Below are 57402 nucleotides of genomic sequence, written 5' to 3' on the forward strand. Positions count from 1 at the left end.
CTGGGTTGATAGGCCAGATATGGAAGCATCGTAAGGTGTGGAGTTGACTGGTACTAATAGGCCGAGGGCTTGTCCTCAGTTGCTCGCGTCCACTGTGTGGTTCCCGGGTTGCGAACAGTCGCAGCGTCGGTACAAGAACCACTTCTTTAACTGAAGAGTGTGCTTGTTCGCTTGAACCCGAATGGGTTTCGGTGGTTATAGCGTTAGGGAAACGCCCGGTTACATTCCGAACCCGGAAGCTAAGCCTTTCAGCGCCGATGGTACTGCAGGGGGGACCCTGTGGGAGAGTAGGACGCCGCCGAACAATTTGTGAAGGACCCCTGGTCCCAGCGTTCACGCTGGGACCAGGGGTCCTTTTGTTTTGCCGGAGCGCGCCGAACGGGTCGGTGCGTGAGAATGAATGCAGTACCGAAGACAGGAGTCACGTCGATGTCCACCAACCCTTCCGACGATCGTCCGGAGCGCCGGCCGAGGCGCGACGGCGGTGACCATGGTGGCTTCCGGCGCGATGACCGGGGGCCGCGGCGCGACAGCCGGGACAACCGCACCGGCCGCGACAACCGTGGTGGTGAGCGCGGCGGTTTCCGACGCGACGACCGGTCCGAGCGGCGCGATGAGCGGCGGGACGAGCGGCCCGGTGGCCGCGGTGGGTTCCGGCGTGACGACGAGCGTGGCGGCGTCCGGCGGGACGACGACCGCGGTGGGTTCCGTCGGGATGGCGAGCGTGGTGGGTTCCGGAGGGATGACCGGGATCGGGGGCCGCGGCGGGATGACCGTGGTGGGTTCCGGCGTGACGAGCGCGGCGGCGAGCGCGGTGGATTCCGGCGCGACGACCGGTTCGAGCGGCGGGACGACCGGGGCGGGTTCCGGCGGGATGAGCGTCGGGACGATCGCGACCGTCGGGACGATCGCGACCGTGGCGGGTTCCGTAGGGACGACCGGTTCGAGCGGCGCGACGAGCGGCGCGACGAGCGCGGCGGTGGCCGGGGCGGGTTCCGTCGCGACGAGCGGGACGACCGTGGGGGTTTCCGGCGGGACGACCGTCCGCGGGACGACCGTGCGCGGGCGCCGCGGCGGGACGACGACCGCGGTGGCTTCCGGCGTGAGGACAACCGCGGTGGGTTCCGGCGTGACGACGAGCGTGGCGGCGTCCGGCGGGACGACGAGCGCGGTGGGTTCCGTCGGGATGGCGAGCGTGGTGGGTTCCGGAGGGATGACCGGGATCGGGGGCCGCGGCGGGATGACCGTGGTGGGTTCCGGCGTGACGAGCGCGGCGGCGAGCGCGGGGCGCGGCGGCCCTACGGTGGCGGGCGCGGCCGGGACGACCGGCGCGACGACCGTCGGGACGGGGCGCGTCGGGACGACTGGCGGGACCGCGACCGAGAGCCGATCAAGCGGCTGCCGATTCCGGAGGACGTGACCGGCGAGGAGATCGACAAGGCGGTGCGGCAGGAACTGCAGAGCCTGCCGAAGACGCTGGCGGAGGACGTCGCCAAGAACCTGGTGATGGTCGCGCGGCTGCTCGACGAGGACCCGGAGAAGGCGTACGGGTATGCGCGGGTGGCGCTGCGGCTGGCGTCGCGGGTCGCGGCGGTCCGGGAGGCGGGCGGCTTCGCGGCGTACGGGGTCGGGAAGTACGCCGAGGCGCTGAAGGAGTTCCGGGCGGCGCGGCGGATGACCGGCAGCGCGGAGCTGTGGCCGCTCATGGCGGACTGTGAGCGCGGGCTCGGGCGGCCGGAGAAGGCGCTGGCGATGGCCGGTGAGCCGGAGGTGCAGCGGCTGGACAAGGCCGGGCAGGTCGAGATGCGGCTGGTCGCGGCCGGGGCCCGGCGGGACATGGGGCAGGCGGACGCCGCGGTGGTGACGCTGCAGAGCCCCGAGCTGGCGTCGAACGCGGTGCACCCGTGGACGGCCCGGCTGCGCTACGCGTACGCGGACGCGCTGCTGGCGGTCGGGCGCGAGGGCGAGGCGCGGGACTGGTTCGCCAAGGCGCTGGAGGCCGATCAGGCGGGGACGACGGATGCGTCGGACCGGCTGGCCGAGCTGGACGGGGTGCAGTTCACCGACGCGCTGGTCGAGGACGACGAAGAGGCCGAAGAAGAGGCCGGAGCGGAGCAGGCGGCGGGTGAGGCCGCGGCCGGCGGCGACGCGGAGAAGACCGAGTAGGTCGCCGGTTGGTGAGTGACGAGAAGGGCGGGCCCGTGCGGGTCCGCCCTTCTCGTTGTGGGGGGTGTTGTGGGGTGGATCAGGGTGCGTACGGGGCGATGGGGTTGTGGAGGGTGCCGATGAGCTGGAGGGCGCCGGCCGGGTCCTGGAGGTCGACCATCTGCTGGTTGTTGCGCAGCTGGAGGCGGTTGAGGCAGGAGAGGGCGAACTCGGGGGCGAACATGTCGTACTCGGCGAACTTGTCGGCGAGGTGGGGGTGGGCCGCCTGGTAGTCGGTGACGGTGGCGGCGACGGTGCGCCAGAAGGTGTCCTCGTCGAGGACGCCGCGGTCGTCGAGGGTGGCGCCGAGGAAGCGGAAGAAGCAGTCGAAGACGTCGGTGAAGACGGAGAGCAGCTTCTTGTCGTCGGGGACGTCGGCGCGGATGCGTTCGACGGTCGGCGGGAGGACCGCGTCGGCGGACATCACGGCGATCTCCTCGGCGATGTCCTTGAAGATCACGCGGGCCACCGCGCCGTCCTCGATGACGAGGATGGCGTTCTCGCCGTGCGGCATGAAGACCAGGTCGTAGGCGTAGAACGCGTGCAGGACCGGGGTGAGGTAGCCGTCGAGGTAGCGGCGCAGCCAGACCTCGGGGGCCAGGCCGGACTCGGCGATCAGGGCGGCGGCGAAGGAGTCGCCGGCGCGGTCGACGTGGAGGAGGGAGGCCATGGTCGCCAGCCGCTGGCCCGGTTCGAGGGTGGGGACCGGGCTCTCGCGCCAGAGGGCGGCGAGCATCTTGCGGTACGGGGAGCCCTTTTCGGTGGCGGCCTCGTACTGGCGGTGGTGGTAGCCGATGGCGGCGCGCTCGCGGATGATCGAGAAGCGGGCGGCCTTGAAGGTGTCGTCGGCGTCGATCAGGCGGGCCAGCCAGTCGTTGATGGCCGGGGTGGCCTCCATGTACGAGGCGGAAAGGCCGCGCATGAAGCCCATGTTGAGGACCGAGAGGGCCGTTTTGACGTAGTGCTTGCCGGGGTGGCTGGTGTTGAAGAAGGTGCGGATGGACTGCTGGGCGAGGTACTGGTCGTCGCCGGGGCCCAGGCAGACCAGGCGGCGCTGGGCGACCTCGGCGGCGAAGGTGACGGAGAGCTTGTTCCACCACTGCCAGGGGTGGGTGGGGAAGAGGTGGTAGTCGGCGGGGTCGAGGCCGAGGCCGGTGAGGGTGGCGGTGAAGCGGGCCCGGGTCCCGGCGGGGAGTTCGGCCTCGATGAGCGTGTCGTAGTCGAGGCCGGCGCCGGCGGTGAAGGTGCTGTGGTCGCGGTGGGCGGCCAGCCAGATCAGCTGGAGCGGGGCGGCGGCCTCGGGGGCGTAGGCGTGGTACTCGTGGACGCCGAAGCCGAGGCGGCCGTTGTTGGCGACGAAGCAGGGGTGGCCCTCGGTCATGCCGGTCTCGACGGCCTGGAAGCCGGCGCCGGCGAGTTCGGCGGCGGTGGGGGCCTTGCCGGCGAGCTTGTAGGCGGTGCCGGAGAGGGTGGAGCTGATCTCCTCCAGGTAGACGGGGAGGACGTCTGCGGCCAGGCCCAGGGAGGTGTGGAACTCGGTGATGAAGTCCAGGGCGTCCAGGGGGAGTTCGGTGCCGGCGCGGTGGCGGGTGATGCCGTCCGGGTCGATCTGCCAGTGGTCGAGGGCGCGTCTGCGGGCGGTGAAGCGGTAGGTGGTGGTGGCGTCGTCGCTGTGGACGGCGTAGCGGCCGTCCTCGGGCAGCGGCTCGGGCGTCAGGAGGCGTTCGTGGGCGAACTCGGCGAGGGCCTTGCGGACCAGGGCGCGGTTGGCGCGGGCCCACAGGTCGGGGGTGAGGTGGGCGACCGCGTCCTGGGCGGGCTGGTGCGGGGCGGGGGAGGGGGTTTCCCGGGTGGTCATCGGTGGGCTCCTCGGGTGGCCAGGAACTGGTCGCGGGTGCAGGTGCTGAGCAGGGCGTCTTTGGAGGGCAGCGAGACGGTGCGGACGACTTCGAAGCCGACGGCCTCGTTGAGGGCGTGCACCGCGGTGTTGCGGGTGTCGGGTTCGACGACCACGCGCCGGGTGTCGGGGTCGGCGAAGAGGCTCTCCATGACCGTGATGAGGACGGCGTGGGTGAAGCCGTGGACGGGGGTGTCCGTGGGGGCGGTCAGGAAGTGCATGCCGACGTCGCCGGGCCGGGCGGCGTGGATGCCGACCAGTTCGCGGTGGGCGGGGTCGTAGCGCTCCATGAGGAAGGCGGGGGTGCCGTCGTGCAGGCCGAGGAAGGCGTCGTGGTGCGGATCGGCGTCGATCCGGGCGAACTCCTTCTCGACGGCCGGCAGGTCGCAGTCCTGCATCAGCCAGAAGACGGCCTTGGGGTGGGTGACCCAGGAGTGCAGGACGGCGGCGTCGGCGGCGGGGTCGACGGGCCGCAGGGCGAACTCCCCCAGCGCGGGGTCGGTGCGGGTGAAGACGGGGGCGTTCATGCGGGTATCTCCATCGGGTCGTGCGGGCCGGCCGGGGCGGCGAACTCCTGGAAAGCGATGGCCTTCTCGACCGGGTAGTACTCGCGGCCGAGCAGCTCGCGGACGATGCAGGAGTTGCGGTAGGCGGCCATGCCGAGGTCGGGCGTGACGAAGCCGTGGGTGTGCAGCTCGGCGTTCTGCACGAAGATGCCGTGGCCGGTGGTGTCGATGCTGTAGTTGCGGGCGACGTCGTAGCGGCCGGCGGCGTCCCAGGCGATCCGGTCGCGGACCGGGTCCAGGAAGTCGGGTACGCGGTAGCGGTAGCCGGTGGCGAGGATCAGGCCCTGGGTGGCGAGGGTGAAGTCGCGGCCCTGTTCCTCCTGGCGCAGGCCGAGGGTGTAGGTGCCGGTGGCCTCGTCGTAACGGGCGTCCTGGAGTGCGGTGTTGGTGAGCAGGCGGGTGCGGACCGGGCCGGCCAGGCGCTTCTGGTAGAGCAGGTCGAAGATGTCGTTGATCAGCTCCGAGTCGATGCCCTTGTAGAGGTGCTTCTGGGTGGCGTTGAGGCGGTCGCGGGTGGCCGGGGGGAGGGCGTGGAAGTAGTCCACGTACTCCGGGGAGGTCATCTCCAGGGTGAGCTTGGTGTATTCGAGGGGGAAGAAGCGGGGGGAGCGGGTAGCCCAGGTCAGGTGGTAGCCGTGGGCGTCGATGTCCTGGAGGAGGTCGTGGTAGATCTCGGCGGCGCTCTGGCCGCTGCCGATGATGGTGATGCTGTCCTTGGCCTGGAGGGCGGCCTTGGCGTCGAGGTAGCCGGCGTTGTGCAGGGCGTCGCCGCCGAGGTCCCGGCAGGCGTCGGGGAGGTGCGGCGGGGTGCCGGTGCCGAGGACGAGCTTGCGGGCCCGGAAGGTGTGCCGTTCGCCCTGGTGGTCGGCGTGGACGAGGTAGACCTCGGCACTCTCGTCGTACTCGACGGTGGTGACCTTGTGGGAGAAGCGGACGGTGTCGAGTTTCCCGACGGCCCAACGGCAGTAGTCGTTGAACTCGGCGCGCAGCGGATAGAAGTTCTCGCGGATGTAGAAGGAGTACATCCGGCCCGATTCCTTCAGGTAGTTGAGGAAGGAGAAGGGCGAGGTGGGGTCGGCGAGGGTGACCAGGTCGGCCATGAACGGGACCTGGAGGTGGCTGCTCTCCAGCATCATGCCGGGGTGCCAGTCGAAGGCCGGCCGGTCGTCGAGGAAGAGGCCGTTCAGCTCGTCGATGGGGGCGGTCAGGCAGGCCAGGCCGAGGTTGAACGGGCCGAGTCCGATGGCGAGGAAGTCGTAGGGGGTGTCGTGGGGGACGGTCACGGGGGGTCTCTCTCCGGAGATGGTCGAACGGTTGCGTCGGGTCAGGGGGCGCTGAGGGCCGGGGCCGGGCGGCCGGCTCCGGGCTGCTCGGCGAGGTGGCGGCCGGCGTGCTCGGCGATCAGGTCGAGGACGGTGGCGATGTCGTCGAGCGTGGTCTCCGGGTTGAGCAGGGTGAACTTCAGGTAGTGCCGGCCGTCGACCTTGGTGCCCGCGACGATCGCGTCACCGGAGGCGAAGAGGGCTTCCCGGGCGTGCAGATTGACCCGGTCGGTGAGTTCGGGGTCCTGGGGGCCGCCGGGGAGGTAGCGGAAGACCAGGGTGCTGAGCTGGGGCTCCACCACGACCTCGAAGCGCGGGTCGTCGTGCAGCAGTTTCCAGGCGTCGGCGGCCCGGTCGACGACCTCGTCGAAGAGTTCGCCGACGGCCTGTGCGCCCATGATGCGCAGGGTCAGCCAGAGTTTGAGGGCGTCGAAGCGGCGGGTGGTCTGCAGCGACTTGTCGACCTGGTTGGGGATCCGCTTCTCGACCATCCGGCGCGGGTTGAGGTAGTCCGCGTGGTAGGTGACGTGCCGGAGCGTGGCACGGTCGCGGACCAGGACGGCGCTGGAACTGACCGGCTGGAAGAAGGACTTGTGGTAGTCGACGGTCACCGAGTCGGCGCGTTCGATGCCGGTGAGCAGTTCGCGGCGGCGGGAGACCAGCAGGCCGCAGCCGTAGGCGGCGTCCACGTGCATCCAGGCGCCGTACCGGGCGGCCAGGTCGGCGATCTCCGGGAGCGGGTCGATGGAGCCGAAGTCGGTGGTGCCGGCGGTGGCGACGATCGCCATGGGTATCAGGCCGTCGCGGCGGCAGCGCTCCAGTTCGGCGGCGAGCGCGTCGGTGCGCATCCGCTTGGTGTCGTCGGCGGGGACGGCGATGACGGCCTCCGCGCCCAGGCCGAGCAGGGTGGCGGACTTGCGGATGCTGAAGTGGCTGCAGGCGGAGGTGAGGATGCGCAGCCGGGGGAGCAGGTCGGTGAGCCGGGTGCCTTCCGGGGTGGACTCGTGGGCGAGTTCGCGGCGGCAGGTCTCGTCCCGGGCGAGCAGCATGGCCTGGAGGTTGGACTGGCTGCCGCCGCTGGTGAAGATGCCGTCGGCGGCCGCGCCGAGGCCGATCCGCTCGGCGGTCCAGTCGATCAGGCGGCGCTCGATGAGGGTGCCGCCGGCGCTCTGGTCCCAGGTGTCCAGGGAGGAGTTGACGGCGGAGAGCACCGCCTCGCCGACGAGGGCCGGGATCACCACGGGGCAGTTGAGGTGCGCGAGGTAGCGCGGGTGGTGGAAGTAGATGGCGTCGCGGAGGTAGACGCGTTCCAGCTCGTCGAGCGCGGCGGCCGGGTCGTGCAGCGGGGTGTCGAGGTCGACGGCGGCGACGGTGGGTGCCAGCTCGTCGACGGAGACGCCGGTGAAGGGGCGCTCGGTGGTGGCGAACCGGTCGCTGAGCCGGGTGACGCTGTCGGTGACGGCGGTGCGGTAGCGGTCGGCGGTGCGGTTGTTGAGGAGATAGGTGCGGCTGTCGGCCGGGTCCTCGGCGGGGTGCGCGAGGCGACTCATGAAGGGCCCTCCCTGGTGCGGGTCGACCGCGTCCTGTGCAGGTGCGGAGGTGTGCACAGGGGCAGGGGGACCCGCCCGGTGACGCAGTGAGGTAAGCCTAACCTAACCGGATCACCGGGTGGCTGCGGGGTGCCGGGACGGGCCGGTCCCGCGGCGCCTCAGCAGCTCCCTTCGTCGAGCGTGCGCAGCACCAGACCGGTCGCCGGCTTGGGGCCGAACGAGGTGGACTTACGGGGCATCGTCACGCCCTGCTGGGCGAGTTGACGGACGGTCTCCTCCGAGGTGGCGCGCATCAGCACGGCCGTCCCGCCGTGCCGGGCGGCCTGCGCCACCGCGGCCTCGGCGTGGTGCAGATAGCAGATGTCCGACGGGCGGTCCGGGATTCGCCAGACCTCGTCCAGCAGCACCGAGTGCAGCACCGTCGCGTCCAACCGCCGCCAGGCCACGGGCCGGTCGGTGCGGATCGCGCCCTCCAGCAGCCGCGGATCGGGGCGGTCCAGGAGGTGGAAGGAGTCCGGGCCGCCGGACAGCACGAAGGCGTTGCCGGGCGTCTCGGTCAGCGCCTCCAGGGCGGCGGGCAGCCCGCCCGGCAGCCGGGAGACCCGGAACGCGCCGGCCACGTCCGCCAGCGCCTTCTCCGGGGGCAGGTGCGGCAGCACCCGGTGGATCGCCCGGACCTGGAGCGGATAGCGGGCGGTGTCGACCAGGAGCACCAGCCCGGACGCCCAGGGGGAGTCGGGGCCGGCGGCCGCCCGCTGCTCGTGGAGCCGCTGGTAGGTCGCCCAGCGGTGGTGGCCGTCGGCGATCAGCGCCTCCCGGAGGGCCAGGTCCGCGTCGACGGCGGCCAGCTCGGCCGGGTCGGTGAGCGCCCACAGGCGGTGGGCGAAGCCGTCCTCGGTGGTGGTGGCGAGCAGCGGGGTGCGCAGGACCGTGCGCTCGATGACCGCGGTGGCGCCGTTCGCGGTGCCCTGGCCGCGGTACGACAGCAGCAGCGGCTCGAAGTTGGCGGCCGCGGCCCCCATCAGGGCGGCCCGGTCCTCGACCACCTCGGGGATGACGTCCTCGTGCGGCAGCACCGGGCCGTCCAGCCGGAGCGCGCCGATCAGGCCGCGCTGGAGGACGTCCCCGGCGCGCTGCTCGTAGACGTACAGCGCCGGCTCCGGATCCGGTGTGAGGATTCCCTCCTCGCGCCAGCGGCGCAGGGTGTCCGCGGCCTGGCGGTGCCGGGCGGCCGGATCCACCGCGTGCGGCAGGATCAGCCGGACGATGTTGTACGGGTCGGAGGTCTCCAACTCCAGGACCTCGTCCGGGCGGACCACGACGTCGTAGGGCGGGGAGGTGACCGCGGTGAGGCTGCTGACCCGGTCCGGTGCGTAGCGCAGGCCGCGGAACGGGAGGAGGCGGAGGCCGTCGGAGGTGGTCATTGAAGAATGCTAAGCCGGGAAGGGGGTGCGGGATGATCGGGGGAGAGGCCGCGATCGGCCAGAAATATCGACCGGGCGAGCCTGGTAGGGCACCGAGGAGCGAGGAGCAGGACGGCATGGGCGAGCAGGGTGGCGAACGGTCGGGCGACGGTGTGCGGGGCCGGCCCGACGGGTGCCGGGACGCGCTGAGCGCGGCGTACGACACGGCGCTGCTGGATCTGGACGGCGTGGTCTACGCGGGCGGAGCGGCCGTCGAGCATGCCGTGGCGTCGCTGACCGCGGCGCACGAGGGCGGCATGCACCTGGCATACGTGACCAACAACGCGTCCCGGACGCCGCAGGCGGTCGCCGGCCAGCTGGCCGGATTCGGTCTGCCGGCGACCGCGGAGGACGTGATCACCTCCGCGCAGGCGGTGGCCCGGCTGATCTCCGAGCAGGTGCCGGACGGCGCCCGGGTGCTGGCGGTCGGCGGTGAGGGGCTGCGGGTGGCGCTGCGCGAGCGGGGACTGGTGCCGGTGGCGTCGGTGGACGACGACCCGGCGGCGGTGGTCCAGGGCTTCGACCCGTCGCTGGACTGGGAGCAGCTGGCCGAGGCCGCGTACGCGGTGCAGCGCGGGGTGCCGTGGTTCGCCTCCAACACCGATCTGACCATCCCCAAGGAGCGCGGGATCGCGCCCGGCAACGGCGCGCTGGTGGAGGTGGTGCGGATCGCCGCCGGCGGGGCGCCGCAGGTCGCGGGCAAGCCGCAGCCGCCGATGCACCGGGAGACGGTGCTGCGGACCGGTGCGCGGCGGCCGCTGGTGATCGGCGACCGGCTCGACACCGACATCGAGGGCGCCTGGAACGGCGGTGTGGACTCCCTGCTGGTGCTCACCGGCGTCACCACCCCGGCCGACCTGCTGGCCGCGCCGCCCGCGCACCGGCCGACGTATGTGGACGCGGATCTGCGCGGGCTGCTGCGGCCGCAGCCGGAGGTGGCGACCGACGGCGCCGGCTTCCGCTGCGGCGGCTGGCGGGCCGAGGCGGCCGGCGACGAACTGCTCCTGGACGGCGCGGGCGCACCGCTGGACGGGCTGCGGGCGCTGTGCGCGGCCGCCTGGACCGCGGCGGGTGAGGGGAGTTGCCCGGCGGACGCGGCCAAGGCGCTGAGCCTGCTGGGTATGTAACGGCACGTCAGTTATCGGAGTGGGGGAAGCCGTCGGGCCCCGCCGGGAGCGGCGGGGCCTCAGGGGGCGGTGGGGTGCGGCTCACTCCTCGCCGGTGGCGGCGGCCGCCGTGGCCGCCGCGGTCAGCTCCGCGATCAGGTCCTCCTCGGTGGCGCCGCGCCGCCAGTAGCCGGTGAACTTCACCGCGCGGCGGTCGAATCCGCGCTCCCCGACGAGGTGCCGGCGCACCGCCTTGACGGTGCCGGCCTCGCCGGCGATCCAGGCGTACGGGGTGCCCTCGGGGAGGTCGGCGGCGCGCAGCGCGTCCAGGACGGGCTCGCCGCGGCCGGGCCCGGCGTGTTCCCGGACGAGCCAGCTGACCTCGGTGTCGGCGAAGGTCGGCAGCGGCCGGCGGTCGTCCTCGTGGCCGATCTCGATCCAGACCTTGGCGACGGTGCCCGGGGAGAGCCAGGCCAGGATGCCGGCGATGGCCGGGAGGGCGGTCTCGTCACCGGTCAGCAGGATCCAGTCGGTGCCGGGCGGCGGCCGGAAGTCCACCCCGCCGTTGTCCTCGACGGCCGGGGCGAGGACGGTCAGCCGGTCGCCGGGCCGGGCCGCGAGCGCCCAGCGGCTGGCCGGGCCCCCGGCCGGCGAGGCCGGGTCGTCGGCGCCGTGCAGTGCGAAGTCCACGTCGAACTCGCCGAGGTGGGGGCGCTGTTCGCGGATGGTGTAGGAGCGCATCACCGGGCGCTCGGCCGGGTCCTGCGCCCGCCAGGCGGCGTACCAGCCGTCCCCCGTGTCCTCGAAGACCGGCGCGGTCTGGTGGGGCTGCGGGAGGAACAGTTTGAAGCGCTGGTCCCGGCCGCCGGACGCCAGTTCCGCCAGCCGTTCGCCGGTGAAGGTGATCCGGACCATGGACGGGCCGAGCCGCCGGGTGCGGGCGACCCGGACGTCGAAGAAGCGGAACGGCGCGGAGGTGGGGGCGGCGGTCGCGGTCATACGGGAACCTCCCGGGACGGAGAACGGGCTGGGGCGGGCGGGCCGGGCCGGCGGGAAACCGGCCCGGCGGTGCGTCAGTTGACCTTCTTCGCGTGCTCGATGGCCTGGGCGAGCGACTCCAGGAGCGGGGCGGCGCCGGCGTAGGAGAAGCGCGGCTCGCTGGCCCAGGGGGTGATCTGGCCGGCCTTGACGGCGGGCAGCTTGGCCCAGGACGGCTTGGCGGCCAGGTCCTTGGGCTGGAGGGTGGCGGTCCGGTTGTCCAGCAGGAGCACGTCGGCCTTGTACTTGTCGGCGTTCTCCCAGCTCAGGCTCTCGAAGTAGCCGCCCTTGTCGAGGTGGTCGGGGACGATCAGGTCCACGCCGAGGGACTTGAAGTACATCAGGTCCGCGTTAATGCCGGGGTTGGAGGCGTAGAAGAAGTCGGCGGCGCCGGAGCAGGCGAGGACCTTGACGGGGTGGGCGGCGGCGGCCTTGCGCAGGCGGGCCGCGGCCTTCTCGAAGCGGGCCTTGGCGTCGGTGACCTTCTTGGCCTTCAGGTTCGCGCCGAGCGAGGCGGCGAGCTCCGCGTACCGCCCGATGATCCGGTCCAGCGGCACCCGGGACGAGGTGATGGCCACCGGCTTGGCCAGCTTGGTGATCTTGTCCTTGCTGTCGTCCGGGACGAACCACAGCGCGCCCGGCTCGTACATGTTGGTGACCAGCAGATCGGGGGCGAGGCTCGCGTACTTCTCGACGTTGAACTGGTTGTAGGCGTTGCCGAGGATGGTGACCTTGTCGATGTCGAGGTCGCCGGCCTGCGGGTCGGGCTTGCCGTTCGCCAGCTTGGTGGGGCCGAAGACGCCGGCGATCTGGTCGTCGATGCCGAAGTCGTGCAGGGCCGCGGCGGTGCCGGTGAAGGCGACGATCCGGTGCGGGGTTTCGGGCAGCGAGACCTTCTGCCCGCGGTCGTCGGTGAAGGACCACGGGCCGCCCTTGCCGCCACCGCTCGCGCCCGCCGAGCCCTTGCTCCCGCCGCAGGCGGCGAGCAGGGCGCCGATGCCGACGGCGCCGCCCGCGGCCAGGACACCGCGTCGGGACAGGGATACGCTGCGAGGGGTTCTCATGGCTTCGTGCTTCTCTCTGGAGGCGGATCGCCCCAACGGGCATGGCGGGTGGGCCGGAACCGGAAGGGCCGGTAGATCGACTGCTTGTGAGGGTAGGCTAACCTAACCGGTGTGTTGGTTGACAGCCCCCCCGTTGACAGTCCGCCCGACGCGGCGACGGCTCCCGGCGCACCCCGACGGCGGCACGCCGTCCGTGCCGCGGGGCTGACCGCCTCCCTCGCCCTGCTCGCCGTCGTCGCCGTCCTCGGCATCGCCGTCGGCGCCAAACAGATACCCCTCGACGACGTCTGGCACGGGGTGTTCCACTACTCCGGCTCCGACACCGACGTCGTCATCCGCGATGTGCGGCTGCCCCGCACCCTCCTCGGGCTGCTGGTCGGCGCCGCCCTCGGCCTCGCCGGCACCGTCATGCAGGCGCTCACCCGCAACCCGCTCGCCGACCCCGGCCTCCTCGGCATCAACGCCGGCGCCTCGGCCGCGGTGGTCTCCGGCATCAGCTTCTTCGGCGTCACCTCGCTGTCCGGCTATGTGTGGTTCGCCTTCGCCGGCGCCGCCCTCGTCTCGGTCGCCGTCTATGTGCTCGGCGGCACCCGCAACGCCACCCCGGTCCGGCTCGCGCTCGCCGGCACCGCGCTGACCGCCGTCCTCACCGGCTACCTCAACGCCGTCAATCTCATGGACTCCGCGGCGCTGGACCGGATGCGGTTCTGGACGGTCGGCTCGCTGGCCGCCGCCACCATGCCGACGGTGACCCGGATCGCGCCGTTCCTCGTGGCCGGCGCGCTGCTCGCGCTGCTGCTCGCCCGTCCGCTCAACGCCGTCGCGCTCGGCGACGACCAGGCCCGCGCCCTGGGCGCCCGGCTGACCCGCACCCGGGTGCTGGCCATGCTCGCGGTCACCCTGCTGTGCGGCGGTGCCACCGCGGTCTGCGGCCCGATCGTCTACGTCGGCCTGATGGTGCCGCACGCGGTGCGCGCCCTCACCGGGCCGGACCTGCGCTGGATCCTGCCGTACTCGGCGGTGCTCTCGCCGGTGCTGCTGGTCGGCGCGGACGTGCTCGGACGGGTGGTGGCCCGGCCCGGCGAACTCCAGGTCGGCATCGTCACCGCGGTCGTCGGCGGCCCGGTCTTCATCTACCTCGTCCGGCGCCGGCGGATGGCCCAACTGTGAACGGACGGGACGGACATGACGCACGTGACGGACGCGATGAAGGTGACGGGCGCGGCGGGCCGGGCGAGCGACGCGAACGAGGAGAGGCAGTGAACGCGACAGTGAAGCCCGGAAAGGCCGGACCGGCGGGGCAGGCCGCAAAGGCCGGGAAGCCGGAGCGGCCGCGGCGGACCCGCACGGTGCGGACCGCGGGCGGCCTCTCGCTCCGGCTGGACCTGCGCGCCGTCCTGGCCGGCGCGCTGCTGCTGGCCGTCGCCGCGGCCGCCGCGGTCGCCCTGATCGGCTCCGGCGACTTCCCGATGACCCCCTCGGAGGTGCTCGCCACCCTGACCGGCGGCGGCACCACCGGCCAGGAGTTCATCGTGCACGAACTGCGGCTGCCGCGGGTGCTGGTGGGGCTGCTGGTCGGCGCCGCCTTCGGGCTCGGCGGCGCGGTCTTCCAGGCCGTCTCCCGCAACCCGCTGGGCAGCCCGGACATGCTCGGCCTCTCCCAGGGCTCCTCGGTCGGCGCGCTGGTCGTGATCGTGTGGTTCCACGGCGCGCCCTTCGCGGTGGCCGTCGGAGCCGTCGTCGGCGGGGTGGCCACCGGTGTGGCCATCTTCCTGCTCGCCTGGAAGCGCGGCGTCCACGGCTACCGCTTCATCCTCGTCGGCATCGGCGCCGCCGCCATGCTCTACGCCGTGGTGCTCTACCTCCTGACGAAGTCCACCATCTACGACGCGGCCCGGGCCACCACCTGGATGACCGGTTCGCTCAGCGGCCGCGACTGGAGCCAGGTCGGGCCGCTGGCCGCGGTCTGCGCGGTGCTGGTCCCGGTGGTGCTGCTGTGCGCGCGGCCGCTGCGGATGCTGGAGATGGGCGACGACGCGGCCGCCGCGCTGGGCGTGCGGACCGAACGCGTCCGGATCACCGCCCTGTTGGCCGCCGTCGTCCTCGTCGCCGCCGGCACCGCCGCGGCCGGCCCGATCGCCTTCGTCGCCCTCACCGCGCCCCAGCTCGCCCGCCGGCTGACCCGTTCACCCGGCCCCAACCTGCTGCCCGCCGCCCTGATGGGCGCCGCCCTGCTGGTCGGCGCTGACTGGGCCGCCCAGCGGCTCTTCGGCGCCGACCAGCTGCCGGTCGGCGTGGTGACCGGCGTCCTCGGCGGCGGCTACCTGCTGTGGCTGCTGGTCGTCGAGCGCAGGGCGGGCCGGGTGTGAACAGCCGACCGCCCGCCACCGCGCCTCCCGGAGCCCCCACCGGCGACCCGACCACCCCGACCACCCCAGGAGCCACCCAGTGAGCCGTCTGACGGCCGAGAACCTCACCCTCGCCTACGACCAGCGGACCATCGCCGAGAACCTCACGGTCGCCATCCCCGACCACTCCTTCACCGTCATCGTCGGCCCCAACGCCTGCGGCAAGTCCACGCTGCTGCGCGCCCTGTCGCGGATGCTCAAGCCGGCCGCCGGCGCGGTCCTGCTCGACGGGCAGCGGATCTCCTCGCTGCCGGCCAAGCAGGTCGCCCGCACCCTGGGCCTGCTGCCGCAGTCCTCGGTCGCCCCGGACGGCATCACCGTCGCCGACCTCGTCGCCCGCGGCCGCTACCCGCACCAGGGACTGCTGCGCCAGTGGTCGGCCGAGGACGAGCGGATCGTCCAGGAGTCGATGGCCGCGACCGGCGTGGCCGCGCTGGCCGACCGCTACGTCGACGAACTCTCCGGCGGACAGCGGCAGCGGGTCTGGATCGCCATGGCCCTGGCCCAGCAGACGCCGCTGTTCCTCCTCGACGAGCCGACCACCTACCTCGACATCCAGCACCAGATCGAGGTCCTGGACCTGTGCGCCACCCTCCACGAGGAGCAGGGCCGCACCCTGGTCGCGGTGCTGCACGACCTCAACCAGGCGGCCCGCTACGCCACCCATCTGATCGCCATGAAGAACGGCGCGGTGGTCGCCGAGGGCGCGCCGTCGGAGATCGTCACCGCCGAACTGGTGGGCCGGGTCTTCGGCATCGACTGCCGGATCATCGACGACCCCGAGACCGGCACCCCGCTGGTCGTCCCGGCCGCCCGCCGGCCCCGGGAGGCCGCCGCGGCGGCGTCGGCTACAGCAGCGTCCTGAGCCGCATCAGGTCGCGCAGCCCGGCCTCCAGCCGCACCCGGCCGCTGCCCCAGGCCCGGGCGAAGTTGAGCCGGCCGTCCACCAGCGCGACCAGGTCGTCGCCGGACATCGTCAGCCGGATCTCGGCCTTCTCCGGCGGCGGCCCGGCGACGCAGGTCACGTCCCGCAGGCCGCCGTCGGCCAGCCGCCCGACGAAGGTGGTGTCCAGGTCGGTGATCCGGCAGCTGACGGAGCGGTCGAGCGCGGCGGCGCTGCGCACCCCGCCGTCCGCCGAGGAAAGGTTGTGGGCCAGCCGTTCGAGCGCGGCGCGGCACTGGTCGAGAGTTGCCATCGGGCCCGACGATACGCCAGGTCACGGACGGCCGGGGGCGCACGACCGAGGTAGCGTCGGGGGCATGGCAGACCCCATGAACGGCCCGGAGCCGGCCCCGGCCGCGCAGCAGGCCACCGAGGCCCCCGAGGCGTCTGACGCCCCCGAGGCGCCCGCATCCGCGGAGCCCGCCGAGCCCGCCGGCCCGCGGCCGCTCGGGGTGGCCGCGGCCCCCACCGGCCAGGCCGCGGTCGACGCCGTCCTGCGGCGGCTGGCCGAAGCCGACCACCTCCCGGTGAGCGGCCACCTGGACATGTACGAGGATGTCCACCGTGGGCTGCGCGACGTGCTGGCCTCCCTCGACCAGCACCCCGGGCCGCCCGCCCCGTCCCCGACGCACGATCCGGCCGGCCCGGCCGGCCCGAACGGTAGGAGCTGAACCACAGGTGGCAGGAGTGGCACGACGCCGTCTCGACGCGGAGCTGGTGCGCCGCAAGCTGGCCCGCTCGCGGGAGCACGCGAGCCAGCTGATCGCCGCGGGCCGGGTGACCGTCGGCGGGGCGACCGCGACCAAGCCGGCCACCCAGGTGGAGACCAGCGCGGCCGTGGTCGTCCGCGAGGACGAGAGCGACCCGGACTACGTCTCGCGCGGCGGCCACAAGCTCGCCGGGGCGCTGGCCGCCTTCGTCCCGCGCGGGCTGCGCGTCGAAGGCCGCCGCGCCCTGGACGCGGGCGCCTCCACCGGCGGCTTCACCGACGTCCTGCTGCGCGCCGGCGCCGGCCATGTCGTCGCCGTGGACGTCGGCTACGGACAGCTCGCCTGGCAGCTGCAGAGCGACGAGCGGGTCACCGTCAAGGACCGCACCAACGTCCGCGAACTGACCCTGGATCAGATCGACGACCGGCCCGTCGACCTCGTCGTCGGCGACCTCTCCTTCATCCCGCTGGGCCTGGTGCTGCCCGCGCTGGTCCGCTGCGCGGCGCCCGACGCCGACCTGGTGCTGATGGTCAAGCCGCAGTTCGAGGTCGGCAAGGAGCGGCTGGGCAGCGGCGGGGTGGTGCGCAGCGCCGCGCTGCGGGCCGAGGCGGTGCGCGGCGTCGCGGACCGCGCGGCCGGGCTGGGGCTGGGCGTCCTCGGCGTGACCGCCAGCCCGCTGCCCGGTCCCTCGGGAAACGTCGAGTACTTTCTGTGGCTGCGCGCCGGGGCGCCTGCACTCGACCCGGCGGATGTCGACCGTGCAGTGGCGGAGGGGCCCAGTTGACCACTACCCAGGCAGTTGAAGGCAGCGCGGCACAGCAGGACGGCCGCACCGGGCGGACGGTGTTCCTGCTCGCGCACACCGGCCGTCCGGCGGCCGTCCGCAGCGCCGAACTCGTCGTCCAGGGACTGCTGCGCAGCGGGATCGGGGTGCGGGTGCTGGCCGAGGAGGCCGCGGACCTGCCGCTGCCGGCCTCGGTCGAGCGCGTGGAGTCCGAGCCGTGCGCGGCCGAGGGCTGCGAACTGCTCGTCGTCCTCGGCGGGGACGGCACGCTGCTGCGCGGCGCGGACTTCGCCCGGACGTCCGGGGTGCCGATGCTGGGCGTCAACCTCGGCCGGGTCGGCTTCCTCGCCGAGGCCGAGCGCGACGACCTCGACAAGGTCGTCGACCGCGTCGTCACCCGCTCCTACGAGGTCGAGGAGCGGATGACCCTCGACGTCCTGGTGCGCAACAACGGCGCCGTGGTGCACACCGACTGGGCGCTCAACGAGGCGTCCGTGGAGAAGGCCGCCCGCGAGCGGATGCTGGAGGTCGTCACCGAGGTGGACGGCCGGCCGGTCTCCCGCTTCGGCGGCGACGGTGTGGTCTGCGCGACCCCGACCGGCTCCACCGCCTACGCCTTCTCGGCCGGCGGCCCGGTCGTCTGGCCGGAGGTCGAAGCGCTGCTGATGGTCCCGATCAGCGCCCATGCGCTGTTCGCCAAGCCGCTGGTCACCTCGCCGGCCTCGGTGCTGGCCGTCGAGGTCCAGCCCAAGACGCCGCACGGGGTGCTGTGGTGCGACGGCCGGCGCAGCGTCGAGCTGCCCGCCGGGGCCCGCGTCGAGGTCCGCCGCGGCGCCGTCCCGGTCCGCCTGGCCCGGCTGCACCACGCCTCCTTCACCGACCGGCTGGTCGCCAAGTTCGCCCTCCCGGTGGCCGGCTGGCGGGGCGCGCCCCACTAATCCGACGGGCCGCGCGGCGGCGCCCGCTACGCGCCGCCGCCCGCCAGCAGCTCCCGGGCCCGGGCCAGCGCCGTGTCGCGCCGGGCGGACAGCTCCGCCTCGGTGAAGACCGGGGTGGGTACGGCGGGCGGGATGCCGGGCCCGTCGAAGGTGCGGCCGCCGGCCGTCAGGAACTCCTCGTTCGGCAGGCCGAAGCTCCAGCCGTTGGGCAGCGCCCGCTCCAGCACGTCGGAGAAGACGCCCTGGGTGTTCTCGCCGATCCGGGTGGGCGCGGGGGAGCGGCCCATCAGGGACTGGGTGAAGGTCTCGCCCGCACTGACCGTCAGCCGGCCGGTGAGCACGGCCATCGGCCCGGTGTAGACCGGCCCCCGGTGCGGGCGGACGGTGAGCGGCTCCGGTGCGGTGAAGCGGTCCGGGTACCGCGGGTCGTTCCGGACCCGCTTGCGGTACGCGAGGTAGGGCCGGTCGGTGAGCCGGGAGGCGATCCGCAGGCCGAGGGCGTCCGAGCCGCCGCCGTTGAGCCGCAGGTCCAGGACGAGGCCGCGGAGCGCGGTCGGGCCCTGCGTGCGGGCCTCGGTGAAGACCGCGTCCAGCGCCCGGTCCAGCTCGGCCACGTCTCCCGCGTAGTCGCCCTGCTCGGTGTACTTGGCGAACTGGGTGACCCGGAAGTAGCCGATCCGGCCGGGCAGATCGGCGTAGGAGAGCCTGCCGCCCGCCCATTGCCGCCGGACGGTGCGCGGGCCGAGGTTCGCGGCGAGCGCCGCGTCGACCCGGGCGGTGAACGCGGCCGTGGGCAGCACGGTGCCGGGCCGCGCGCCCGCGAACCACCGGTCCGGCCCGGTGACGACCCGGGTGTGTGCGTCGTGCAGCGGCTCGATCATCGCGCGCAGCACCGCGAAGAGTTCGGCGTCCGTGGTCCGGGCGGTGATCCGGGGGCGGTAGCGGTCCCGGACCGCGTTCCAGTCGATGCCCTTCGCCCGGAAGAAGGGGTAGTTCTCCGCATACGTCCGCCAGAAGACGTCGAAGACCGCCCGCGGGTCGCGGGACGGCCGGGCGGCGCAGCGCTCCGGCAGCGCGCCGGCCCGGCGCAGGGCGTGGTGGCCGACGTTGTCGGCGAAGGCCATCCGGGCCCGCCCCGCGCCCGCCGGGGCGACGGTGAGCGGCGCCGAGTCCGGCACCGTGAAGCGCAGCGTGCCGTCCGCGCCGGGGGCGCCGGCCCGGGTGCCGGTGACCGCGCCCGGCAGGCAGCTGACGGCGGTGGTCTCGTACGTCTTCAGGGTGCGGCCCTTGATCGTGACGAGGGTGCCGTAGCCGTCGGTCCGCCAGACGCCGTCCAGGGAGGGCGCGGCGGCCGGCGCCCCGGCGGCGCGGGCGGGGGCCGGGGCGGTGCAGCCGGTGAGCGTGGTCGCCAGGGCGAGGGCCGCCAGGACGGCGGGGCGCAGGGCGCGGGACGGGCGGGGCGCTGCCGGATCACTCATGGGGTACCTCGGGGAAGTCGGGACGGGTCCGGGAAGGGGACGGCCGCCGGGCCGGAAGCCGGGAACGGCCGTGCCGCCGGCCGTCGGAACGGGCGCCCGGCCGGGCGCCGCCGTACTGCCCCGCCAGCGTGCCCGCCGGGCCGGGCCGGGCACCATGCAGCGGCCACCCGCCTTCCCGGTACGGTTTTCCGCACGTCGGGGGCGTGCGCCGGGCCGGGCAGGGCCGGAGCCGGATGCCGGTATGGGGGAGGCCGTCGCGGGGCGACCCCCGGACCTCGTAAGGTCGTACCCGTGTTGGAGGAGATGCGGATCCGGTCCCTGGGTGTCATCGACGACGCGGTCGTCGAGCTGTCACCGGGCTTCACGGCGGTGACCGGCGAGACCGGCGCGGGCAAGACCATGGTCGTCACCAGCCTCGGCCTGCTGCTGGGCGGGCGCGCGGACCCCGCGCTGGTGCGGATCGGTGCCAGGGCGGCGGTGGTCGAGGGCAGGATCGTCCTCAATTCCGCGTCCCCGGCGGCCGTACGGGCCGAGGAGGCCGGCGCGGAGCTGGACGAGGGCGCGCTGCTGATCAGCCGCACGGTGTCCGCCGAGGGCCGCTCGCGGGCCCATGTCGGCGGCCGTTCGGTCCCGGTCGGGGTGCTCGGCGACCTCGCCGACGACCTCGTCGCGGTGCACGGCCAGACCGACCAGCAGGGCCTGCTGCGGCCCGCGCGCCAGCGCCAGGCCCTGGACCGCTACGCCGGTGACGCGGTCGCCGTCCCGCTCGCCAAGTACACCGCCGCGTACCGCCGGCTGCGCACCGTCGCCGCCGAACTGGACGAGCTGACCACCCGGGCCCGGGAGCGCGCCCAGGAGGCCGATCTGCTCCGCTTCGGCCTGGACGAGATCGCCGCCACCGAACCGCTGCCCGGCGAGGACACCGAACTCGCCGCCGAGGCCGAACGGCTCGGCCACGCCGAGGCGCTGGCCTCCGCCGCGACCCTCGCGCACGGTGCGCTGGCCGGCAACCCCGAGGACCCCGAGGGTGTCGACGCCACCACCCTGGTCGCCGGCGCCCACCGCGCCCTGGAGGCGGTCCGCGGCCACGACGAGGAGCTGGCCGCGCTCGCCGACCGGCTCGGCGAGCTCGGCATCCTGATGGCCGACGTCGCCACCGAACTGGCGAGTTACGCCGACGGCCTGGACGCCGATCCGCTGCGGCTGGCCGCGGTGGAGGAGCGCCGCGCCGCGCTGAACCACCTCACCCGCAAGTACGGCGAGGACATCACCGCGGTGCTGGCGTGGTCCGAACAGAGCGCCGCCCGGCTCGCCGAACTCGACGGCGACGACGACCGGATCACCGAGCTGGCCGCCGAGCACACCGCCCTCCGCGCCGAACTGGGCGAACTCGCCCAGCAGTTGACCGACGCCCGGACCGCCTCCGCGGAGCGCTTCGCGGCCGCGGTCACCGCCGAGCTGGGCGAACTGGCCATGCCGCACGCCCGGGTGAGCGTCGCCCTCCACCAGAGCGAACTCTCCGGCGACGCCGCGGAGACCGACGGCATCGAGGTGAACGGCCGCACCGTGGCCTACGGCCCGGCCGGCGCCGACGAGGTCGAGATCCTGCTGGCCCCGCACCCGGGCGCCCCGCCCCGGCCGATCGCCAAGGGCGCCTCCGGCGGCGAGCTGTCCCGGGTGATGCTGGCCGTCGAGGTCGTCTTCGCCGGCTCGGACCCGGTGCCGACCTATCTCTTCGACGAGGTGGACGCGGGCGTCGGCGGCAAGGCGGCCGTCGAGGTCGGCCGGCGGCTGGCCCGGCTGGCCAAGTCGGCGCAGGTCGTGGTGGTCACCCACCTCCCGCAGGTCGCCGCGTTCGCCGACCGGCAGCTGCTGGTGGAGAAGACCAACGACGGCTCGGTGACCCGCAGCGGCGTCACCGTCCTGGAGGGCGAGGACCGGATTCGCGAGCTGTCCCGGATGCTGGCCGGCCAGGAGGACTCCGAGACGGCCCGCGCACACGCCGAGGAACTGCTGGAGACCGCCCGCACGGGCACCTGACCGCACCGGTGGCGACGAAGACGACGACGAAGACGAAGGCGACGAAGGGGAGCGGCATGGCGAGGGCAGCGGGCGGCCGGGCGCCGGCACGGAGCACGGCGCTGCTCGCCGCGGCGGCCGCGACCCGGGCCGGCTACGAGGCGCTGCGCCGCCGGCCCCCGGGCGGCGCGGCCCGGTGGGAGCGGAAGAACCACGCGGGCCGGACGGTCACCCTGCACGCCGGCCCGGCGGCCACGCTCGGCACCGCGCTCGCCGCGGCCACCGCGCCGCGCCTGCCCGCCCGGGCGCGCGGCGCGGCGGCGCTCGCCGTCCTGGCCGCCGGCGCCTGCGGGGCCTACGACGACCTGGCCGGCGCCGGCGACCCCCGCCGCGGCTTCCGGGCGCATCTGGGCGCGCTGCGGCACGGCGAGGTCACCAGCGGGGCGGTCAAGCTCTTCGGGATCGGCGCCGCCGGGCTCGCCGCCGGCGCCCTGCTCAAGGACCGCCCGGCCGACCGGCTGCTGGCCGGCGTGGTGATCGCCGGCTCGGCCCACCTGGTCAACCTCCTCGACGTCCGGCCGGGCCGGGCCGTCGGCGCCGCCCTGGCGCTGGCCGCACCGGGGCTGCTGCGCCGCGGTCCGGGCGCCGCGCTGGCCGCCGTGCCCCTCGGCGCCGCGGCCGCGCTCGCCGCGGACGACCTCGGGGAGCGGACGATGCTCGGCGACGCCGGCGCGCACGCCCTCGGCGCCGCCCTCGGGCTGGCCGTCGTCGCCACCAACCCGCGGGCGGGACTGGCCGCGCACGCCGCCGCGCTGGTCGCCGCGGCCGCCGCCGGCGACCGGGTCAGCCGGCTGGCCGGGGCGCTCTGACGCAAGCGGTGCCCGCGCCGCCCGCCCGGTGCGCGCGGCTCGGGGAGAGAGATCCGGAGCGACCCGATCCGGACAGTCAGGGACGGGTTCCGGACAGTGGCGGAGGCGGACCGGAGGGGTGGGTTCACCCCCATCGGGTGGCGGTCCGCTCACCCACTGGGTCACCCATGTGGGTGAATCCGTGGAACCGGGGGTGAGAGTTCCCACCGGAACGGCGTCTGCACGGTGCCGAATTGACGCTCCCGGACTGGCATCCTGGGCGCGGTGCGCAGTGCCGGGGCGCGCCCGCTCCGTCCTGCCCGCAGGCCGGAGCGTCGGTGCGCCCCGGCACCTCGCGGCACCTCGCAGCGCCGAACCGCCCCACCGGTACGGTCCGTACCGCCCCGACCCAGGAGCCCGACCTCGTGACCAGCACCCCGGCCCGGCCGCACGGGCTCTCGCCGCTGCGCACGGTCCAGGTGCTCGGCCACGGCGGCGCCGGCAGCGCGGCACACGTCCGCTCGCTCGCCGAGGGGCTGGTCGCCCGCGGCGTCCGGGTGACGGTGTGCGCCCCGCCGGAGGCCGAGGACGCCTACGGCTTCACCGCGGCGGGCGCCCGGTTCGTCCCGCTCGTCCCGCGGATGGACCCGGCGGGCATCACCGCACTGCGCGCCGCCTGCTGGGACGCGGACCTCATCCATGCGCACGGCCTGCGGGCCGGACTGCGCGCCTCGATGGCGCTGCGCGGACTGTGCCGCCCCCGGGGCGGCCGGGTGCCCCTCGTCATCACCTGGCACACCAAGGCGCACACCGAGGGCGCCCGGGCCGGGATGGCGCACCTGATGGAGCGGCGGGTGGCCCGGGCCGCGGCGGTCGTCCTGGGCGTCTGCTCCGACCTCGTCGACCGGGCGCGCGAGCGCGGCGCCAAGGACGCCCGCCTCGCGCCGGTCGCCATCCCGCGCCCCCGGCCCGGCCGGTCCGGCGCGCCGGCCGCCGACCCCGAGCGCGGCCGCGACAAGGAGCGCGCCGAACTCGGCGTGGTGGACCGGCCGTTGCTGCTCGCGGTCGGCCGGCTCGACCCGTCCCAGGGCCACGACCTGCTGCTGGACGCGGCCCACGCCTGGTGCGGACTCGACCCCCAGCCGCTGCTCGCCATCGCCGGCGAGGGCGGCGAGCGCGCCGCGCTGCAGCGCCGGATCGACAGCGAACGGCTGCCGGTCCAGCTGCTCGGCCGCCGCGACGACGTGCCCGAACTCCTCGCCGCCGCCGACCTGGTGGTGCTGCCCAGCCGCTGGGAGGCGCGCTCCCTGATCGCCCAGGAGGCGCTGCGCGCCGGCGTCCCCCTGGTGGCCACCGACACCGGCGGCACCCCCGAACTCGTCGGCCGGGCCGCCGAGTTGGTCCGCTACGGCGACACCACCGGGCTGGCCCGTACGGTCCTGGACCTGCTGGCCGACCCGGTGCGCCGCGACACGCTCGCCGCGGCCGGCCGCGCCCAGGCCGCCGGCTGGCCCAGCGAGAACGACACGGTCGCCCAGATCCTCAGCGTCTACGACGAACTGACCCAGCCGCCGCAGCCGCCCCCCTGACCCCCGCCGGCTCGCCCTGGCGGCCGGTGTCAGCGATCGGTGTGCCGCCGCGCCCGCAGGGCCAGCCGCAGCCCCAGCACGGTCTGCGGATCGTCCAGCTCCGTGCCCAGCAGCTGGGAGATCCGCGCCAGCCGGTCGTAGAGCGTCTGGCGGTTGACGTTCAGGTCGCGGGCGGTCTCGGCCTTCCGGCCGGCGCTGGCCAGATACGCCTCCAGGGTCGGCAGCAGCGGCTGGCGGGCGCCCCGGTCGTGGGCCAGCAGCGGGCCGACGGCGCGCTCGACGAAGTCGGTCAGCACCCCCTCCTCACCGTGCTCCCGCATCCGCCACAGCAGCAGCTCGATGTCCAGGCGCCGGGCGTCGTACCAGGGCGCCTCCGGCAGCCCCTGCGCCGCGGCCGCCGCCTCCGCCGCGTGCCGCAGCCCGGACCCGGCCGCCGCCCAGTCGCCCGCCGTGCCGACCACCACCACCGGGCTGTGCGCCGACGGCCGGTCCAGGCCGGCCCGGACGACCCCGGCCCGCAGCGCCTCGGCGATCCGGTCGGCCAGCGCCGCCCGGTCCTGGCCCGCCCGCAGCGCCACCAGCAGCGGCACCCGGCCCTCCACGGGCCGCACCCCGAGCAGCACCGGCACGCCCGGCGCGGCCAGTTCCTCGCGCAGCGCCTGGGCCAGCAGCGCCCAGTCGCCCGGCGAGGGCAGCGCGGCCGGCAGCCGCATCACCACCGGCAGCACCGGGTCGGCGCCCGGCCGGAAGCCCAGCAGCCGGGCCTGCGCCGGCGCCTCGGACGCCGAGACCCGCCCCTCGGCCAGCTCGGCGAGGAAGTCACCGCGCCCGCGGGCGGCCAGCACCTCCTCCTGCCGGGACTGGAGCATCACCACGGCCAGCAGATCGGCGGCCCGCTCGGCGGCGATCCGGTGCACCGGCGCCGGCGGCCCGTTCACCGGCAGCAGCACCAGCCGGGCGCGCACCGCGTCGGGCCCGTGCCCGCCGCCGGGCACCTCGATCCGTACGCCGGAGTCCCGCAGCCCCTCCCAGGCCAGCAGCGGATCGGCGTCCGCCCCGCCGTCGCCACCCTCCGGCCCGGCCGCGTACAGCGGGCTGCCGTCGGGCGCCTCCAGGCACAGCGGGTTGCCGGTGAAGACGGCGAGCAGCCGCAGCACCTCCGGCGCGCCGCCGCCCCGCAGCAGCACGTCGGTGCAGCGCCGCAGCAACGCGTCGGCGCGCCGCAGCAGCGTGTAGTGGCCGTTGATGATCTCGGTGTGGATCTCCTCGGTGACCGTGACGTACGGGACCTCGCGGTGCAGCTGGACCAGCGGCAGTCCGCAGTCCCGCGCGGCGTCGATCAGCGCCGCCGGCAGCGCGTCGAACCGCGAGCCCAGCTCGACGACGAGCGCGGCGATGTCCCGGTCGGCGAGCCGGCGGATGAAGGCGCGCTGCTCCGAGGGCCGGGTGCCCACCCCGAGGCCGGTGGTCAGCAGCAGTTCGCCGCCCTTGAGCAGCGAGGCGATGTGCGGGACCTCGCCGGCGTGCACCCAGCGCACCGACCGGCCCAGCCGGTCCTCGCCGGCCAGCACCTCCGGCAGGCCGCGCCGCAGCGCCGGCAGTTCCAGCGCCCTGCGTACCGTGATGTCGGCGTCGATCCTCGCGTGCGGCCCCATGGCGCGAACGCTACCGCGCGCCGGCCGATCCGGAGGGGTGCGATCCGGATGGCCCCCGCCCGACCCACGCGCCGCCCCACCCGCACTACCCGCCCGGCCGTTCAACTCCCCTTACCCTCCGCCCACTTGACGATCCCGGCGGCGACTGGGCAGGGTGCCCGCACCTCACACGGAGAGCGCTCACCCCACCCCCCACAAGGAGCCTCCTCATGATCACCCGACGCACCCTGCTCGGCGGACTCGCCGCCGGCGCCGCCACCGCCGCCCTCGCCGGCGGGGCCGCCGGCGCCCCCGCCCGCCCCGCGGCGGCCGGCCTCCCGCTGCACATCGTCAACACCTCCGGCGCCTACGCCAACGGCTCCGTCTGGATCTACGTCCTCGGCAACGACGGCACCCGGCAGGTCAGGGTGACCCCGGACGGCGAACTCGCCCCCGTCGCCCTCTCCGACAACGGCCCGGACGGCTTCACCGACTACGCGATACCGCTCGCCGCCACCGGCACCACCACGCTCCGACTGCCCCCGATGTCCGGCCGGATCTACACCAGCCTCGGCGCCAAGCTCAGGATCAAGGCGGTCGCCGACGGCAACGGCAGGCCCGCGCTGGCCTACCCGGCGGGCTGGGTCGCCGGCGATCCCAACTACGACGTGCTGCACGACTGCGTCGAGTTCACCCACGACTCCGGCGGGATGTACTGCAACACCACCATGGTCGACATGTTCAGCGTCCCGCTCGCCCTGCGGCTCACCGGCGCCGCCGACCAGACCACCGGAACCCTCAAGGACGGCGCCCGCGCCCGGATCTTCGCCGATGTCAGGGCCGCCGAGGGCTTCGACCGCCTGGTCGTCGGCGACCGCCGGGTGATCGCCCCCGGCCACGGCCTGGACAGCGGCCTGTTCGCCGCCGACTACCTCGCCCCCGCCATCGACGCCGCGTGGTCCGCGTACACCGCCAAGGACCTCACCGTCACCACCACCGCCGGCACCTTCACCGGACGCGTCAGCGGCGACCGCCTCACCTTCCACGGCCCGGCCACGGTCTCCGTCGCCCGGCCCACCACCCGCGACGTCCTCTTCTGCGACGGCACCCTGGCCGCCCCGAACGACGGCACCCGCGGCCCGGTCGCCGCCGTCCTGGGTGCCGCCCTCAACCGCTCCACCCTGGCCACCCACGCCGCCCAGCCGGTCACCGACCCGGCCGCCTTCTACCAGCAGCCGCTCACCAACCACTACGCCCGGGCCATGCACACCGCGACCCGGGACGGCAGGGCGTACGGCTTCGCCTTCGACGACGTCGCCGGCTTCGCCTCGTACATCGAGGACCACGCCCCCAGGGAACTCACCCTCACCCTGACGCCGTTCTGACCCACGGAAAGCCACTCACCGAAAGCCGAACTCCGACGGCAGCGAAGCCCGATGGGGGTTGGTGCCCCGAAGGGGGCACTAACCCCCGTACGCCCCGCTCGCCGTCAGCCGCAGTGCCGTGTCGATCAGCGGAACGTGGCTGAACGCCTGCGGGAAGTTCCCCACCTGGCGCTGGAGCCGGGAGTCCCACTCCTCGGCGAGCAGCCCCAGGTCGTTGCGGAGCGAGAGCAGCTTCTCGAAGAGCTTGCGGGCCTCCTCCACCCGGCCGATCATCGCCAGGTCGTCGGCCAGCCAGAACGAGCAGGCCAGGAACGCCCCTTCCTCGCCTTCGAGGCCGTCCACGCCGAGCCCCTCGCCGGCCGTCGGGTAGCGCAGCACGAACCCGTCCTCGGTCGACAGCTCCCGCTGGATCGCCTCGATGGTGCCGATCACCCGCTTGTCGTCCGGCGGCAGGAACCCCACCTGCGGGATCAGCAGCAGCGAGGCGTCCAGCTCCTCCGACCCGTAGGACTGGGTGAAGGTGTTCCGCTCCTTGTCGTACCCGTGCTCGCAGACGTCCCGGTGGATGGTCTCCCGCAGGTCCCGCCACCGCTCCAGCGGCCCGTCCACGTCCCCGGACTCGATCAGCTTCACCGTGCGGTCCACCGCCACCCAGGTCATGACCTTGGAGTGCACGAAGTGCCGGCGCGGCCCGCGCACCTCCCAGATGCCCTCGTCCGGCTCGTCCCAGTGCTTCTCCACCCACTCGATCAGCTTGATCTGGAGCAGCGAGGCGTAGTCGTTGCGGGCCAGCCCGGTCATGTGGGCCAGGTGCAGCGCCTCGGTGACCTCGCCGTAGACGTCCAGTTGGAGCTGGTCGGCGGCGCCGTTGCCGACCCGCACCGGGCGCGAGTCCTCGTAGCCCGGCAGCCACTTCAGCTCGGTCTCGCCCAGCTCCCGCTCACCGGCGATGCCGTACATGATCTGGAGGTTCTCCGGATCGCCGGCCACCGCCCGCAGCAGCCACTCGCGCCACGCCCGGGCCTCCTCGCGGTAGCCGGTGCGCAGCAGCGACGACAGGGTGATCGCCGCGTCCCGCAGCCAGGTGAAGCGGTAGTCCCAGTTGCGGACCCCGCCGATGCACTCGGGCAGGGACGTGGTCGGCGCGGCGACGATCCCGCCGGTCGGCGCGTACGTCAGCGCCTTCAGCGTGATCAGCGAACGCACCACGGCGTCACGGTAGGGCCCGTGGTAAGTGCAGTGCTCGACCCACTCGCGCCAGAACTCCTCGGTGGCCTCCAGCGACCCCTCCGGGTCGGCCACGGCCGGCGGCTGGTGGTGCGAGGGCTGCCAGCTGATCGTGAACGCGATCCGCTCACCCGGCGAGACGGTGAAGTCGGAGAAGGTCGTCAGGTCCTTCCCGTACGTCTCCGCCTCCGTGTCCAGCCACACCGAGTCCGGACCGGCGACCGCCACCGTCCGCTCGTCGATCTTGTGCACCCACGGCACGACCCAGCCGTACGCGAACCGCATCCGCAGCTCCGAACGCATCGGGACGCGCCCGCTGACGCCCTCCACGATGCGGATCACCTGCGGTGCGCCGTCCCGCGGCGGCATGAAGTCGATCACCCGGACGGTACCGCGCGGAGTGTCCCACTCGGACTCCAGCACCAGGGAGTCCCCGCGATAGCGCCGCCGGTCCGCGGCCCGGGGCGGCTCACCGGCCGGGCCCATCCGCCAGAAGCCGTGCTCCTCGGTGCCCAGCAGCCCCGCGAAGACCGCCATGGAGTCGAAGCGGGGCAGACACAGCCAGTCGACCGTGCCGTCCCGGCACACGAGCGCCGCGGTCTGCATATCGCCGATAAGTGCGTAGTCCTCGATGCGCCCGGCCACGTGCATCTCCCGTCGAACTGGAGTCACGCCCCCATGGGACGTTCTGTGCTGTCCGTCCTGCCCATGAAACGTCGCCGAGCAGCGGGACCGGAAATCGGGCTGGGGCACCACCCAGCGAAGCTGGGGGAGGGCGGCGCCTTCCCGGACGGCTCGTAGCGAGTGTCCGAGCAGGATACGACGCAGGGGGGTGCTGCGCGCGATGCTCGCGTCGAGTGGGGGTGCTCCGAACGAGTGGCCTGCGGAACGACCGCCTCCGGTGCGTGGCCGGACACGACCACGCCCGGTCGCTGATAGCCTGGTACCCCGTGGACCGGTGGGACCCAGCAGAAATGCGGCACCCCCGAACCGCAGCGACGGCACCCCTGAATCCCAGGCCGGCGCCACCTCGCACCTCTCCACCTCGCGACCACGGGAGCCCCCTCTTGGCCATGCCGCCCTCTGCTTCTCGAAAGAATGCAGCCACGACGACCAAGCACCTCTTCGTCACCGGGGGCGTCGCCTCCTCGCTCGGCAAGGGGCTCACCGCCTCCAGCCTGGGTGCGCTCCTCAAGGCGCGCGGTCTGCGGGTCACGATGCAGAAGCTCGACCCGTACCTCAACGTCGACCCCGGCACGATGAACCCGTTCCAGCACGGTGAGGTCTTCGTCACCAACGACGGCGCCGAGACCGACCTCGACATCGGCCACTACGAGCGCTTCCTCGACGTCGACCTCGACGGCTCGGCGAACGTCACCACCGGCCAGGTCTACAACACCGTGATCGCCAAGGAGCGGCGCGGCGAGTACCTCGGCGACACCGTGCAGGTCATCCCGCACATCACCAACGAGATCAAGCACCGCATCCGGCGGCTGGCCACCGAGGACGTCGACGTGGTCATCACCGAGGTCGGCGGCACGGTCGGCGACATCGAGTCGCTGCCGTTCCTGGAGACCGTCCGCCAGGTCCGCCACGAGGTCGGCCGGGACAACGTCTTCGTCGTGCACATCTCGCTGCTCCCGTACATCGGCCCGTCCGGCGAGCTGAAGACCAAGCCCACCCAGCACTCCGTCGCCGCGCTGCGCAACATCGGCATCCAGCCCGACGCGATCGTGCTGCGCGCCGACCGCGAGGTGCCCACCGCCATCAAGCGCAAGATCTCGCTGATGTGCGACGTCGACGAGGCCGCGGTCATCGCCTGCCCGGACGCCCCGTCGATCTACGACATCCCCAAGGTCGTGCACGCCGAGGGCCTGGACGCCTACGTCGTCCGCAAGCTGGACCTGCCGTTCCGCGACGTGGACTGGACCCAGTGGGCGGACCTGCTCGACCGGGTCCACAACCCCTCGCACGAGGTCAAGGTCGCGCTGGTCGGCAAGTACATCGACCTGCCCGACGCCTACCTCTCGGTCACCGAGGCGCTGCGCGCCGGCGGCTTCGCCAACAAGGCCCGCGTCAAGATCAAGTGGGTCACCTCCGACGACTGCAAGACCCCGGCCGGCGCCCGTGCGCAGCTCGCCGACTGCGACGCGGTCTGCATCCCCGGCGGCTTCGGCGACCGCGGCGTGGACGGCAAGGTCGGCGCGATCACCTACGCCCGCGAGAACAAGCTCCCGCTGCTCGGCCTCTGCCTGGGCCTGCAGTGCGTGGTGATCGAGGCGGCCCGCAACCTCGCCGGCGTCGAGGGCGCCAACTCCACCGAGTTCGACCCGGCCGCCACCCACCCGGTGATCTCCACGATGGCCGAGCAGATGGACATCGTCGCCGGTGAGGGCGACATGGGCGGCACCATGCGGCTGGGCATGTACCCGGCCAAGCTCGCCGAGGGCTCCATCGTCCGCGAGGTCTACGGCGGCGAGCCCTACGTCGAGGAGCGCCACCGCCACCGCTACGAGGTCAACAACGCCTACCGCGGCGAGCTGGAGAAGAAGGCCGGCCTGCTCTTCTCCGGCACCTCCCCGGACAACAAGCTCGTCGAGTACGTCGAGTACCCGCGCGAGGTCCACCCCTACCTCGTCGCCACCCAGGCGCACCCGGAGCTGCGCTCCCGCCCGACCCGCCCGCACCCGCTCTTCGCCGGCCTGGTGAAGGCGGCCGTCGAGCGCCAGCAGGCGGCGAAGGCGACGGGCGCCGAGAAGTAGGCGGCACCTGGCCGGTTACGGTTGCCGGGGTACGGTCCCACGCCGTGGGGCGGTACCCCGGTTTTCGTGTCGGCACAGGACTCACTGGAGGTACGCATGGCGATCAAGGACACCCCGGAGGAGTGGACGGTCACCGCGTCCGGCACGCCGTTCACCGGCGCCAAGACGAGCGTGCGCACCGACCACGTCGTCATGCCGGACGGCTCCACCGTCACCCGCGACTACCAGGTCCACCCCGGCTCGGTGGCGGTCCTCGCCCTCGACGACGCCGACCGGGTGCTGGTGCTGCGCCAGTACCGCCACCCGGTGCGGCAGAAGCTGTGGGAGATCCCCGCCGGCCTGCTCGACGTCCCCGGGGAGAACCCGCTGCACGCCGCCCGGCGCGAGCTGTACGAGGAGGCGCACGTCAAGGCCGAGGACTGGCGGGTGCTGACCGACGTCTACACCACCCCGGGCGGCTGCGACGAGGCGGTGCGGATCTTCCTCGCCCGCGGGCTGTCCGAGGCCGACGGCGAGCGGTTCGAGGTCTCCGAGGAGGAGGCCGACATGGAGCTGGCGCGGGTCCCGCTGGACGAGCTGGTCCGTGGCGTGCTCGCCGGCGAACTGCACAACAACTGCCTGGTCGTGGGCGTGCTGTCGCTCACCGCGGCGCGGGCCGGTGACGGGGCGGACGCCCTCCGGCCGGCCGACGCGCCCTGGCCGGCCCGCCCCTTCGACGCCTGACCCCGGGCCGGGCGCCGCTCCCGGCTCCCGCCCCCGGCCTGCGCCTTCCGGTCGGATGATCCACCGATCCGGTCGAGTGACCCAACGGCCCCGCTCCGCACGGAACGTGACGGCCCGTGAACTACGCTCGACAGCGTCCCCGCGCGCGCCCGCGGCGGGGACGCGACGCGCAGGCGGACGGGAGCGTGACCGGTGACGGACCAGGCGGTGGGCGGGGGGCACCTCGCGCCGGAGGCGGCGCGCGGGTCCGGCACGGCGGCCCGGGAACGGCGGGCGACCCTGCCCCGCCAGGACGGTGCCGCCGCCCGCTCCGGCCTCCCGGGATTCGCCGGCCGCCGCCACGAACTCAAGGCGCTGCGCGCCGACATCGGCCGGGCCGGACTGGACACCCTCACCGGCCGCCGGGGCGCCCGCAGCCGGGTCCTGCTGATCGCCGGCCGCCCCGGCTCGGGCCGTACGACGCTGGCCGAGGCGCTGCTGCGGGAGATCGAGGACGGCTACCCCGACGGGGTGCTGCGCGCCGCGCTGACCGGCCGGGACGGCGCCCCGGTCGGCCTCGCCCGGACCGCCCGCGACCTGCTCGCCGAACTGGGTGCCGACGCCGCGCCGGGCGCCGGCGAGGACGAGCTCGCCGAGGCGGTGCGCACCGCCCTGGCCGGGCGCCGCGCGGTCCTCCTGCTGGACGACGCACCGGGCGCCGAGGACGTCGAACCGCTGATCCCGGACGCCCCCGACTGCCTGGTCGTGGTGGTCGCGCAGGGCCCGCTGACCGGCATCCCGGACGTCCGGCCGTGCGCCCTGGGCGGGCTGGACACGGCGGCCGGCGTCGAGATGCTGTGCCACTACGCCGGGCCGACCCGGATCACCGTCGATCCGCGGACCGCGGAGTCCGTCGCCGAGGAGTGCGGCGGTCAGCCCGCGGCGCTGATACTGGCGGGCGCCTGGCTCGCCGCCCGCCCCAAGCTCTCCGTCGCCGACCTGCGCCAGGCGCTGCTCGCCGTCCCGCTGCCGCCGGACCTGCCGGCCGGCGACCGCCCCCTGCACCGCGCCTTCCGGCTCACCTACGACGCGCTGCCGCAGCCCGCCGCGCGGATACTGCGCCTGGCCACCCTCGCCCCGGACGGCCTGGTGGACGCGCACACCGCGGCCGCGCTGGGCGGCTGCTCGGTCCCGGCCGCCGCCGCGGTCCTGCACGACGTCGCCGCGCTCGGCCTGCTGCGGCCCGTCCCGGAGGAGGACGGCCCGGGCGCCCGGCACACCGACGACGCGACCGGCCCCCGGTACCGCCTCCCCGGCTGCCTCGCGCCGTTCTCCCGGCAACTGCTCCGCGCGCACGAGCGGCCCGCCGACGTCCAGCTGGCCCGCGCCCGGATGCTGGAGCGGACCGTGCGGCTGCTCCAGTCCTGCCGGGCGGCCGCCGAACCCTCCGGTTCCCCCGCCCGCCGCAAGGCCGCCGAGCTGCCCCGCTCGCTGCGCTTCGCCACCCGGGCCGCCGCCGCGCACTGGCTGCGCACCCGCCGCGGCGCCCTGCTGGACGCCGCCCGGATGGCCGTCGCGGACGGCCAACTCGACACCCTGGACCGGCGGTTGATCGCCGCGCTCACCCGCGCCCTGCTCACCCACCACGGCCCCGAGGCCGCCGCGCCGGACCTCTACGCCCTGCACGAGCTGGTCCTCCAGGTCGCCGAGCGGCGCACCCTGCCGCGCGAGCGGGCCGCCGCCCTGCTCAACCTCGGCGACCTGGACGCCGGGGCCGGCCGACGGGAGCAGGCGCTCACCCGCTACCGCGGCGCGCTGGAGGCGGCCCGCTCGGTGAAGGACCCGGTGGCCACCGGCCGGGCGCTGGAGTCGCTCGGCGACACCTACACCGAGCTGGGCGACTGGATCCGGGCCGCCGACTGGTACGGGCGGGCGCTGGAGCTGCGGCTGGCCCGGGGCGAGTGGGCCGACGCGGCCCGGCTGCACGCCCGGATCGGCGCCGCGCACGGCCGCGCGGGCCGCTACGAGCAGGCCCTGAAGGAGTGCCGGGCGGCCGCCCGGACCTTCCGCAGGCTGGGCGACGCCGCGGGCCAGGGGCATGCGGCGGAGGCGGCCGCGGAGGTCCACGAGCACGCCGGGAAGCTCAACGAGGCGCTGCACAGCTGCCTGGCGGCGCTCGATTTCGCCCGGGCCGCGGCCGATGTGACGAAGGAGGCACGCCTGCAACTGCGGATCGCGGAGCTGCTGGACCGGCTCGGAGACCCGGCGGCCGCACGGCTCCACCGGGCGGTGGGGGAGCGACTATGCGAGGAGCACCCCGAGTGACCTACGAAATCGGTAGTGGTCTTCCGGAAAATTATGTCTTTGCAAGGCTAGACAACACGAGGTCCTTCAATAGACTGGTCGAGCCGCGTTCGGCGCGGTCAGTTCCGTCATGCATGGCATGAGGGATAATTCCTTCTGCAAGCTCTTTTAAGGACCGTGATCGACGTGAAGGTCGGTATCCCCCGCGAGGTCAAGAACAACGAGTTCCGCGTGGCCATCACCCCCGCCGGAGTCCACGAGCTGGTGCGCAACGGCCACCAGGTCTTCATCGAGAAGGACGCCGGCCTCGGCTCGTCCATCCCGAACGAGGAGTACGTCTCCGCCGGCGCCACCATCCTGGACACCGCCGACGAGGTGTGGGGCACCGCCGACCTGCTGCTGAAGGTCAAGGAGCCGATCGCGGAGGAGTACCACCGCCTCCGCAAGGACCAGACCCTCTTCACGTACCTCCACCTCGCCGCGTCCAAGGAGTGCACGGACGCCCTGCTGGAGTCCGGTACCACCGCGATCGCCTACGAGACCGTCGAGACCGCCGGCCGCGCGCTGCCGCTGCTCGCCCCGATGTCCGAGGTCGCGGGCCGGATCGCCCCGCAGGTCGGCGCCTACCACCTGATGCGCCAGGCCGGCGGCCGCGGCGTGCTGCCCGGCGGCGTCCCCGGCGTCCAGGCCGGTAAGGCCGTCGTCATCGGCGGTGGCGTCTCCGGCTGGAACGCCGTCCAGATCGCCGTGGGCCTGGGCTTCCACGTCACCCTGCTCGACAAGGACATCAACAAGCTCCGCGAGGCCGACAAGATCTTCGGCACCAAGGTGCAGACGATCGTCTCCAACGCCTACGAGCTGGAGAAGGCCGTCGTCGAGGCCGACCTCGTCGTCGGCGCGGTCCTGATCCCGGGCGCCAAGGCCCCCAAGCTCGTCACCAACGAGCTGGTCGCCAAGATGAAGCCCGGCAGTGTCCTTGTCGACATCGCGATCGACCAGGGCGGCTGCTTCGAGGACTCCAAGCCGACCACGCACGCCGAGCCGACCTTCACGGTCCACAACTCGGTCTTCTACTGCGTCGCCAACATGCCCGGCGCGGTGCCCAACACCTCCACCTACGCCCTCACCAACGCCACGCTGCCCTACATCGTGGAGCTGGCGAACCGCGGCTGGGTCGAGGCGCTGCGCCGTGACCCGGCGCTGGCCAAGGGCCTGAACACGCACGACGGCAAGGTCGTCTACCCCGAGGTCGCCCAGGCCCACGGCCTGGAGTACGTGGAGCTGCGCACCCTCCTCGGCTGACGGCGTCAACTGCACGCGTCAAGCGCCGCACAACCGGCCGGGCCCGCTCGAGCGGGCCCGGCCGGTCGCGTGTGCGACGCGCCCCGGGGGCGGCTCCCGGCGGCCGACTCCCAACTCGCCGTGAACGTAGCCCTTTAACCGATTCGCGTACCCCCGAAACATCCGTCTTGTGTGCTGTGCACTCTTGACATCGGGGGGTTCCGTTACCGACACATCGGACCGGGTCCGGCGGATTGTGTTGCTGCGGACGCCCGACACGCCATAGAGTCGCCAACCGTCGGCATGGTGCACGCTGACCTATCGATAAGTTTCCTGGTCACATCCAAGGAGGTAAGACGACTTGTGAATGAGTCGACATTTACTCCCGGAGGTGGTCGGCCAGGAGCGGTTGCACGGGGCCAGGGTCCCTCGGGGCGCGAGGCTGTCGGCTCCGTAGTGGTCCACACCTTCGCAGCCCAACAGAGCACTTCCACGACAGCCCACCAGAGCATGGACGGCCAACACGTGAACGCCATGGCCGGCGACCGGGGCAGTGGAGAGCCCGCCCGTCTCGCCGACTACGACGACCTGCCCCAAGGGCACTTCTACGACCCGGATGCCGAGTACGAGCCGGACCCGGAATACGCGGCGACGCTCGCGCCGGACGCGGCGCGTCAGCGCCGTGAGCGGGTCGGCCCGACCGGGCGCCCGCTGCCCTACTTCCCGATCCCGGGGCCGCTTTCGGAACACGGCCCGGCGAAGATCATCGCGATGTGCAACCAGAAGGGCGGGGTCGGCAAGACCACCTCGACCATCAACCTGGGCGCCGCGCTCGCCGAATACGGCCGCCGGGTGCTGCTCGTCGACTTCGACCCGCAGGGCGCCCTCTCGGTCGGACTCGGCGTCAACCCGATGGAACTGGATCTGACGGTCTACAACCTGCTCATGGAGCGGGGCATGTCGGCCGACGAGGTCCTGCTCAAGACCGCGGTCCCGAACATGGACCTGCTGCCCAGCAATATCGATTTGTCAGCGGCAGAGGTGCAGTTGGTCAGCGAGGTCGCCCGCGAGTCGACGCTCCAGCGGGCGCTGAAGCCCCTGCTGCCCGACTACGACTACATCGTCATCGACTGCCAGCCCTCGCTCGGCCTGCTGACCGTCAACGCCCTGACGGCCGCTCACAAGGTCATCGTGCCGCTGGAGTGCGAGTTCTTCGCGCTGCGCGGTGTCGCGCTGCTCACCGAGACCATCGAGAAGGTCCAGGAGCGGCTCAACCCCGACCTCCAGCTGGACGGCATCCTGGCGACGATGTACGACTCCCGCACGGTGCACAGCCGCGAGGTCCTGGCGCGCGTCGTCGAGGCTTTCGACGACCACGTCTACCACACCGTCATCGGCCGTACCGTCCGCTTCCCGGAGACCACCGTCGCCGGTGAGCCGATCACCACCTACGCCTCCAACTCCGTGGGGGCCGCGGCCTATCGCCAGCTCGCCAGGGAGGTGCTCGCCCGGTGTCACGCCGAGTGAGTCTGCCCGGCGCCGACGAACTGTTCCGCACCACCGGGGGAGTGGCCCTTCAGGCGTCCACTCCCCGCCGTGCGCCCGGCGGCCAGGACGCACGGGTGCCCGCGCCGGCCGGCGAGCCGGACCCCGCGTCGGACGCGTCCGAGGAGGCCCCCGCGGCACCGGCGGCCGAGGGCGGTGCCGCCGGCGCGGCGCGTACGGCGTCCGCCGCGGAGCCGGCCGAGCACGGCGGCCGCGAGCCGGAGCCGGAGGCCGGGGGGCGCCGGACACCGGCCGGCCGGGCGGCGACCCGCGCCGAGCGGGAGGCCGCGGCATCGGCCGGTGAGTCGGGCCGCCGCCGGTCGCGCGGCGCCAACCGCCGCCCCAGCGGCCGCGAACGGCACGACGAGAAGATCACCGTCTATGTCTCCGCCGAGGAGCTCATGGACCTCGAACACGCCCGCCTGGTGCTGCGCGGCGAGCACGGCCTGGCGGTCGACCGCGGCCGGATCGTCCGCGAGGCGGTGGCCGTGGTCCTCGCCGACCTGGAGTCCCGCGGCGAGGCCAGCATCCTGGTCCGGCGGCTCCGGGGCCGTTAGGGCCGCTCAGGGCCGTTTCTGGCCCGTCCGACACGCCCTGGGGGCCGGTCCCCGGCGTGCGGCGGGATAGCCTGGGCCACTCCGGCGGGGTGTCCCGCCCGTGACCAGCCCGCCGCCCCGGCGCGGGACCGCAGCACCCTGGACCGCCATGCCGACGACCGACGCCGACGACCCCGCCCCGGCCCGCACCCGCCGCGCCCTCGGGCGGGGCCCGGGCACCGCCCCGGAGACGGCGCCCGAGGCGACCGCGGAGGACGCCACGGAAAGCCGTGCGCAGGCCCCCGCCGAGGGCGCCCCGCTCGGGGGCGTACCGACCGAGGAGATCACGGCCGGGGAGACGCCGGTCGAGGAGGTCCCAATTCACTCCGAGGATGCGGCGGGCGATCCGGCCACAGAGCGGGCCGTGGAACAGGCCGGGGACGAGGCGGACGACGGGGGCGCAACGGCCGAAGAGGCCGAAGAGGCAGCCCCGGTGGCCGGGGACGGCCGGTTCACGTTGCGGCTGGACAACTTCGAGGGGCCCTTCGACCTCCTGCTCCAGCTGATCTCCCGGCACAAGTTGGACGTCACCGAGGTCGCGCTGTCCAAGGTGACCGATGAGTTCATGGCCCACATCCGGGCCATGGGGCCGGACTGGGACCTCGACCAGACCACCGAGTTCCTGGTCGTCGCGGCCACCCTGCTCGACCTCAAGGCGGCCCGGCTGCTGCCCGCCGCAGAAGTGGAGGACGAGGCCGACCTCGCCCTCCTGGAGGCCCGGGACCTGCTCTTCGCCCGGCTGCTCCAGTACCGCGCGTACAAGCGGATCGCGGAGATCTTCAGCGGCCGGCTGGCCGAGGAGGCCCGGTGCCACCCCCGTACCGTCGGGCTGGAGCCGCACCACGCCGAGCTGCTGCCCGAGGTCGTGATCAGTATCGGGGCCGAGGGGTTCGCCGCGCTCGCGGTCAAGGCGATGCAGCCCAGGGCGAAGCCGCAGGTCTACGTCGACCACATCCACGCGCCGCTGGTCAGCGTCCGGGAGCAGGCCGGGGTGGTGATGGCGCGGCTGCGCGAGGCCGGTGCGGCCGGCTTCGCGGAACTGGTCGCCGACGCCCCCGACACCCTGACCGTCGTGGCGCGCTTCCTGGCGCTGCTGGAGCTCTACCGGGAGCGGGTGGTCGCCCTGGACCAGGAGGAGGCGCTGGGCGCCCTGACGGTCCGCTGGACGGGCGAGGAGGGGGCCGTCCCACAGGTCACCGACGAGTTCGACCGGGCCGCGGGCGACCCGGCGGAGAAGAACGCGGCCGCGGCAGGCCGCGCGCAGAGCGACGAGCAGGAGGAGCCGGCGTGAGCGAACCGGGCTACGAGATCACCGAGCAGGGCCCGGGGGAGCGCCCCGGCCCCGCGGAGGCGCCGGCCGGCGCGCTGGGCGTGGCAGAGCTGGAGCTGAAGCCCGCGCTGGAGGCCGTCCTCATGGTCGTCGACGAGCCAGCCACCGAGGAGCACCTGGCCCGGGTGCTCCGGCGTCCCCGCCGGGCGGTCGCGCTGGCCCTGCGCGAGCTGTCCGACGACTACACCCGCCAGGGCCGCGGCTTCGACCTGCGGCTGGTGGCCGGCGGCTGGCGGTTCTCCTCCCGGGCGGCCTACGCGGACGCCGTGGAGAGCTTCGTCCTGGACGGCCAGCACGCCCGGCTGACCCAGGCCGCATTGGAGACTCTGGCCGTGGTCGCGTACCGTCAGCCGGTCAGCCGTTCCCGCGTCTCGGCCGTCCGCGGGGTCAACTGTGACGGCGTGATGCGCACGCTCCTCCAGCGCGGCCTGGTGGAGGAGGCGGGGACGGAACCTGAAACAGGTGCGATCCTGTACAGGACGACGAATTACTTTCTGGAGCGGATGGGCCTGCGCGGCCTGGACGAGCTCCCTGAGCTGGCACCGTTCCTCCCGGAGGCGGACGCGGTCGAGGGCGACTCCCCGGAAGGTATCCCGTCGTTCGACGTAGACGACAGCGGCGACTCTCAGACGGATCATTGATGCGAAGCAGCGGCAGGAACAGCAGCGGTAGGGGCAACTACCGGGGCGCGGGCAACAAGCGGGACGAGAAGCAGCAGCGGTCCGGCCGCCCCCGCCCCGAGGAGCGCCGCTACGACGTGGGCGGATCCGAGGGCGGTGACGAGCGCCGCGGCGGCAAGTCCGGCGCCCGGGGCGCGGCGGCCCGGGGCGGCGCCAAGGGCGGTCCCCGCACGGGCGCGGCCCGCAGCGGCGGACCGGGCGGCAAGGGCGGCCAGCAGCAGCGCGGCCGCGGCCAGGCGCCCGCACGCCCCCGCGAGTACGACGCCAAGATCGAGGAGCGCAACCGCGCCCGCTACGACAAGCCGCAGGTCAAGACCCCCAAGACCTTCCCCGGCGCCGAGCAGGAGGGCGAGCGGCTGCAGAAGGTGCTGGCCAGGGCCGGTATGGGCTCCCGGCGCGCCTGCGAGGAGCTGATCGACCAGGCCCGGGTCGAGGTCAACGGCAAGATCGTCATGGAGCAGGGTCTCCGGGTCGACCCGGAGAAGGACGAGATCAAGGTCGACGGCCTGACGGTCGCCACCCAGTCGTACCTCTTCTTCGCGCTGAACAAGCCCGCCGGCGTGGTCTCCACGATGGAGGACCCGGACGGCCGCCAGTGCCTGGGCGACTACGTCACCAACCGGGAGACCCGGCTGTTCCACGTAGGCCGGCTGGACACCGAGACCGAGGGCATCATCCTGCTCACCAACCACGGCGAGCTGGCCCACCGGCTGACCCACCCCCGCTACGGCGTCACCAAGACCTACCTGGCGGCCATCCAGGGCCCGCTCCCGCGCGACCTGGGCAAGCGGCTCAAGGACGGCATCCCGCTGGAGGACGGCTACGCCCGCGCCGACCACTTCCGGGTCGTGGAGAACACCGGCAAGAACTACCTCGTCGAGGTCACCCTCCACGAAGGCCGCAAGCACATCGTGCGCCGGATGCTCGCCGAGGCCGGCTTCCCGGTGGACAAGCTGGTGCGGACGCACTTCGGCCCGATCGCGCTGGGCGACCAGAAGTCGGGCTGGCTGCGCCGGATGACCAACACCGAGGTCGGGATGCTGATGCGCGAGGTCGGCCTCTGACCGTCGGCTCACCGCCGTCCCGGGCCGGCCGTCGCTTGCGGTGGCCGGTCACCACCCCTTAGTGTCATCGTGACGATTAAGGGGTGGTTTTCTCATGGGGGCAACGATGGGGGCGGCGACCGGATCGCTCATCGGGCTGGCGCTCGGTGACGCGCTCGGCCTTCCGACGGAGTTCGACGACGTACCGGCGATCCTCGCCCGGTGCGGCACCTGGCGGCAGCTGGCGCTGCCCGAGCCCGCCCGGGTCACCGACGACACCCAGATGACGCTGGCACTGGGACAGGGGCTGCGCACGGCCCTGGACGCCGGCGAACTGACCGCGCGGACCCTCGAACCGCCGGTCCGGCAGACGTACGTGGCCTGGTGGCGCTCGCCCGAGAACAACCGCGCACCCGGTTACACCTGCCTCCGCGCCTGCGAACTGCTCGCCGACCCGGACCGGCCCTGGGCCGACGCCGGCCAGATCGGCTCCAAGGGCTGCGGCGCCAACATGCGGGTGGCACCCGTCGGGCTGGTGCCCGAACTGACCGCCGAGCAGCGCTCCGGCGCCGCCCAGCTCCAGTCCGCGCTGACCCACGGGCACCCCACCGCGCTCGCCGCCAGCGACCTCACCGCGTACGCCGTGCGCGCCCTCGCCGACGGCGCCCGCCCGGCCGAACTCCCCGGCCTGCTGCGGCAGTACGCCCACGCCCAGCGCACCCGCTACCGCGAGGACTGGCTCGGCGACCTCTGGCGGCGCTCCCAGGCCCCGTCCGCGACGGCGTTCATCGCCCGGGGCTGGGACGAGTGCCTGGGCGTCCTGGACCGGCTGGACGCGGCGCTCGCCGCACCGGACCGGGAGGCCGACCCGTGCCGGGCCACCGGCGCCGGCTGGATCGCCGAGGAGGCGCTGGCCACCGGCCTGCTGTGCTTCCTGCTCTTCCCCGACGAGCCGGTCACCGCGCTGCGCCGGGCCGCCTGCACCTCCGGCGACTCCGACTCCATCGCCTGCCTCACCGGCGCCTTCGCGGGCGCCCTGCACGGTGCCGGGGCCTGGCCCGGGGAGTGGGCCGCCCGTATCGAGTACCGCGCGGAACTCCTGGCACTCGGGGCGGCCTGGGATGTCTGAGAAGCCCATGGCTCCCACAGCCCCCGAGGTCGCGGGCCGGGACGCGGTCCTGCGGGCGGCCGGGCTGCCCGCCATCGACCTGGATGCCCTCGTCGCGGGGCAGCGCGACCCGCTGCTCTTCGCCACCGTATCCGGCGCCCACCTCTACGGCTTCCCGTCCCGCGACTCCGACGTGGACCTGCGCGGGGTCCACCTGCTGCCGGTGACCGACCTCGTGGGCCTGCGCGAGCCGGAGGAGACCCGGACGCTGATGGGGGAGCAGGACGGCGTCGAGACCGACCTCGTCACGCACGACCTGCGGAAGTTCGCCCGGCTCCTGCTGCGCCGCAACGGCTACGTCCTGGAGCAGCTGCTCTCCCCCCTGGTCGTGCACAGCACCCCCGTCCACGAGGAGCTGACCGCGCTCGCCCCCGGCCTCTTCACCGTCCACCACGCCCACCACTACCGGGGTTTCGCGGGCACCCAGTGGCGGCTCTTCGAGAAGACCGGCGAACTGAAGCCGCTGCTCTACACCCTGCGGGTCCTGCTGACGGGCATCCACCTCATGGCCACCGGGCGGCTGGAGGCCCATCTGCCCTCCCTGGCCGGCGAGCCGGACGCCCCCTCCTATGTGCCGGAGCTGATCGCCGCCAAGGAGGCAGCCGAACACGGACCGGCCGGCGACGTGGTGGCCCCGGACCGGCTGCGCGCCGACATCACGGCGCTGCACGCCCGGCTGGACGCCGCCCAGGCCGCCACCGCCCTGCCGGACGCCCCGGCCGGCCGGGACGCGCTGCACGATCTCGTCGTCCGGGCCCGGCTGGACGGCGCCGCGGCCGCCGGCTGACGGAGTCAGCCCCGCAGGGCCGAGGCGCGGCGGGTGCGGTGCAGGAAGTCCGCCACCCGGGCCCGGTCCGGGCCGGCGGGCAGCGGCGAGCCGGGCAGCGCCGCCTCCGCCTCCGCGGACAGCACCGCCAGCCGGCGCTCCACCTCCTCCCAGGGCACCTCGCCGCGCCGCACCGCCAGCAGCTCCTCGCGGGCCGCGCCGACCTCCAGCGTCAGCACGCCCGTACGCAGCAGGTCGCGGGCGCAGGTCATCAGGCGCAGCAGGTGCATCGCCGGCTTCCAGCGGGGCGCGCCGTGCCGCGCGAGGTCGGCCCGCAGCTGCTTCAGCTGCCCGGCGGCGTAGCGGACGTAGGTGCCGTGCACCGCGCGGGAGAGGAACGCGCCGCGCAGCGCGAGCAGCTCCCGGCCGGTGGCGTCGGCGTGTTCCACGAGCGGGGAGTGCAGGCACTCCAGGGCGGTGGGGTTGGCGCGCAGCGCCAGCTCGCAGAACCGCTCCAGCTCCCAGGAGAACTCCTCCTCGCGCGGCCCCTCCACATGGGTCGGCGGCTTCTCGAACCGCCAGAAGAGGGCGGTGGGCGCGAGATAGACCCCGCGCCGGTCGGTGTCGCTGGCCTCGGTGGCCAGCCCGAAGGCGCGCGAGCCCATCACACACGCGTAGACGGTGTGCCCGGTGACGAGTTCATGACCTGTGGGGGCCGGGGGAGCGGACGTCATGCCGGGATTGTCGCCGGGCGGACGTGCTGCCGGCCACCGGATTCCCGGAGCTCGGAACACGGCTGTCGGTGGCGCTGGTTACGCTGAGCAGTGCGTACGCGGACGTGTACGCGGCACACGACGCAGGGGAGCAGGGACGTGGCGGTACGGGCCGTGCGCGGGGCCGTCCAGCTGGAGCGGGACGACGCGGAGCACATGCGGGAGCGGGTCGGCGAGCTGCTCACCGCGCTGTTGGAGCGCAACGGCCTGGTGCCGGACGACCTGATCAGCGTGTGGTTCACCGCCACCCCCGATCTGCACAGCGACTTCCCGGCCGCCGCCGCGCGCGCCCTGGGGATCACCGACGTCCCGCTGATCTGCGCCCAGGAGCTGGACGTGGCCGGCGCCATGGAGCGGGTGGTGCGGGTCCTCGCCCACGTCGAGACCGCGCTGCCCAAGGCCGGCATCGCCCACGTCTACCTCGGCGCGGCCGCGGCGCTCCGGAAGGACATCGCCCAGTGAGAACCGCACTCGTCATCGGAACGGGCCTGATCGGCACCTCGGCCGCCCTGGCGCTCAGCGCCCGCGGCGTGCAGGTCCACCTGGAGGACCACGACCACGCCCAGGCCCTGACGGCCGCCGCGCTCGGCGCCGGCGCCGCCGAGCCGCCCGCGGAGCCCGTCGATCTCGCCATCGTGGCCGTGCCCCCGGCGCATGTCGCGGCGGCGCTCGCCGAGGCGATCCGGCGCGGCGCGGCCCGGGCGTACATCGACGTCGCCAGCGTCAAGGGCGGCCCCCGCCGCGAGCTGGAGGCGCTCGGCTGCGACCTCAGTGGCTACCTCGGCACGCACCCGATGGCCGGCAAGGAGCGCTCCGGCCCACTGGCCGCGACGGCCGACCTCTTCGAGGGCCGCCCCTGGGTCCTCACCCCGTCCCCCGGCGGCGACACCGAGGTGCTGAACCTCGCCCTGGAGCTGGTCGCGCTGTGCCGGGCCGTCCCCGTGGTGATGGACGCGGACGCCCACGACCGCGCCGTCGCCCTGGTCTCGCACACCCCGCAGCTGGTCTCCAGCCTCGTCGCGGCCCGCCTCAAGGGCGCCGACGAGACCGCCGTCCGCCTCTGCGGCCAGGGCATCCGCGATGTGACGCGGATCGCCGCCTCCGACCCGGCGATGTGGATCGACATCCTCTCCGCCAACCCCGGCCCGGTCGCCGACGTCCTGGCCGAGATCTCCGCCGACCTGGACGCCACGGTCCGCTCGCTGCGCTCCCTGGAGTCCGCCGACGACGCCAAGCGCGGCTCCGGCGCCCACGGCATCGAGGACGTGCTCCGCCGCGGCAACGCCGGCCGCGAGCGGGTCCCCGGCAAGCACGGCGCCGCCCCGGCCGCCTACGAGGTCGTCGCGGTCTACATCGGCGACCAGCCCGGCGAGCTGGCCCGGATCTTCGCCGACGCCGGCCGCGCCGGGGTCAACATCGAGGACGTCCGCATCGAGCACGCCACCGGCCAGCAGGCCGGCTTCATCCAGCTGATGGTCGAACCGCAGACGGTCCCGGTGCTCACCGCGGAGCTGCGGGAGCGGGGGTGGTCGATCCGGCAGTGACACCGTGGACGGCGCGCCGCGGGCGAGCCAGTAACCTTGTCCGAGGCCCCGGTCCCTTCGTCGGCCCCTCCGTCGCACCCCCGACCGCCGGTCGACGACCGGACCTGGCGCCCTGGACCGCGCCCCGTGTGAATCAAGAAAGGTGTTCGTCACCGTGGAAACCGCCGATCGGACCGCCCCGGCAGCAGTGATTGTCGCCATCGACGGCCCCGCAGGCACGGGCAAGTCCAGCACGTCCAAGGCCGTCGCCGGCAAGCTTGGCCTGGGCTACCTCGACACCGGCGCGCAGTACCGCGCGATCACCTGGTGGATGCTGACCAACGGCATCGACGTCGACGACCCGGCCGCGGTGGCCGACGCCTGCGCCAAGCCCGTGATCGTCTCCGGCACCGACCCGGCGGCGCCGACCATCACCGTCGACGGGGCCGACGCCGCGGGCCCGATCCGCAGCGCCGAGGTCACCGCCGCGGTCAGCGCGGTCAGCGCGGTCCCCCAGGTGCGCGCCCTGATCACCGACCTCCAGCGGACCATCGCGGCCGAGGCCCCGCACGGCATCGTCGTCGAGGGCCGGGACATCGGCATAACCGTCCTGCCCGACGCCGACCTCAAGATCTTCCTCACCGCCTCCCCGGAGGCCCGGGCGGCCCGCCGCAACGGCGAGCTCAAGGGCACGGGCTCCCAGCAGGCGGCCGACCTGGCCGCCACCCGCGAGGCGCTGGTCAAGCGGGACGCCGCCGACTCCTCCCGCAAGACCTCGCCGCTGGCCAAGGCCGACGACGCCGTCGAGGTCGACACCACCGACCTGACGCTGGATCAGGTCATCGAGTGCGTGGTCACCCTCATCGAGGGCGTCAGCGCCGAGAAGGCGGGGCGGGACACCCGGTGACCGACGGCGCAGAGGCACCGAGCCCCCGCGGCGCCGCGGTCGGCCGACGGATCGGCATCGGGCTGATGTACGGCCTGTGGAAGCCGCGGGTGCTGGGCGCCTGGCGGGTGCCGGCCTCCGGACCGGTGATCCTCGCCGTCAACCACTCCCACGGCATCGACGGCCCGATGCTGATGGGCACCGCGCCGCGGCCGGTGCACTTCCTGATCAAGAAGGAAGCCTTCGTCGGTCCGCTGGACCCGTTCCTGCGGGGCATCGGACAGCTGAAGGTGGACCGCCAGGCCGCCGACCGCAAGGCGATCACCGACGCGCTCGGGGTGCTGGCGGCCGGCGGGGTGCTCGGGATCTTCCCCGAAGGCACCCGGGGCGAGGGCGACTTCGCCTCGCTGCGGGCCGGGCTGGCGTACTTCGCGGTGCGCTCCGGCGCCCCGGTCGTCCCGGTGGCGGTGCTCGGCGGCACCGACCGCCCCAGCCGGCTCTCCCCGGCACTGCCGCGGCTGCGCGCCCGCATCGACGTCGTCTTCGGCGACGCTTTCGAGGCGGGCGACGGGAGCGGGCGGCGCACCCGCAAGGCGCTGGACGAGGCGACCGTGCGGATCCAGGAGCGGCTGACCGCCCACCTGGCACAGGCCCGGCGCCTTACCGGGCGCTGACCGACACTTGAGCAGTGGGCCCTGCCTTCAGCGGCCCACCGACCACATGGATGAACGAGGAACGGACTTCATGAACGAGCAGATCCCCACCGGCGAGGAGCACGGTGCGCTTGGCGACGCCGAGTACGCGGAGTTCATGGAGCTCGCCGCGGAAGAGGGCTTCGACCTGGAGGAGGTCGAGGGCGACATCGCCGCGGCCGGCCACGGCCCGCTCCCGGTCCTCGCCGTCATCGGCCGCCCGAACGTCGGCAAGTCGACGCTGGTGAACCGCATCATCGGCCGCCGTGAGGCGGTCGTCGAGGACCGGCCGGGCGTCACCCGCGACCGGGTCACCTACGAGGCCGACTGGAACGGCCGCCGCTTCAAGGTCGTCGACACCGGCGGCTGGGAGCAGGACGTCCTCGGCATCGACGCGTCCGTGGCGATGCAGGCCGAGTTCGCCATCGAGGCCGCCGACGCGGTGGTCTTCGTGGTGGACGCCAAGGTCGGCGCCACCGACACCGACGAGGCCGTGGTCAAGCTGCTGCGCCGCTCCGGCAAGCCGGTCGTCCTGGTCGCCAACAAGGTCGACGGCCCGTCCGGCGAGGCCGACGCCGCCATGCTCTGGTCGCTGGGCCTGGGCGAGCCGTACCCGGTCTCCGCGCTGCACGGCCGGGGCACCGGCGACATGCTCGACGCGGCGCTGGACGCGCTCCCCGAGGCGCCCGAGCAGACCTTCGGCACCGCCGTCGGCGGCCCCCGCCGGATCGCCCTGATCGGCCGCCCCAACGTCGGAAAGTCCTCGCTGCTGAACAAGCTCGCCCGCGAGGAGCGGGTGGTCGTCAACGAACTCGCCGGCACCACCCGCGACCCGGTCGACGAACTCATCGAACTGGGCGGCAAGACCTGGAAGTTCGTGGACACCGCCGGCATCCGCCGCCGGGTGCACCTCCAGGAGGGCGCCGACTACTACGCGTCGCTGCGCACCGCCGCGGCCGTGGAGAAGGCCGAGGTCGCGGTCGTCCTGATCGACGCCGGCGAGTCCATCAGCGTCCAGGACCAGCGGATCATCACGATGGCCGTGGAGGCCGGCCGGGCCCTGGTCATCGCCTACAACAAGTGGGACAACCTCGACGAGGAGCGCCGCTTCTACCTGGAGCGGGAGATCGAGCGGGACCTCGTCCAGATCCCCTGGGCGATGCGGGTCAACGTGTCCGCGCGCACCGGCCGCCACATGGACAAGCTGGTGCCGGCGATCGAGACCGCGCTGGCCGGCTGGGAGACCCGGATCCCCACCGGGCGGCTGAACGCCTTCCTCGGCGAGATCGTCTCCTCGCACCCGCACCCGATCCGCGGCGGCAAGCAGCCCCGCATCCTCTTCGGCACCCAGGCCGGCACCAAGCCCCCCCGCTTCGTGCTCTTCGCCTCGGGCTTCCTGGAGGCGGGCTACCGCCGCTTCGTCGAGCGGCGGCTGCGCGAGGAGTTCGGCTTCGAGGGGACGCCGATCCACATCTCGGTGCGGGTGCGCGAGAAGCGCGGCACCAAGAACAAGAAGAAGTAGCGGCGGCCCCGCCCGCGGCGGTCCGGCAGAGAGTCAGCGGCCGCCGTGGGGCCGGGAGCCGTCCCGCGGACCCGGTGGCAGCGCCGCCGGGAGCTGGCCCCGCGGCCGGAACGGCTGCCGGCCCACCACCTCCCAGTGCCCCGTCGACGGGCCCCCGCGACCCCAGTTGCCGCCGCGCAGCGACTCCGGCACCTCCGGCTCGTCCGTACGGTCCCCGGGCAGGGCCCGGAAGGCGCGGCGGTACTCGGCGTACAGCGCGTCGTAGATCGGCGTGGCCGAACCGCGGTCGGCGCCGCGCGGCGCCCCGTGGTCGCGGGCCGGACGCATGCCGGGGATGGGGTGGGGGAACTGGGCGCGGGAGGGGTCGTATGCGTGCACGTAGGTGCCAACGACCCCGATGCCCGCGGGATGCGGCTTTCTGGGCGAAATGGCCGATCGCGGGAGCAATCCCGCCCCATTGGGCGGTCTTGCTCCCGCGATCGGGGGCGGACGGTCAGGTTCCGGCCAGCGGCATCGAGGCCGCGACCAGCAGGCCCTTGGCGGCCGCCTGCTCCAGCGCCTGCCGCATCAGATCCTCGCGCGGCTGGTGGCCGATGGTGCCCGAGGGCGCGGCGTACATCAGCACGGTGTGCGCCTTGTTGGCCGCGGTGCGCCAGCCGTCCGAGACGGCCAGCGGCTGGTGCGCCTGCCACCAGGCGGACTGGCTGCCGGCGGTGCCGGGCTGGAGCACCGCGTGCAGCTTGCCCATGGCCAGCAGCGCGGACCAGCCCTCGATCGGGGCGGGGAGGATGTTCATGTCCGTCACCGGGGCGAAGCCGTGCTCCAGGAGCAGCGGCAGGAAGTCGTCCTCCAGGCTCGTCGAACCGGGGCGGGCGATCGGGCCGTTGGGCTCGACGACGAGGGCCGGGTGCAGCTCGTCCTTGATCAGTACCAGGCCGCAGGTGATGCCGAGGGTGGCCTGCCGGTCGGTGGTGGGGATCGGGGCGGCCGGGGCGCTCGCGGTGCGGGTGTCCTCGCCGGTGATGGAGCGCACGGCTCCCCGGAGCTGCTCCTCGGAGACCGGCACGACCTGCGAGGGGATGCAGGTGGCGTGGGCGAACGCGAGCACCGCGGTCTCCTCGCCGACGAACAGGACGGTGCTGGTGCGCTCCTGCTCGCTGTTGCCCGGCGTCCGGCACGAGGTGCAGTCGTAGCTGCCCGGGGCGTCTTCTCCGGCCAGCAGGCGGTCGGCTTCTTCGTCGCCGATCTCGGCGCGAACGTCGTCGCTGACGTCGAGCATGCGCGGCACGGGTGGCTCCTCGATCTTCATGAGCGGCTGCCGGGCGGTCTCCCGGCTTGTACAAGGACAACGGGCGACCCCCGGGAGAGTCACGCGCGGACGCGAACAGAATCGAACCAACGCGCCGCACGGCAGGGAACCGGTGAAAAGTCGTCTCTGATCGGTCAGGCATCGCCAATTCCTGCGGAGAACATGGCGCAAATGGGCTCCGTTTTGTACACGGACGGGGTGGGGTGGCTCCCCGGAAGGGCGCGGCGCGCCGGTGCCCGGCGGCCCGCTGCCTACCGTCACCGGCTATGTCGGACATCTCTTCGGCGCCGCGGCGCCGCGTGGAATCCGTCGGGCTGCTGGTCACAGCGGCCGCCGCCCTGGTCCTGTGCCTGCCCGGCGGCGCCACCGCCGACGGGGCGCCGGGTGGGGACGGCGGTGGAGAGGACGGCGGCCGGCCGCCGTACGCCTGTGCCGACGACCAGTGGCCCTGGGGCTGCCTCGCGGAGTGCGAGAGCGGTGGGGACTGGCACATCAACACCGGCAACGACTACTACGGTGGTCTCCAGTTCTGGCAGCCCACCTGGGAGCGGTTCGGCGGCCTCAAGTACGCCAAGCGGGCCGATCTGGCCACCCGGGACGAGCAGATCGAGGTCGCCAAGCGGGTCCAGGCCGAGCAGGGCTGGGGCGCCTGGCCCATCTGCGCCCGGCGCTACGGCCTCCTCGACGACCGCAGCTATGTCGTCCGCCGCGGCGACAGCCTCGCCGGGATCGCCCGGCGCCACCGGGTCAAGGGTGGCTGGCGGCAGCTCTACAAGGCCAATCGCACGGTCGTCGGGGAGCGCCCGAACGAGCTGTGCGCCGGTCTCCGGCTCAGGCTCCGCTGACCCGCGGTCGCCGCCGGGCGCAGTGCCCGCCCGCTGGAGAGTTCCCGCCCCGCCATACCGATGCCCTAACTTTTTCGGCACGACTTGGCCAATACCCCCAACCCCGAAGGCCGTTCCGGGGTCTTACTCTTCAACAGCCGGGCGACCGGGCGCCGTCGTGCGCCCGGCGGCCGGGAACCGCGGGGGAACCAGGACGAGTGCGAGGGACCAGGGGACACGGGGACGGATGCACATCTCATTCCTGATTCACCATGCGTACGGCACCGGCGAGACGGTCCGGGCGACCTTCGGCCTGGCGAACGCCCTCGCCGAACGGCACGACGTGGAGATCGTCTCCGTCCTGCGGCACCGCGACACCCCGGCGCTCGACCTCGGGCCCCGGGTCGCGCTGCGGCACCTGGTGGACCTCCGGGAGCACGGGCCGTCCGGCGACCGTACGGACCCGGCGCGCGGCCGGCCCGCCCGCATCTTCCCGGCCGCCGAGCCGGGCTCCGGCCAGTACAGCGAGCTGACCGACCGCCGGATCGCCGAGCAGCTGCGCCGGACCGAGGCCGATGTGGTGGTGGGCACCCGGCCCGGCCTCACCGTGCACATCGCCCGGCAGACCCGCCGCGGGCCGCTCCGGGTCGGCCAGGAGCCGCACTGCCTGGCCGCGCACGGCCGGGCGCTGCGGCTGGCGCTGCGCGGTGCCTACCCGCGGCTGGACGCGCTGGTCACCGCCACCGAGGCGGACGCCCGCGCCCACCTGCGGCTGATGCGGCTGCCCGGCGTCCGGGTCACGGCGGTGCCCCGGGCGGTACCGGCCCCGAGGCTGGCGCCCGCCGACGGCACCGGCCGGTGGGTGGTGGCGGCCGGGCGCCTCACCCGGGCCCGGCGCTACGACGTGCTCGTCCGGGCCTTCGCGGCGGTGGCCGCCGAGCGCCCCGACTGGCGGCTGCGGATCTACGGCGGCGGCCCCGAGAAGCCCGCGCTGCGCACCCTGATCGACGAGCTCGGCCTCTACAACCACGTCTTCCTGATGGGGCCGGCCGGCCCGCTGGAGTCCGAGTGGGCCAAGGGCGCCGTCGCCGTGGACCCCGCCTGCCGGGAGCCCGCCGGGACGGCCCTCGCCGAGGCGATGCGCTGCGGGCTGCCCGTCGTGGCCACCGACAGCCCCTACGGGCCGGGCGAACTCGTCGAGGACGGCGTCACCGGGCGGCTGGTGCCCGCCGGCCACCCCGCCGCGCTGGCCACGGCCCTGCTGGAGCTGATCGGCGACGACGCTGCCCGGACGCGGATGGGCGCCGTCGCGCTCGCCTCGTCCGCCCGCTTCGACCCGGCCGAGGTCGCCGGGCGGCACGCCGCACTCTTCGGCGAACTGCTCGACCGGCGGCGCGGCAGCGGACTGCGCGGTTCGCTGCACCGCGCCCGGGGCGCGCTGATCGGCGGCGCCTACGCCACCAAGGATGCGGCCCGCGCCGCGGTGAGAGGGGTGCGGACGGTTTGAACGCCTCGACGCAGTCACCCGTGACCGGGCCCGGAGCGGCCGGCCGCCCGCGGCGGACCGCCGCCACAGGAGGAGGGGCGCCGGTGCCCGTGGACTTGAAGGCCGATTGCATCGCGGACTCCGCGGGCGGCCTCACCTTCGACCTGGACGTCCCGCACGGCACCGGCACCCCCTGGAGCGCGGCCCTGGTACTGCGCCTGAGAGGCGGCGCGGATGAGACCGGCGGCGCCGCCGACAACGATGCCGACGACGAGGTGCGGCTGCCGCTCGGGCCCAACGGCAACGGCCGGCTGCGCGCCGTGCTGCCCAGCACCGTCGCGCTCGCCGAGGGCCGCTGGCACGCCTATGCCGACCTCGGCGACGGCGCCGACCCGCGCCGGCTGCTGCCCGGCGTCAACGACCTGCGGTCGCTGGTGGACCGCCGGCCGCTGGCGGGCATCGGCCGGCTCGGCGTGCGCATCCCCTACGCCACCAAGCTGGGCAACCTCGCCCTGCGCAGCTGGCTGCGCGGGCCGCACGCCGAGGCCGGCGACATCCTCGTCGCCCCCGAGGGCATCACCGTCACCGGCCGCCTCTACGGGGCGGTCCCGGGGGCCGGCGCCCGGGCGGAGGCCCGTCCCCGCGGCGCCGGCCAGGACCCGGTCGCCATCCCGCTGACCGTCGACGGCCCGGACTTCCCCTTCCACTTCACCCTCCCCTACGGCGAACTGGCCGCCCGCCGGCTCCACGGCAACGAGCACTGGGACCTGTGGCTGCGCCCCGCCGAGGGCGCGCCGAGGGTCCGCATCGCCCGGCTCCTGGACGACGTCCCGGAGAAGGAGCAGGTGTTCAGCTACCCGGCGCGGCCGGTCCCGTCCCCCGGCGGCGAACTGCGCATCGGCCCCTACTACACCCTCGACAACGACCTGGCCGTACGGGTCACGGGCCCGGCCGGCCGGGGCACGTCCTAGGAGGCCCGGCCCGTGGAGCGGGGGCCGGGCGGGGAGTTGCTGGGGATCGGGGAGCTGGCCCGTCGCGCGGGGGTGACGGTCAAGACGGTGCGCCACTACTCCGATGCCGGGCTGCTGCCGGCGGCCGGGCGGAGCGCCGGCGGGCACCGCCGCTACGCCCCGGACGCCCTGGACCGGCTGCACCGGATCCGGGATCTGCGCGCCGTGGGGATGCCGCTGCCCGCCGTGGCCGAGGCGCTCGCCGGCGGCTCCCTGGAGCAGGCGCTGGCCGACCAACTGGCCGCCGTCGGGGACCGGTTGGTCGCGCTGCGCTGGCGGGAGGCCGCCCTGCACGCGCTCACCGCCGCCCCGGAGGAGCGCCGCCCGGAGCTGTTGCGGTTGCTGGGCGGCCTGCCGCAGCCGCCCACCACGGACGCGCTGGTCCGCTTCTGGCACCGGCAGCTGCCCCGCGCGCTGCCGCCCGCGCTGCGCGCCGCCGTCGTCGACGCCGCGGTGCCCGCCCCGCCCGCCGACCCCCGTCCCGCCCAGGTCGTCGGCTACGCCCGGCTCCACGCGCTGGCCGCGGACCGCGACGGCGGGATGGCCGTGCGCTGCCGCCGGGTGCGCGCGGCCGCCGCCCTGCCCGGGGAGACCGACCCGGTGGCGCTCTACGAGGGTCTCGGCGAGGCGTACGCGCTGGCCGCCACGGCCCTCGTCGCGGGCCGCCGGCCGGCGCCCGGGGACGAGGTGGACTGTTTCGTGGCCGCGCACGCCCGCGCGTACCGGCGGCGGGACGGCGCGGCCTTCCGCGCCGGGCTGCGGGCGTCCCTGCGGGCCGGTGACGATCCGCGGATGCGGGCGTACTGGCGGTACGCCGACGAGGCGGCCGGCGGCGCGGGCCCGTCGATGGGCGCCGCGCACGACTGGCTGGTCGCCGCCCTCGACGCCGAGGACCCGGCCGGAGCGTGAGCCCGCCCGCGGGGCGATGTGCGGGAAATGTGTGTGGAATGTGTGTCGTTGGCCAATTCCGGGACGGCCGGAAAAGGGTGTCGGGTAAGGGGATTCCGGGGCGGCCGGACGATTAATTCCGGCGTGCTGTCCGGGCTTGCCCGAAGCGGCGGCACACCCTTCCGTATCCGATCAAGGGGGAATTCCGGCCGCTTTGTTTTCCACCCGGTTGCGGTGGTGTACCGCGCGTAAGGGTGACGGGTGTTCCGGCAAACGCGGGAGCGTTCGCCGTGACACAAGTGTGACCAATGGCGGACCGCCGTGGGACGGCATCGTGCGGGCGACCGCCCTTCCACGCGCCGCCGCGGGCGCCTACGGTGGCTGCCATGGCACCCGAACCGAACCTTCCCGGCGACGTACCGGAAATCGACGACGACCCCGAGGCGTATGTCGGCCTCAGCCAGGCGGCTGCCGAGGGGCGGGCCCGGGACCAGGGCTGGAGTACCGTCCGGGCGCTGCCGCCGGGCGCGATGATCACCATGGAGTACGTCGTCGGCCGGATCAACTTCGAGGTCGCGGGCGGCGTGGTGGCGCGCAGCTGGCAGGGCTGACGGGCGGTCCGCCCGCGCCCGGCGGACGACGGCGAAGGCCCCGGCCGCTTCCCAGAGGGAGCGGCCGGGGCCTTCGTGCGGGGCGGGGGTGTGCGTACCGGGCCCCGCCGCCGGGGTGGTCAGCCGGCGCCGTTGCGGGGGCGGCCGGCCGTCGGGCCGAACGGTGCGGCGCCGCGCGGGACGCGGTCCGCGTGCGGCGGCCGGCGGCTGCCGGTCGGGGTGACCGGGGTGCGCTCGGCGCGCGAGGTGTGCGGGCGCGGCGGGTGGTGCGGCCAGCCCTCCGGGGCGCGGGTGGCGCGGCCGCCGGTGGCGGCGCCGACCGCCTCCCGCACCAGGAACTCGCCGTCCGGCGCGATCCGCTGCCGGGAGACCTCGGAGGCCAGCGCGCCGGCCGGCAGCGGGCCGCGCAGCGAATCGGGGCGCAGCCGCAGCCACAGCCGCAGCAGGACGCCCATGAGCCGGTCCTCGACCCAGGTGATGCCGGGCTCCAGCCACGGCATGGCCAGCAGCACCAGCAGGCCCGCGGCCCAGCCCAGCAGGACGTCGCTGACCCAGTGGGTGCCGAGGTAGACGGTGGTCATCCCGACGCCCAGCGCGCCCAGCGCGGCGATCACCGACAGGGTGCGGCGGCGCAGCGGGGTGGTCGCCAGATAGGCCAGCACGCCCCAGGTGACCACGGCGTTCGCGGTGTGGCCGGAGGGGAATATGTCGCCGCCCAGCCACATCTCGTTGGAGCCGACGGTCGTCGCGTAGTGCGGACCGAGCCGGCCCATCCCGAGCTTGGCGGCCCCGACGGTGATGTTCAGCAGCAGCAGCGAGGCGCCGAGCACCAGCAGCGGGTGGAGGTTGCGCTGCCGCCAGCAGCGCCAGCCCAGCCAGGCCGCCACCGCCACCGCGGTCGGGCCGCGCTGCCCCAGCACGACGAAGTAGTCGAGGAAGGCATGGATCGCCGGCCACTGCTTGTACGGCCGGAACAGCATCAGCTGCCAGTCGATGGTGACCAGGGAGGTGTCGGCCAGCACTCCGACGACGATCACCGCATACACCGCCAGCGTGCCCCAGAACAGCCACAGGCGGGTCCGGGTCATGCGCGGCGGTCTGACGCGATCGGTCGGGAGGCGCTCCTCCATCTGGTCGAGCTTGTCATCGGTACGCACTCAAACGACGTTACCGCGTGTGATGTATGCACTTGGTCAAACCGTGCGCTTTGTAATGACGATGTGATGTGGAATGGGTCTCAATCCCGGCCCGCTTCCCGGGATTTCGAAGAGAATTCCTCGGGCCCCGGATTCCGTTCCGGCCATCCGCGTGTCGCCGTCATAGGTGTTTATCTGTTTTTCGGCCGCGGAGTTTATCCGTCATTCGCACGGGTGTCGCGGCGCGTTTTCCTCGGCGGGGCGATTACGGAGCGGGATCTTCCGGTCACGGCGGGCCGGAGCCGTTGAGCCAGAACGCGCCGTAGACCGCCGAGCCGGCCGCCACCACCCCGATGACCAGCCACGACCGCACCGGACGCCAGCGGGCCAGCCCCGCCGCGAGCGGCAGCAGCAGTGGGAAGGCGGGCATCATCAGCCGCGGTTTCGACCCGAAGTAGCCCTTGGCGGTGAGCGCGATCAGCAGCACCGTCCCGCCGTAGACCGCCAGCGGCAGCGGCTGGCCCTTCCGTACACCGTGCACATACAGCCAGATCACCAGCGCGACGCCGGTCAGCAGGGCGAGGCCGGCGGCGAAGGCGGGGCCGGTGAGCTGCTGCCAGACGAAGGCGGCGAAGGCGAGGCCGCCGTCGAAGCCGTTGTGCCAGCCGGCCTGGACGTCCAGGTAGCCGGTGAGCGAGCCCTCGCGGGCGCCGACCCACAGGACGTAGGCGCACCAGCCGAGCGGGGCCAGGGCCACGCCGAGCAGCATCCGCCGGTGCCGGCCGCGGAGGAAGGCGCGCGCCCGGACCCCGCCGGCTCGCTCGTTCGCCACCGTCACCGCGGCGCTGATCCACACCGCGGCGACCACCGCGGCGCCCACCGGCCGGGTCAGCCCGGCGAGCGCGGCCAGCGCGCCGGCCCAGACCCAGCGTCCGGTCAGCACGCAGTAGAGGCCCCACGCCGCGAGGGCGGTGAACAGCGACTCCGAGTACGCCATCGACTGCACGATTCCGACCGGCAGCGCGGCCCACAGCGCGGCCAGCAGCACCCCGGCCCGCGGCCCGTGCAGCCGCTCGCCGGTGACGTACAGCGCCGCCGCCGCGGCCAGCGACGCCGCCCAGGCCACGGCCATCCCGGCGTCCGCGGCGGACAGCGGGGTGAGTGCCGACAGGCCCCGCTCCAGCCAGGGCAGCAGGGGGAAGAACGCCGCATCGGAGTGGACGTCGCCGTTGGGAAGGTGGACGGTGTAGCCGTAGCCCTGCTCGGCGACCCGGGTGTACCAGAGGGAGTCCCAGCGGGCGGTCAGCAGGGTGTGCCAGTCCTTGCCGTCGGCGGCCGACCAGGCCATGAGCACGATCAGGCCGAGCAGCCGGATCGCCGCGTACGCCGCCAGGCCGGGGAGGGCGCGGCGCAGCGCGGCACGGACGGCGGGCGGACACAGGGCCCGGCCGGGTGCGGCGGTGGAGGCAAGATCGTTCACCCGGTCGATTATCCAGGTGACGGGGGTGGTGCCGTGCGGGGCGGTGGGGCAACGTCGGGGCTGCGACGAGCGTCTCACCGTGAGGTGGGCCACGCGGGCCTCGTGGTGACTCGCGTAGTCTGACGTCTCAACTCGCCCGTGCCGCCGGTTACGCCGGCGCGTCGTCGCGCCCTTGACCGCGGCCGCGGGACCAGTACGGCGAGCGCATGACAGGAGGTACTGGATGTCAGGGACGACCGCGTCCGGCAGGGGGCGGACGGGTGGTGTTCCCGGGCACACAGGCGGCGGCGTGAACCGCTGGACGGTGCTGACGGTGCTCTGCGTCAGCCTGCTCTTCGTCGCGCTGGACACCACCATCCTCTATGTGGCGGTGCCCTCCATCACCGAGGACCTGCGCCCCGGGCCGGTCGAACTGCTGTGGATCGTCGATGTCTACCCGCTGATCGCGGCCTCGCTGCTGATCCTCTTCGGCACCCTCGGCGACCGCGTCGGGCGCCGCCGCATCCTCCTGCTCGGCTACGGGCTCTTCGCCCTGGCCTCGGCCGCCGCGGCGCTCGCGCCCAATCCGCAGATCCTGATGGCGGCCCGGGCGCTGCTCGGCATCGGCGGCGCCATGATCATGCCGGCGACGCTGTCCATCCTGCGCCAGGTCTTCCCCGACCGGCGGGAGCGGGCGGTGGCGATCGGGGTGTGGAGCGCGGTGGCCGCGGTCGGCGCCGCGGTCGGACCGGTGCTCGGCGGCTTCCTGGTCGAGAACTTCTGGTGGGGCTCGGTCTTCCTGATCAACATCCCGATGATGGCGGCGATGTTCCTGATAGGGCGTTGGCTGCTGCCGGAGTCGCGGGGCGAGCGCAACGGGCCCTGGGACCTGGCCGGTGCGCTGATCGCCGCGCTCGGTGTGCTGGGCATCG

Annotated in this window: 50 protein-coding genes, 1 rRNA gene and 1 pseudogene (1 of these 52 only partly in view); 36 read left to right on the forward strand and 16 right to left on the reverse strand. The window is 74.2% G+C overall.

Going from position 1 to position 57402, the window contains the following annotated elements; all coding sequences use genetic code 11:
* Positions 1-187: 187 nt before the first annotated feature.
* From rrf to B073_RS47070, 3 genes and pseudogenes are all read left to right on the forward strand, one after another.
* Positions 188-304: ribosomal RNA gene (gene rrf / locus B073_RS0105215) — 5S ribosomal RNA — on the forward strand.
* A gap of 125 nt (positions 305-429) precedes the next feature.
* Positions 430-1365 (forward strand): annotated as a pseudogene (locus tag B073_RS49230) (tetratricopeptide repeat protein); the annotation flags it as partial.
* 33 nt (positions 1366-1398) lie between these two features.
* On the forward strand, positions 1399-2166 hold the full coding sequence (locus B073_RS47070; RefSeq protein WP_051093926.1) for a hypothetical protein: 768 nt from the start codon (positions 1399-1401) through the stop codon (positions 2164-2166).
* Between the two features lie 79 nt (positions 2167-2245).
* Here the strand turns inward: B073_RS47070 and B073_RS0105225 are convergent, their stop codons facing one another.
* The 5 genes from B073_RS0105225 to B073_RS0105245 form a co-directional block, all read right to left on the reverse strand.
* A complete protein-coding gene (locus tag B073_RS0105225; RefSeq protein ID WP_018537035.1) occupies positions 2246-4063 on the reverse strand; it encodes an IucA/IucC family protein in 1818 nt (605 codons plus the stop codon).
* Complete coding sequence (locus tag B073_RS0105230; RefSeq protein WP_018537036.1) at positions 4060-4629, reverse strand: GNAT family N-acetyltransferase; 570 nt, start codon at positions 4627-4629, stop codon at positions 4060-4062. The genes B073_RS0105225 and B073_RS0105230 overlap by 4 nt, the downstream gene beginning before the upstream one ends.
* Positions 4626-5951 (reverse strand): lysine N(6)-hydroxylase/L-ornithine N(5)-oxygenase family protein, encoded by a 1326-nt coding sequence (locus B073_RS0105235; protein WP_018537037.1) that lies wholly within the window; start codon positions 5949-5951, stop codon positions 4626-4628. The genes B073_RS0105230 and B073_RS0105235 overlap by 4 nt, the downstream gene beginning before the upstream one ends.
* A gap of 41 nt (positions 5952-5992) precedes the next feature.
* Positions 5993-7540: a pyridoxal phosphate-dependent decarboxylase family protein gene (locus B073_RS0105240; protein ID WP_018537038.1), complete on the reverse strand. Its 1548-nt coding sequence runs from the start codon at positions 7538-7540 to the stop codon at positions 5993-5995.
* A 158-nt stretch (positions 7541-7698) separates the two neighbouring features.
* Positions 7699-8964, reverse strand: a complete 1266-nt coding sequence (locus B073_RS0105245; RefSeq protein WP_018537039.1) for a DUF1015 family protein — start codon at positions 8962-8964, stop codon at positions 7699-7701.
* A 116-nt stretch (positions 8965-9080) separates the two neighbouring features.
* Between B073_RS0105245 and B073_RS0105250 the strand changes: the two genes are divergently transcribed.
* Entirely contained in the window at positions 9081-10130 is a 1050-nt protein-coding gene (locus B073_RS0105250) for an HAD-IIA family hydrolase (RefSeq protein WP_018537040.1), read from the forward strand.
* An 81-nt stretch (positions 10131-10211) separates the two neighbouring features.
* Here the strand turns inward: B073_RS0105250 and B073_RS0105255 are convergent, their stop codons facing one another.
* Complete coding sequence (locus tag B073_RS0105255; RefSeq protein WP_018537041.1) at positions 10212-11108, reverse strand: siderophore-interacting protein; 897 nt, start codon at positions 11106-11108, stop codon at positions 10212-10214.
* A gap of 74 nt (positions 11109-11182) precedes the next feature.
* Positions 11183-12211 carry an ABC transporter substrate-binding protein gene (locus tag B073_RS0105260; RefSeq protein ID WP_018537042.1) on the reverse strand — a complete coding sequence of 343 codons (1029 nt, stop codon included), beginning with the start codon at positions 12209-12211 and terminating at the stop codon, positions 11183-11185.
* A 111-nt stretch (positions 12212-12322) separates the two neighbouring features.
* Between B073_RS0105260 and B073_RS0105265 the strand changes: the two genes are divergently transcribed.
* The 3 genes from B073_RS0105265 to B073_RS39170 all read left to right on the forward strand — a co-directional run bounded on the left by B073_RS0105265 (position 12323) and on the right by B073_RS39170 (position 15484).
* A complete protein-coding gene (locus B073_RS0105265; protein ID WP_018537043.1) occupies positions 12323-13381 on the forward strand; it encodes a FecCD family ABC transporter permease in 1059 nt (352 codons plus the stop codon).
* An 89-nt stretch (positions 13382-13470) separates the two neighbouring features.
* Positions 13471-14580 (forward strand): iron chelate uptake ABC transporter family permease subunit, encoded by a 1110-nt coding sequence (locus tag B073_RS0105270; RefSeq protein WP_018537044.1) that lies wholly within the window; start codon positions 13471-13473, stop codon positions 14578-14580.
* A gap of 79 nt (positions 14581-14659) precedes the next feature.
* A complete protein-coding gene (locus B073_RS39170) occupies positions 14660-15484 on the forward strand; it encodes an ABC transporter ATP-binding protein (protein ID WP_018537045.1) in 825 nt (274 codons plus the stop codon).
* Here the strand turns inward: B073_RS39170 and B073_RS0105280 are convergent.
* Positions 15468-15815, reverse strand: a complete 348-nt coding sequence (locus B073_RS0105280) for an SCP2 sterol-binding domain-containing protein (RefSeq protein WP_018537046.1) — start codon at positions 15813-15815, stop codon at positions 15468-15470. The two genes, B073_RS39170 and B073_RS0105280, sit on opposite strands and share 17 nt — an antisense overlap.
* A gap of 64 nt (positions 15816-15879) precedes the next feature.
* On the opposite strand from B073_RS0105280, the gene B073_RS0105285 reads away from it, so the two are divergent.
* Genes B073_RS0105285 through B073_RS0105295 form a run of 3 tightly spaced genes read left to right on the forward strand, consistent with a single transcriptional unit; the run spans position 15880 to position 17994 of the window.
* Positions 15880-16233: a hypothetical protein gene (locus tag B073_RS0105285; protein WP_026247081.1), complete on the forward strand. Its 354-nt coding sequence runs from the start codon at positions 15880-15882 to the stop codon at positions 16231-16233.
* A 7-nt stretch (positions 16234-16240) separates the two neighbouring features.
* Entirely contained in the window at positions 16241-17056 is an 816-nt protein-coding gene (locus B073_RS0105290; RefSeq protein ID WP_026247082.1) for a TlyA family RNA methyltransferase, read from the forward strand.
* A gap of 59 nt (positions 17057-17115) precedes the next feature.
* The gene (locus tag B073_RS0105295; RefSeq protein ID WP_018537049.1) at positions 17116-17994 is read left to right on the forward strand and encodes an NAD kinase; all 879 of its coding nucleotides are present in this window, start codon (positions 17116-17118) and stop codon (positions 17992-17994) included.
* 26 nt (positions 17995-18020) lie between these two features.
* Here B073_RS0105295 and B073_RS0105300 read toward each other — a convergent pair whose 3' ends face one another.
* Complete coding sequence (locus B073_RS0105300; RefSeq protein WP_018537050.1) at positions 18021-19472, reverse strand: S41 family peptidase; 1452 nt, start codon at positions 19470-19472, stop codon at positions 18021-18023.
* A 303-nt stretch (positions 19473-19775) separates the two neighbouring features.
* Here B073_RS0105300 and recN point away from each other — a divergent pair, with 303 nt between their 5' ends.
* The 3 genes from recN (at position 19776) to B073_RS0105315 (ending at position 23928) form a co-directional block, all read left to right on the forward strand.
* A complete protein-coding gene (gene recN / locus B073_RS0105305; protein WP_018537051.1) occupies positions 19776-21512 on the forward strand; it encodes a DNA repair protein RecN in 1737 nt (578 codons plus the stop codon).
* A gap of 56 nt (positions 21513-21568) precedes the next feature.
* Complete coding sequence (locus B073_RS0105310) at positions 21569-22360, forward strand: hypothetical protein (RefSeq protein WP_018537052.1); 792 nt, start codon at positions 21569-21571, stop codon at positions 22358-22360.
* 404 nt (positions 22361-22764) lie between these two features.
* Positions 22765-23928, forward strand: a complete 1164-nt coding sequence (locus B073_RS0105315) for a glycosyltransferase family 4 protein (protein WP_037810988.1) — start codon at positions 22765-22767, stop codon at positions 23926-23928.
* A 29-nt stretch (positions 23929-23957) separates the two neighbouring features.
* Here B073_RS0105315 and B073_RS0105320 read toward each other — a convergent pair whose 3' ends face one another.
* On the reverse strand, positions 23958-25583 hold the full coding sequence (locus B073_RS0105320; protein ID WP_018537054.1) for a PucR family transcriptional regulator: 1626 nt from the start codon (positions 25581-25583) through the stop codon (positions 23958-23960).
* 209 nt (positions 25584-25792) lie between these two features.
* Between B073_RS0105320 and B073_RS0105325 the strand changes: the two genes are divergently transcribed.
* Entirely contained in the window at positions 25793-26947 is a 1155-nt protein-coding gene (locus tag B073_RS0105325) for a beta-1,3-glucanase family protein (RefSeq protein ID WP_018537055.1), read from the forward strand.
* A 78-nt stretch (positions 26948-27025) separates the two neighbouring features.
* Here the strand turns inward: B073_RS0105325 and B073_RS0105330 are convergent, their stop codons facing one another.
* Entirely contained in the window at positions 27026-28825 is a 1800-nt protein-coding gene (locus tag B073_RS0105330) for a glycoside hydrolase family 15 protein (protein ID WP_018537056.1), read from the reverse strand.
* A gap of 422 nt (positions 28826-29247) precedes the next feature.
* On the opposite strand from B073_RS0105330, the gene B073_RS0105335 reads away from it, so the two are divergent.
* The 11 genes from B073_RS0105335 to B073_RS0105385 all read left to right on the forward strand — a co-directional run bounded on the left by B073_RS0105335 (position 29248) and on the right by B073_RS0105385 (position 42372).
* Positions 29248-30936 carry a CTP synthase gene (locus B073_RS0105335; protein WP_018537057.1) on the forward strand — a complete coding sequence of 563 codons (1689 nt, stop codon included), beginning with the start codon at positions 29248-29250 and terminating at the stop codon, positions 30934-30936.
* Positions 30937-31032: 96 nt separating this feature from the next.
* Positions 31033-31659, forward strand: a complete 627-nt coding sequence (locus B073_RS0105340; protein WP_018537058.1) for an NUDIX domain-containing protein — start codon at positions 31033-31035, stop codon at positions 31657-31659.
* A 192-nt stretch (positions 31660-31851) separates the two neighbouring features.
* On the forward strand, positions 31852-33963 hold the full coding sequence (locus B073_RS0105345; RefSeq protein WP_018537059.1) for a tetratricopeptide repeat protein: 2112 nt from the start codon (positions 31852-31854) through the stop codon (positions 33961-33963).
* Between the two features lie 165 nt (positions 33964-34128).
* Entirely contained in the window at positions 34129-35244 is a 1116-nt protein-coding gene (gene ald, locus B073_RS0105350) for an alanine dehydrogenase (RefSeq protein ID WP_026247085.1), read from the forward strand.
* Positions 35245-35733: 489 nt separating this feature from the next.
* A complete protein-coding gene (locus tag B073_RS0105355; RefSeq protein ID WP_037810964.1) occupies positions 35734-36750 on the forward strand; it encodes an AAA family ATPase in 1017 nt (338 codons plus the stop codon).
* Positions 36735-37325, forward strand: a complete 591-nt coding sequence (locus B073_RS0105360; protein ID WP_106731767.1) for a hypothetical protein — start codon at positions 36735-36737, stop codon at positions 37323-37325. The genes B073_RS0105355 and B073_RS0105360 overlap by 16 nt, the downstream gene beginning before the upstream one ends.
* A 148-nt stretch (positions 37326-37473) precedes the next feature.
* Positions 37474-38655, forward strand: coding sequence for a segregation and condensation protein A (locus B073_RS0105365; protein ID WP_018537063.1), 1182 nt, complete (start codon positions 37474-37476; stop codon positions 38653-38655).
* Positions 38652-39335 carry an SMC-Scp complex subunit ScpB gene (gene scpB / locus B073_RS0105370; RefSeq protein WP_018537064.1) on the forward strand — a complete coding sequence of 228 codons (684 nt, stop codon included), beginning with the start codon at positions 38652-38654 and terminating at the stop codon, positions 39333-39335. Before B073_RS0105365 ends, scpB begins: the two co-directional genes overlap by 4 nt.
* Positions 39335-40438, forward strand: coding sequence for a pseudouridine synthase (locus tag B073_RS0105375; protein WP_018537065.1), 1104 nt, complete (start codon positions 39335-39337; stop codon positions 40436-40438). Before scpB ends, B073_RS0105375 begins: the two co-directional genes overlap by 1 nt.
* 94 nt (positions 40439-40532) lie before the next feature.
* Positions 40533-41546 (forward strand): ADP-ribosylglycohydrolase family protein, encoded by a 1014-nt coding sequence (locus tag B073_RS0105380; RefSeq protein ID WP_026247087.1) that lies wholly within the window; start codon positions 40533-40535, stop codon positions 41544-41546.
* Positions 41547-41553: 7 nt separating this feature from the next.
* Positions 41554-42372, forward strand: a complete 819-nt coding sequence (locus B073_RS0105385; RefSeq protein WP_018537067.1) for a DNA polymerase beta superfamily protein — start codon at positions 41554-41556, stop codon at positions 42370-42372.
* A gap of 5 nt (positions 42373-42377) precedes the next feature.
* On the opposite strand, the gene B073_RS0105390 is transcribed toward B073_RS0105385, so the two are convergent.
* A complete protein-coding gene (locus B073_RS0105390) occupies positions 42378-43085 on the reverse strand; it encodes a DNA polymerase beta superfamily protein (protein WP_026247088.1) in 708 nt (235 codons plus the stop codon).
* A 138-nt stretch (positions 43086-43223) separates the two neighbouring features.
* Here B073_RS0105390 and aroH point away from each other — a divergent pair, with 138 nt between their 5' ends.
* The 5 genes from aroH (at position 43224) to der (ending at position 47747) form a co-directional block, all read left to right on the forward strand.
* Positions 43224-43586, forward strand: coding sequence for a chorismate mutase (gene aroH / locus B073_RS0105395; protein WP_018537069.1), 363 nt, complete (start codon positions 43224-43226; stop codon positions 43584-43586).
* The gene (locus B073_RS0105400; RefSeq protein ID WP_018537070.1) at positions 43583-44668 is read left to right on the forward strand and encodes a prephenate dehydrogenase; all 1086 of its coding nucleotides are present in this window, start codon (positions 43583-43585) and stop codon (positions 44666-44668) included. Before aroH ends, B073_RS0105400 begins: the two co-directional genes overlap by 4 nt.
* Positions 44669-44810: 142 nt before the next feature.
* Entirely contained in the window at positions 44811-45554 is a 744-nt protein-coding gene (gene cmk, locus B073_RS0105405) for a (d)CMP kinase (RefSeq protein WP_018537071.1), read from the forward strand.
* Positions 45551-46207, forward strand: coding sequence for a lysophospholipid acyltransferase family protein (locus B073_RS0105410; RefSeq protein ID WP_018537072.1), 657 nt, complete (start codon positions 45551-45553; stop codon positions 46205-46207). Before cmk ends, B073_RS0105410 begins: the two co-directional genes overlap by 4 nt.
* Before the next feature lie 70 nt (positions 46208-46277).
* Positions 46278-47747: a ribosome biogenesis GTPase Der gene (gene der / locus B073_RS0105415; RefSeq protein ID WP_018537073.1), complete on the forward strand. Its 1470-nt coding sequence runs from the start codon at positions 46278-46280 to the stop codon at positions 47745-47747.
* Between the two features lie 33 nt (positions 47748-47780).
* On the opposite strand, the gene B073_RS0105420 is transcribed toward der, so the two are convergent.
* Both B073_RS0105420 and B073_RS0105425 read right to left on the reverse strand, forming a co-directional pair.
* The gene (locus B073_RS0105420; RefSeq protein WP_018537074.1) at positions 47781-48125 is read right to left on the reverse strand and encodes a hypothetical protein; all 345 of its coding nucleotides are present in this window, start codon (positions 48123-48125) and stop codon (positions 47781-47783) included.
* Positions 48126-48240: 115 nt separating this feature from the next.
* Positions 48241-49035, reverse strand: coding sequence for a hypothetical protein (locus tag B073_RS0105425; RefSeq protein WP_026247089.1), 795 nt, complete (start codon positions 49033-49035; stop codon positions 48241-48243).
* Positions 49036-49322: 287 nt separating this feature from the next.
* Here B073_RS0105425 and B073_RS0105430 point away from each other — a divergent pair, with 287 nt between their 5' ends.
* The 5 genes from B073_RS0105430 (at position 49323) to B073_RS0105450 (ending at position 53875) form a co-directional block, all read left to right on the forward strand.
* Entirely contained in the window at positions 49323-49901 is a 579-nt protein-coding gene (locus tag B073_RS0105430; RefSeq protein WP_018537076.1) for a transglycosylase family protein, read from the forward strand.
* A gap of 226 nt (positions 49902-50127) precedes the next feature.
* Positions 50128-51387: a glycosyltransferase gene (locus tag B073_RS0105435; protein ID WP_018537077.1), complete on the forward strand. Its 1260-nt coding sequence runs from the start codon at positions 50128-50130 to the stop codon at positions 51385-51387.
* Positions 51388-51470: 83 nt separating this feature from the next.
* Positions 51471-52337 carry a hypothetical protein gene (locus B073_RS39180; RefSeq protein WP_018537078.1) on the forward strand — a complete coding sequence of 289 codons (867 nt, stop codon included), beginning with the start codon at positions 51471-51473 and terminating at the stop codon, positions 52335-52337.
* Between the two features lie 12 nt (positions 52338-52349).
* The gene (locus tag B073_RS0105445) at positions 52350-53285 is read left to right on the forward strand and encodes a MerR family transcriptional regulator (RefSeq protein ID WP_018537079.1); all 936 of its coding nucleotides are present in this window, start codon (positions 52350-52352) and stop codon (positions 53283-53285) included.
* A 365-nt stretch (positions 53286-53650) separates the two neighbouring features.
* Positions 53651-53875, forward strand: coding sequence for an I78 family peptidase inhibitor (locus B073_RS0105450; RefSeq protein ID WP_018537080.1), 225 nt, complete (start codon positions 53651-53653; stop codon positions 53873-53875).
* 119 nt (positions 53876-53994) lie between these two features.
* On the opposite strand, the gene B073_RS0105455 is transcribed toward B073_RS0105450, so the two are convergent.
* Both B073_RS0105455 and B073_RS0105460 read right to left on the reverse strand, forming a co-directional pair.
* Positions 53995-55032, reverse strand: coding sequence for a phosphatase PAP2 family protein (locus B073_RS0105455; protein WP_018537081.1), 1038 nt, complete (start codon positions 55030-55032; stop codon positions 53995-53997).
* Between the two features lie 265 nt (positions 55033-55297).
* Positions 55298-56491, reverse strand: a complete 1194-nt coding sequence (locus tag B073_RS0105460; RefSeq protein WP_018537082.1) for a hypothetical protein — start codon at positions 56489-56491, stop codon at positions 55298-55300.
* Positions 56492-56714: 223 nt separating this feature from the next.
* On the opposite strand from B073_RS0105460, the gene B073_RS0105465 reads away from it, so the two are divergent.
* On the forward strand, positions 56715-57402 hold the 5' portion of the coding sequence (locus B073_RS0105465) for an MFS transporter (RefSeq protein ID WP_026247090.1). Its footprint extends 953 nt past the window's final position; the window shows 688 of its 1641 coding nt (coding positions 1-688); its start codon is at positions 56715-56717; the stop codon falls past the right edge of the window.

The sequence above is a fragment of the Streptomyces sp. MspMP-M5 genome (assembly GCF_000373585.1).
Classification (GTDB): domain Bacteria; phylum Actinomycetota; class Actinomycetes; order Streptomycetales; family Streptomycetaceae; genus Streptomyces.

Bases quoted from the DNA above. Each gene is read 5' to 3' on its own strand.
- B073_RS0105320 (WP_018537054.1), bottom strand. From the start codon at position 25,583: ATGGGGCCGCACGCGAGGATCGACGCCGACATCACGGTACGCAGGGCG.
- B073_RS0105255 (WP_018537041.1), bottom strand. From the start codon at position 11,108: ATGACCGCGACCGCCGCCCCCACCTCCGCGCCGTTCCGCTTCTTCGAC.
- B073_RS0105230 (WP_018537036.1), bottom strand. From the start codon at position 4,629: ATGAACGCCCCCGTCTTCACCCGCACCGACCCCGCGCTGGGGGAGTTC.
- B073_RS0105450 (WP_018537080.1), top strand. From the start codon at position 53,651: ATGGCACCCGAACCGAACCTTCCCGGCGACGTACCGGAAATCGACGAC.
- B073_RS0105340 (WP_018537058.1), top strand. From the start codon at position 31,033: ATGGCGATCAAGGACACCCCGGAGGAGTGGACGGTCACCGCGTCCGGC.
- der (WP_018537073.1), top strand. From the start codon at position 46,278: ATGAACGAGCAGATCCCCACCGGCGAGGAGCACGGTGCGCTTGGCGAC.
- B073_RS0105260 (WP_018537042.1), bottom strand. From the start codon at position 12,211: ATGAGAACCCCTCGCAGCGTATCCCTGTCCCGACGCGGTGTCCTGGCC.
- B073_RS0105330 (WP_018537056.1), bottom strand. From the start codon at position 28,825: ATGCACGTGGCCGGGCGCATCGAGGACTACGCACTTATCGGCGATATG.
- B073_RS0105285 (WP_026247081.1), top strand. From the start codon at position 15,880: ATGGCAGACCCCATGAACGGCCCGGAGCCGGCCCCGGCCGCGCAGCAG.
- B073_RS0105250 (WP_018537040.1), top strand. From the start codon at position 9,081: ATGGGCGAGCAGGGTGGCGAACGGTCGGGCGACGGTGTGCGGGGCCGG.
- recN (WP_018537051.1), top strand. From the start codon at position 19,776: ATGCGGATCCGGTCCCTGGGTGTCATCGACGACGCGGTCGTCGAGCTG.
- B073_RS0105225 (WP_018537035.1), bottom strand. From the start codon at position 4,063: ATGACCACCCGGGAAACCCCCTCCCCCGCCCCGCACCAGCCCGCCCAG.
- B073_RS0105335 (WP_018537057.1), top strand. From the start codon at position 29,248: ATGCCGCCCTCTGCTTCTCGAAAGAATGCAGCCACGACGACCAAGCAC.
- B073_RS0105245 (WP_018537039.1), bottom strand. From the start codon at position 8,964: ATGACCACCTCCGACGGCCTCCGCCTCCTCCCGTTCCGCGGCCTGCGC.
- B073_RS0105310 (WP_018537052.1), top strand. From the start codon at position 21,569: ATGGCGAGGGCAGCGGGCGGCCGGGCGCCGGCACGGAGCACGGCGCTG.
- B073_RS0105430 (WP_018537076.1), top strand. From the start codon at position 49,323: ATGTCGGACATCTCTTCGGCGCCGCGGCGCCGCGTGGAATCCGTCGGG.
- B073_RS0105240 (WP_018537038.1), bottom strand. From the start codon at position 7,540: ATGAGTCGCCTCGCGCACCCCGCCGAGGACCCGGCCGACAGCCGCACC.
- B073_RS0105435 (WP_018537077.1), top strand. From the start codon at position 50,128: ATGCACATCTCATTCCTGATTCACCATGCGTACGGCACCGGCGAGACG.
- B073_RS0105325 (WP_018537055.1), top strand. From the start codon at position 25,793: ATGATCACCCGACGCACCCTGCTCGGCGGACTCGCCGCCGGCGCCGCC.
- B073_RS0105390 (WP_026247088.1), bottom strand. From the start codon at position 43,085: ATGACGTCCGCTCCCCCGGCCCCCACAGGTCATGAACTCGTCACCGGG.
- B073_RS0105280 (WP_018537046.1), bottom strand. From the start codon at position 15,815: ATGGCAACTCTCGACCAGTGCCGCGCCGCGCTCGAACGGCTGGCCCAC.
- B073_RS0105380 (WP_026247087.1), top strand. From the start codon at position 40,533: ATGGGGGCAACGATGGGGGCGGCGACCGGATCGCTCATCGGGCTGGCG.
- B073_RS0105365 (WP_018537063.1), top strand. From the start codon at position 37,474: ATGCCGACGACCGACGCCGACGACCCCGCCCCGGCCCGCACCCGCCGC.
- B073_RS0105300 (WP_018537050.1), bottom strand. From the start codon at position 19,472: ATGAGTGATCCGGCAGCGCCCCGCCCGTCCCGCGCCCTGCGCCCCGCC.
- B073_RS0105355 (WP_037810964.1), top strand. From the start codon at position 35,734: ATGGACGGCCAACACGTGAACGCCATGGCCGGCGACCGGGGCAGTGGA.
- B073_RS0105375 (WP_018537065.1), top strand. From the start codon at position 39,335: ATGCGAAGCAGCGGCAGGAACAGCAGCGGTAGGGGCAACTACCGGGGC.
- B073_RS0105385 (WP_018537067.1), top strand. From the start codon at position 41,554: ATGGCTCCCACAGCCCCCGAGGTCGCGGGCCGGGACGCGGTCCTGCGG.